The 57,671-nt window shown below is 74.2% G+C and carries 46 protein-coding genes (2 of these 46 cut by a window edge); 31 read left to right on the top strand and 15 right to left on the bottom strand.

The window, feature by feature from the left end; translation table 11 throughout:
- The 7 genes from ACFC0B_RS32865 to ACFC0B_RS32835 form a co-directional block, all read left to right on the top strand.
- A protein-coding gene (locus tag ACFC0B_RS32865) for a cytochrome P450 (RefSeq protein ID WP_376094237.1) crosses the window boundary here: on the top strand, positions 1 to 876 show its 3' portion. It extends 369 nt beyond the left edge of the window; only the last 876 of its 1,245 coding nucleotides appear in the window; its start codon lies beyond the left edge, outside the window; the stop codon is at positions 874 to 876.
- A gap of 69 nt (positions 877 to 945) precedes the next feature.
- A complete protein-coding gene (locus ACFC0B_RS32860; RefSeq protein ID WP_376094234.1) occupies positions 946 to 2,157 on the top strand; it encodes a cytochrome P450 in 1,212 nt (403 codons plus the stop codon).
- Positions 2,158 to 2,421: 264 nt separating this feature from the next.
- On the top strand, positions 2,422 to 3,840 hold the full coding sequence (locus tag ACFC0B_RS32855) for an ABC transporter substrate-binding protein (RefSeq protein ID WP_376094231.1): 1,419 nt from the start codon (positions 2,422 to 2,424) through the stop codon (positions 3,838 to 3,840).
- Positions 3,841 to 4,021: 181 nt separating this feature from the next.
- Positions 4,022 to 5,014 (top strand): carbohydrate ABC transporter permease, encoded by a 993-nt coding sequence (locus tag ACFC0B_RS32850; RefSeq protein ID WP_376094228.1) that lies wholly within the window; start codon positions 4,022 to 4,024, stop codon positions 5,012 to 5,014.
- On the top strand, positions 5,011 to 5,928 hold the full coding sequence (locus tag ACFC0B_RS32845; RefSeq protein WP_376094225.1) for a carbohydrate ABC transporter permease: 918 nt from the start codon (positions 5,011 to 5,013) through the stop codon (positions 5,926 to 5,928). Before ACFC0B_RS32850 ends, ACFC0B_RS32845 begins: the two co-directional genes overlap by 4 nt.
- A gap of 249 nt (positions 5,929 to 6,177) precedes the next feature.
- On the top strand, positions 6,178 to 9,294 hold the full coding sequence (locus ACFC0B_RS32840; protein ID WP_376094222.1) for an Ig-like domain-containing protein: 3,117 nt from the start codon (positions 6,178 to 6,180) through the stop codon (positions 9,292 to 9,294).
- 230 nt (positions 9,295 to 9,524) lie between these two features.
- Positions 9,525 to 11,147 carry a DUF4153 domain-containing protein gene (locus ACFC0B_RS32835; RefSeq protein ID WP_376094219.1) on the top strand — a complete coding sequence of 541 codons (1,623 nt, stop codon included), beginning with the start codon at positions 9,525 to 9,527 and terminating at the stop codon, positions 11,145 to 11,147.
- A gap of 160 nt (positions 11,148 to 11,307) precedes the next feature.
- On the opposite strand, the gene ACFC0B_RS32830 is transcribed toward ACFC0B_RS32835, so the two are convergent.
- A complete protein-coding gene (locus ACFC0B_RS32830; RefSeq protein WP_376094216.1) occupies positions 11,308 to 12,855 on the bottom strand; it encodes an MFS transporter in 1,548 nt (515 codons plus the stop codon).
- A 161-nt stretch (positions 12,856 to 13,016) separates the two neighbouring features.
- On the opposite strand from ACFC0B_RS32830, the gene ACFC0B_RS32825 reads away from it, so the two are divergent.
- The 3 genes from ACFC0B_RS32825 (at position 13,017) to ACFC0B_RS32815 (ending at position 15,289) form a co-directional block, all read left to right on the top strand.
- Positions 13,017 to 13,721 (top strand): TetR-like C-terminal domain-containing protein, encoded by a 705-nt coding sequence (locus tag ACFC0B_RS32825; RefSeq protein WP_376094213.1) that lies wholly within the window; start codon positions 13,017 to 13,019, stop codon positions 13,719 to 13,721.
- A gap of 58 nt (positions 13,722 to 13,779) precedes the next feature.
- A complete protein-coding gene (locus tag ACFC0B_RS32820) occupies positions 13,780 to 14,490 on the top strand; it encodes a ribonuclease HII (protein WP_376094210.1) in 711 nt (236 codons plus the stop codon).
- Between the two features lie 100 nt (positions 14,491 to 14,590).
- On the top strand, positions 14,591 to 15,289 hold the full coding sequence (locus ACFC0B_RS32815; protein WP_376094207.1) for a hypothetical protein: 699 nt from the start codon (positions 14,591 to 14,593) through the stop codon (positions 15,287 to 15,289).
- Between the two features lie 206 nt (positions 15,290 to 15,495).
- Here the strand turns inward: ACFC0B_RS32815 and ACFC0B_RS32810 are convergent, their stop codons facing one another.
- Together ACFC0B_RS32810 and ACFC0B_RS32805 are read right to left on the bottom strand one after the other, a co-directional pair.
- Positions 15,496 to 16,188, bottom strand: a complete 693-nt coding sequence (locus ACFC0B_RS32810) for a hypothetical protein (RefSeq protein WP_376094204.1) — start codon at positions 16,186 to 16,188, stop codon at positions 15,496 to 15,498.
- A gap of 386 nt (positions 16,189 to 16,574) precedes the next feature.
- Entirely contained in the window at positions 16,575 to 18,782 is a 2,208-nt protein-coding gene (locus ACFC0B_RS32805; protein ID WP_376094201.1) for a RecQ family ATP-dependent DNA helicase, read from the bottom strand.
- Between the two features lie 222 nt (positions 18,783 to 19,004).
- Here ACFC0B_RS32805 and ACFC0B_RS32800 point away from each other — a divergent pair, with 222 nt between their 5' ends.
- Entirely contained in the window at positions 19,005 to 20,618 is a 1,614-nt protein-coding gene (locus ACFC0B_RS32800; protein ID WP_376094198.1) for a DUF4192 domain-containing protein, read from the top strand.
- Positions 20,619 to 20,697: 79 nt separating this feature from the next.
- Here ACFC0B_RS32800 and ACFC0B_RS32795 read toward each other — a convergent pair whose 3' ends face one another.
- Positions 20,698 to 22,014: an alpha/beta fold hydrolase gene (locus ACFC0B_RS32795; protein ID WP_376094195.1), complete on the bottom strand. Its 1,317-nt coding sequence runs from the start codon at positions 22,012 to 22,014 to the stop codon at positions 20,698 to 20,700.
- Positions 22,015 to 22,613: 599 nt separating this feature from the next.
- On the opposite strand from ACFC0B_RS32795, the gene ACFC0B_RS32790 reads away from it, so the two are divergent.
- The 7 genes from ACFC0B_RS32790 to ACFC0B_RS32760 all read left to right on the top strand — a co-directional run bounded on the left by ACFC0B_RS32790 (position 22,614) and on the right by ACFC0B_RS32760 (position 32,763).
- Positions 22,614 to 24,734, top strand: a complete 2,121-nt coding sequence (locus tag ACFC0B_RS32790) for a glycogen debranching N-terminal domain-containing protein (protein ID WP_376094264.1) — start codon at positions 22,614 to 22,616, stop codon at positions 24,732 to 24,734.
- A gap of 162 nt (positions 24,735 to 24,896) precedes the next feature.
- The gene (locus tag ACFC0B_RS32785) at positions 24,897 to 25,655 is read left to right on the top strand and encodes an NUDIX domain-containing protein (protein WP_376094192.1); all 759 of its coding nucleotides are present in this window, start codon (positions 24,897 to 24,899) and stop codon (positions 25,653 to 25,655) included.
- 205 nt (positions 25,656 to 25,860) lie between these two features.
- Positions 25,861 to 27,480 carry an ATP-binding cassette domain-containing protein gene (locus tag ACFC0B_RS32780; RefSeq protein WP_376094189.1) on the top strand — a complete coding sequence of 540 codons (1,620 nt, stop codon included), beginning with the start codon at positions 25,861 to 25,863 and terminating at the stop codon, positions 27,478 to 27,480.
- 3 nt (positions 27,481 to 27,483) lie between these two features.
- Positions 27,484 to 28,389 (top strand): hypothetical protein, encoded by a 906-nt coding sequence (locus tag ACFC0B_RS32775; protein ID WP_376094186.1) that lies wholly within the window; start codon positions 27,484 to 27,486, stop codon positions 28,387 to 28,389.
- A 109-nt stretch (positions 28,390 to 28,498) separates the two neighbouring features.
- Complete coding sequence (locus tag ACFC0B_RS32770; protein WP_376094183.1) at positions 28,499 to 29,431, top strand: FadR/GntR family transcriptional regulator; 933 nt, start codon at positions 28,499 to 28,501, stop codon at positions 29,429 to 29,431.
- Positions 29,432 to 29,957: 526 nt separating this feature from the next.
- A complete protein-coding gene (locus ACFC0B_RS32765; protein ID WP_376094180.1) occupies positions 29,958 to 31,601 on the top strand; it encodes an RNA polymerase sigma factor in 1,644 nt (547 codons plus the stop codon).
- A 352-nt stretch (positions 31,602 to 31,953) separates the two neighbouring features.
- A complete protein-coding gene (locus ACFC0B_RS32760; protein ID WP_376094261.1) occupies positions 31,954 to 32,763 on the top strand; it encodes a trypsin-like serine protease in 810 nt (269 codons plus the stop codon).
- Positions 32,764 to 32,939: 176 nt separating this feature from the next.
- On the opposite strand, the gene ACFC0B_RS32755 is transcribed toward ACFC0B_RS32760, so the two are convergent.
- On the bottom strand, positions 32,940 to 33,170 hold the full coding sequence (locus ACFC0B_RS32755) for a hypothetical protein (RefSeq protein ID WP_355365061.1): 231 nt from the start codon (positions 33,168 to 33,170) through the stop codon (positions 32,940 to 32,942).
- 539 nt (positions 33,171 to 33,709) lie between these two features.
- Between ACFC0B_RS32755 and ACFC0B_RS32750 the strand changes: the two genes are divergently transcribed.
- From ACFC0B_RS32750 to ACFC0B_RS32725, 6 genes are all read left to right on the top strand, one after another.
- Positions 33,710 to 35,821 (top strand): type IIA DNA topoisomerase subunit B, encoded by a 2,112-nt coding sequence (locus tag ACFC0B_RS32750; RefSeq protein WP_376094177.1) that lies wholly within the window; start codon positions 33,710 to 33,712, stop codon positions 35,819 to 35,821.
- A gap of 167 nt (positions 35,822 to 35,988) precedes the next feature.
- On the top strand, positions 35,989 to 36,474 hold the full coding sequence (locus tag ACFC0B_RS32745) for a DUF1453 domain-containing protein (protein ID WP_376094174.1): 486 nt from the start codon (positions 35,989 to 35,991) through the stop codon (positions 36,472 to 36,474).
- Positions 36,475 to 36,504: 30 nt separating this feature from the next.
- Entirely contained in the window at positions 36,505 to 37,662 is a 1,158-nt protein-coding gene (locus tag ACFC0B_RS32740; RefSeq protein ID WP_376094171.1) for a sensor histidine kinase, read from the top strand.
- On the top strand, positions 37,659 to 38,369 hold the full coding sequence (locus ACFC0B_RS32735) for a response regulator (RefSeq protein WP_376094168.1): 711 nt from the start codon (positions 37,659 to 37,661) through the stop codon (positions 38,367 to 38,369). The genes ACFC0B_RS32740 and ACFC0B_RS32735 overlap by 4 nt, the downstream gene beginning before the upstream one ends.
- Before the next feature lie 268 nt (positions 38,370 to 38,637).
- On the top strand, positions 38,638 to 39,006 hold the full coding sequence (locus ACFC0B_RS32730; protein WP_376094165.1) for a DUF485 domain-containing protein: 369 nt from the start codon (positions 38,638 to 38,640) through the stop codon (positions 39,004 to 39,006).
- On the top strand, positions 39,003 to 40,760 hold the full coding sequence (locus tag ACFC0B_RS32725) for a cation acetate symporter (protein ID WP_376094162.1): 1,758 nt from the start codon (positions 39,003 to 39,005) through the stop codon (positions 40,758 to 40,760). Before ACFC0B_RS32730 ends, ACFC0B_RS32725 begins: the two co-directional genes overlap by 4 nt.
- A 91-nt stretch (positions 40,761 to 40,851) precedes the next feature.
- Here the strand turns inward: ACFC0B_RS32725 and ACFC0B_RS32720 are convergent, their stop codons facing one another.
- The 6 genes from ACFC0B_RS32720 to ACFC0B_RS32695 all read right to left on the bottom strand — a co-directional run bounded on the left by ACFC0B_RS32720 (position 40,852) and on the right by ACFC0B_RS32695 (position 46,545).
- Positions 40,852 to 41,760 carry a sucrase ferredoxin gene (locus ACFC0B_RS32720; RefSeq protein ID WP_376094159.1) on the bottom strand — a complete coding sequence of 303 codons (909 nt, stop codon included), beginning with the start codon at positions 41,758 to 41,760 and terminating at the stop codon, positions 40,852 to 40,854.
- Between the two features lie 23 nt (positions 41,761 to 41,783).
- Complete coding sequence (locus ACFC0B_RS32715) at positions 41,784 to 42,446, bottom strand: hypothetical protein (protein WP_376094156.1); 663 nt, start codon at positions 42,444 to 42,446, stop codon at positions 41,784 to 41,786.
- Positions 42,447 to 42,481: 35 nt separating this feature from the next.
- Positions 42,482 to 43,510, bottom strand: coding sequence for a hypothetical protein (locus ACFC0B_RS32710; RefSeq protein ID WP_376094154.1), 1,029 nt, complete (start codon positions 43,508 to 43,510; stop codon positions 42,482 to 42,484).
- 10 nt (positions 43,511 to 43,520) lie between these two features.
- Complete coding sequence (locus ACFC0B_RS32705) at positions 43,521 to 43,697, bottom strand: hypothetical protein (protein WP_376094151.1); 177 nt, start codon at positions 43,695 to 43,697, stop codon at positions 43,521 to 43,523.
- A gap of 17 nt (positions 43,698 to 43,714) precedes the next feature.
- The gene (locus ACFC0B_RS32700) at positions 43,715 to 43,930 is read right to left on the bottom strand and encodes a hypothetical protein (RefSeq protein ID WP_376094148.1); all 216 of its coding nucleotides are present in this window, start codon (positions 43,928 to 43,930) and stop codon (positions 43,715 to 43,717) included.
- A gap of 164 nt (positions 43,931 to 44,094) precedes the next feature.
- Complete coding sequence (locus ACFC0B_RS32695) at positions 44,095 to 46,545, bottom strand: DNA topoisomerase (ATP-hydrolyzing) subunit A (RefSeq protein WP_376094145.1); 2,451 nt, start codon at positions 46,543 to 46,545, stop codon at positions 44,095 to 44,097.
- A 260-nt stretch (positions 46,546 to 46,805) separates the two neighbouring features.
- Here ACFC0B_RS32695 and ACFC0B_RS32690 point away from each other — a divergent pair, with 260 nt between their 5' ends.
- The 3 genes from ACFC0B_RS32690 (at position 46,806) to ACFC0B_RS32680 (ending at position 51,070) form a co-directional block, all read left to right on the top strand.
- Complete coding sequence (locus ACFC0B_RS32690; protein WP_376094142.1) at positions 46,806 to 48,161, top strand: M16 family metallopeptidase; 1,356 nt, start codon at positions 46,806 to 46,808, stop codon at positions 48,159 to 48,161.
- Between the two features lie 20 nt (positions 48,162 to 48,181).
- Positions 48,182 to 49,549, top strand: a complete 1,368-nt coding sequence (locus ACFC0B_RS32685; RefSeq protein ID WP_376094258.1) for a M16 family metallopeptidase — start codon at positions 48,182 to 48,184, stop codon at positions 49,547 to 49,549.
- Positions 49,550 to 49,876: 327 nt separating this feature from the next.
- On the top strand, positions 49,877 to 51,070 hold the full coding sequence (locus tag ACFC0B_RS32680) for an RtcB family protein (protein WP_376094139.1): 1,194 nt from the start codon (positions 49,877 to 49,879) through the stop codon (positions 51,068 to 51,070).
- Positions 51,071 to 51,127: 57 nt separating this feature from the next.
- Here ACFC0B_RS32680 and ACFC0B_RS32675 read toward each other — a convergent pair whose 3' ends face one another.
- A complete protein-coding gene (locus ACFC0B_RS32675; RefSeq protein WP_376094137.1) occupies positions 51,128 to 51,643 on the bottom strand; it encodes a MarR family winged helix-turn-helix transcriptional regulator in 516 nt (171 codons plus the stop codon).
- Positions 51,644 to 51,833: 190 nt separating this feature from the next.
- Here ACFC0B_RS32675 and ACFC0B_RS32670 point away from each other — a divergent pair, with 190 nt between their 5' ends.
- Positions 51,834 to 52,487 (top strand): DUF4386 domain-containing protein, encoded by a 654-nt coding sequence (locus ACFC0B_RS32670; RefSeq protein ID WP_376094134.1) that lies wholly within the window; start codon positions 51,834 to 51,836, stop codon positions 52,485 to 52,487.
- 313 nt (positions 52,488 to 52,800) lie between these two features.
- On the opposite strand, the gene ACFC0B_RS32665 is transcribed toward ACFC0B_RS32670, so the two are convergent.
- Entirely contained in the window at positions 52,801 to 53,430 is a 630-nt protein-coding gene (locus ACFC0B_RS32665) for a TetR/AcrR family transcriptional regulator (protein ID WP_376094131.1), read from the bottom strand.
- A 183-nt stretch (positions 53,431 to 53,613) separates the two neighbouring features.
- Here ACFC0B_RS32665 and ACFC0B_RS32660 point away from each other — a divergent pair, with 183 nt between their 5' ends.
- Together ACFC0B_RS32660 and ACFC0B_RS32655 are read left to right on the top strand one after the other, a co-directional pair.
- The gene (locus ACFC0B_RS32660; protein ID WP_376094128.1) at positions 53,614 to 54,621 is read left to right on the top strand and encodes a medium chain dehydrogenase/reductase family protein; all 1,008 of its coding nucleotides are present in this window, start codon (positions 53,614 to 53,616) and stop codon (positions 54,619 to 54,621) included.
- A gap of 208 nt (positions 54,622 to 54,829) precedes the next feature.
- Positions 54,830 to 55,099, top strand: a complete 270-nt coding sequence (locus ACFC0B_RS32655; RefSeq protein ID WP_376094126.1) for a hypothetical protein — start codon at positions 54,830 to 54,832, stop codon at positions 55,097 to 55,099.
- A 21-nt stretch (positions 55,100 to 55,120) separates the two neighbouring features.
- Here ACFC0B_RS32655 and ACFC0B_RS32650 read toward each other — a convergent pair whose 3' ends face one another.
- Positions 55,121 to 55,777, bottom strand: a complete 657-nt coding sequence (locus ACFC0B_RS32650; RefSeq protein WP_376094123.1) for a response regulator — start codon at positions 55,775 to 55,777, stop codon at positions 55,121 to 55,123.
- Between the two features lie 125 nt (positions 55,778 to 55,902).
- Positions 55,903 to 56,682: a sensor histidine kinase gene (locus ACFC0B_RS32645; protein ID WP_376094120.1), complete on the bottom strand. Its 780-nt coding sequence runs from the start codon at positions 56,680 to 56,682 to the stop codon at positions 55,903 to 55,905.
- A gap of 488 nt (positions 56,683 to 57,170) precedes the next feature.
- Here ACFC0B_RS32645 and ACFC0B_RS32640 point away from each other — a divergent pair, with 488 nt between their 5' ends.
- Positions 57,171 to 57,671: the 5' portion of a thiamine pyrophosphate-dependent dehydrogenase E1 component subunit alpha gene (locus ACFC0B_RS32640; RefSeq protein ID WP_376094118.1), read on the top strand. 486 nt of this gene lie beyond the right edge of the window; only the first 501 of its 987 coding nucleotides appear in the window; it begins with the start codon at positions 57,171 to 57,173; its stop codon lies beyond the right edge, outside the window.

Genomic DNA, 57,671 nt, shown 5'->3' with positions numbered 1-57,671 from the left:
GCCGGCGACCCGTACGAGCTGCGCAAGCACTGCGAGGAGCTGGCCGACCGGCTGATCGACGAGTTCGCCGGGCGCGGCGAGGCGGACCTGGTCGCCGAGTACGCGCACCGGCTGCCGCTGCTGGTGCTCTGCCGGGTGCTCGGGCTGAGCGAGGCGCAGGCGCCGGTGCTCATCGAGAGCCTGCTGACCATGCTGGACGGCGGTGCGGACGCGCCGGCCGGTGCGCAGCGGCTGCTCGCGGTGATGCTGGAGCTGGTCGAGGAGAAGGCCGCGCACCCGGGTGACGACGTCGCCTCGCGGATGCTGGCGCACTCGGCGGGCCTGACCCACGAGGAGGTCATGCGCGACCTGCGGGTGCTGCTGATCGCCGGCCACCAGCCCTGCTCGTACTGGGTCTCCAACGCGCTGCGGCTGATGCTCACCGACGAGCGGTTCGCCGCCTCGCTGTCCGGCGGGCGGCGCAGCATCAGCCAGGCGCTGAACGAGGCGCTCTGGGAGGACACCCCGACGCAGATCTTCGCCGGCCGCTGGGCGGTCCGCGACACCCGACTCGGCGGGCAGCGGATCGCCGCCGGGGACATGCTGCTGCTGGGCTTCGCCGGTGCCAACGCCGACCCGTCGGTGCGGCGGCCGGACGGGCGGCCGGCCGAGGGCAACCGGGCGTACCTGAGCTACTCGTACGGCGAGCACGGCTGCCCGTTCCCGGCGCAGGAGGCGGCCGAGGTGATCGCGACGACCGCGGTCGAGGTGCTGCTGGACCGGCTGCCGGACCTGCGGCTGGCGGTGGCCGAGCACGCGCTGGTGTGGCGGCCGTCGGCCTGGGTGCGCGGCCTGGTGGCGCTGCCGGTGTCGTTCACCCCGGGGTACGCGGGCTGACGCGCGAGCGCGGCACGACGGTGCGACCCCGGGACCCGCTGGACCCGAACCGAAGGAGAGCTGTACCCGATGACCGCTCCTGCCCCGATCGCCCTCGATCCACTGGCGCGCGACAACGCCGCCGAGGGCGCGCTGCTGCGCGCCGCCGGCCCGGTGGTGCCGGTGGAGCTGCCCGGCGGCGTCGCCGCCTGGGCGGTGACGCAGCACGCGGCCGCCCGTGAGCTGCTGACCGACGCCCGGCTGGTGAAGGACGCCCGGCACTGGGCGGCGTACCAGCGCGGCGAGGTGCCGAAGACGTGGCCGCTGATCGGCCTGGCGGTACCGGGTCCGAGCATGGTGACCACCGACGGCGCCGCGCACCGCCGGCTGCGCGCCCTGGTGGCGCACGCGTTCACCCCGCGCCAGGTGGAGCTGATGCGTCCGCGGGTCGAGGCGATCACCCGCGACCTGCTGGACACCCTGGCGGCCGGGGAGCCGGTGGTGGACCTGAAGTCCGCCTTCGCCTTCCCGCTGCCGATGACGGTGATCTGCTCGCTGCTGGGCGTGCCGGAGTCGGAGCACGGCCGTCTGCGGGACCTCTACGAGCGGTTCTTCGGCGCCCGGCCGAACCCGGAGGGCATCCAGGCGACCATCGCCGGGCTGAACGCCTTCGTCAACGGCGTGGTGGCGCAGCGCCGTGCGGCGCCCGGCGACGATCTGGCGAGCGTGCTGCTGCTGGCCGAGACCGAGGGCGGGGCGCTGACCGACGAGGAGGCGGCCGCCACCCTGCGGGTGATCATCGCGGCGGGCCACGAGACCACGGTGAACCTCATCGGCAACGCGGTGCGGGCGCTGCTCTCCCACCCGGACCAGTTGGCGCTGGTGCGGGAGGGGAAGGCCGGCTGGGACGCGGTGGTGGAGGAGTCGCTCCGCTGGACGCCGCCGACCAGCAACTTCCTGTTCCGGTTCACGGCCGAGGACGTGCCGGTGGGCGACACGGTGATCCCCGCGGGGGAGCCGGTGCTGGTCTCGTACAACGCGATCGGGCGGGACCCGGCGCAGCACGGGGTGACCGCCGAGGTGTTCGACCTGACCCGGGACCCGATCCGGCACCTGTCCTTCGGCCACGGCCCGCACGTCTGCCCGGGCTCGCCGCTGGCCCGGCTGGAGGCGGGGATCGCGCTGCCGGCGCTGTTCGAGCGGTTCCCGGGGCTGTCGCTCGCGGTGCCGGACGATGAGCTGCGGCCGAGCGGCTCGCTGGTGGTGAACGCGCTGAAGGAGCTTCCGGTCCGGTTGTTCTGAGTGAAGAATCGTTTCTTCATGCAGCTGGTGAGCCCCGGTTCGGCCCCGCCCGGTCTCTCCCGGGCGGGGCCGAACGGCGTCCGGGGTCACAACTGGGGCACACGGGAGTGAAGGTCGCGTTCGGACCTTGGCGGCGGGTGGCCGCTGCGTTACCGTCTTCAGATCGGCCGGCCGCCGCGTCCATGTCGAATGTCGAACTCCGGTACAGCGCAATGTCGTTCTGTCGTACAGCCGAGCGTTCACGCCCTGGCGAGGAGGACCGCATTGACTCCCACCCCGACCGTGCCGTCCACGACTGCGCAACCGCTGCCCGCCGCGCCCCGGCGCAGGCGCCGCCCGCTCGCCGCGGTGGCCCTGCTGGCCGCCGCGGCGCTGACCGCGGCCTGCTCCAACAGCTCGGACAGCTCAGGAAGTTCGGGAGGGTCCGGCGACGGCCGGACCCTGTCCGGTGAGTGCGCCGCGTACCAGCCGTACGCCGGGCACGCGGGCAAGACCGTGACGGTCTTCGCCTCGATCCTCAGCCCCGAGTCGGACAACCTGGAGAAGTCCTGGGCGGACTTCAGCAAGTGCACCGGCATCAGGATCAGTTACGAGGGCAGCAACGACTTCGAGTCCCAGCTGCCGGTGCGGGTGGGCGGCGGCAACGCCCCGGACTTCGCGATCATCCCGCAGCCCGGCCTGCTGGCGCAGATGGTCAAGAGCGGCAAGGTGGTCAAGCCGCCGGCGCAGACCGTGGCCAACCAGGAGAAGTGGAGCCCGGTCTGGAAGGCCTACGGCTCGGTCAACGGCACCTTCTACGCCGCGCCGATGAGCGCCAACATGAAGTCCCTGGTCTGGTACTCGCCGAAGGCGTTCAAACAGGCCGGCTACAGCGTCCCCAGGACCTGGGCCGAGCTGATGGCGCTCAGCGACACGATCGCCAAGGCGGGCGGCGGAAAGCCCTGGTGCGGCGGCATCGCCTCCGGCACGGCCACCGGCTGGCCGGCCACGGACTGGCTGGAGGAGGTGGTCCTGGGGTCGTACGGCGGCGAGGTGTACGACCAGTGGGTGGGCCACCAGGTGAAGTTCTCCGACCCGAAGATCACCGCGGCGATGAAGACGGTCGCCGACTGGATGCAGAACCCGGCCTGGGTCAACGGCGGCTACGGCGACGTGAAGTCGATCGCCACCACGACCTTCCAGGACGCCGGCGCCCCGATCCTCACCGGCAAGTGCTTCATGCTCCAGCAGGCCTCGTTCTACAAGGCGCAGTGGCCGAGGGACACCAAGATCGGACCGGAGGGCGACATCGCGGCCTTCCGCCTCCCGGCGGTGGACCCGTCGGTGCCCAACCCGGTGGAGGGCGGCGGGGAGTTCCTCGCCGCGTTCGCGAGCCGGCCCGAGGTGCAGGCGGTGCAGAACTACCTGTCCAGCTCCGACTGGGCGAGCAGCCGGGTGCGGACCGCGACCGGCTGGGTTTCGGCCAACCAGGGCGTGGACAAGAGCCTGTACACCGATCCGATCGACAAGCTCTCCGCCGACGCGCTCACCGACCCGTCGGCGACGTTCCGGTTCGACGGTTCGGACCTGATGCCGGCCGCGGTCGGCGCCGGGCAGGAGTGGAAGTCGCTCACCGCCTGGTTCGCCGAGGGGCAGTCGATCCAGAAGACCGCCGCGGACATCGACGCCGCCTGGCCGCAGTAGCGGCGCGCGGCGCGGACCACCTGCCGAAGGGCGGTGCGGGGCCACCCACCCGCACCGCCCGCCCCCTCCGTGGCCCGGTTCCCCGGTTCCCCGGTGCGCCGGTGTGCCGGTGTGCCGCCCTCCGCCCGGTCCTCGGCATCCCCTCCCCGTTCCGCCCTCCGATGGGAAAGGACGTCCCGCCATGTCCCTCTCCGCCGGCGCCTGGGGCGACGCGATGGTCAAGTTCGGCAACAGCTTCGGAGCGATCGCCGGCTTCCTCGGCATCCTGTTGCTGGTCTTCCTGGTCGCCGGACGCGCCTCCGGCCGGATCGCCCGCCCGCTGGCCGTCGTGGTCCTGCTCGGCCCCGCACTGGTGCTGCTGCTGGTCGGCCTGGTCGCGCCGCTGGTCCGCACGGTCTACCTGAGCTTCTACAGCGACGACAGCAGCCGCTTCGTCGGCGGCGAGAACTTCGACTGGGCGTTCACCAACGACTCGGTGCGCGAGGTGCTGCTCACCACCCTGCTCTGGCTGGTGGTCGCCCCGCTGGCGGCCACCGGGCTCGGCCTCGTGCTGGCCCTGCTGGTGGACCGGATGCGCGGCCAGGCCGTCTACAAGTCGCTGATCTTCATGCCGATGGCGATCTCGCTGGTCGGCGCCTCGATCATCTTCAAGTTCGTCTACGAGTCCCGCGACCCCTCGCAGCAGCAGATCGGCCTGCTCAGCCAGGTGGCGATCGCGCTCGGCTGGGACGATCCGCCGAACTGGATGCTCTCCCAACCGCTCAACACCTTCCTGCTGATGGCCGTCATGGTGTGGGTGCAGACCGGCTTCGCGATGGTCGTGCTGTCGGCGGCCATCAAGGCGATCCCGGACGACGTGACCGAGGCGGCCCGGCTGGACGGTGCCCAGGGCGTGCGGCTGTTCTGGTACGTCACCGTGCCGATGATCCGCACCACGGTGGTGGTGGTGCTCACCACGGTGATGATCACCACGCTGAAGGCCTTCGACATCGTCCGCACCATGACCGGAGGCAACTTCGGCACCCAGGTGCTGGCCAACGAGATGTACTCGCAGTCCTTCGTCCAGTTCAACACCGGGCGGGGCAGCGCGCTGGCGGTGATCCTCTTCCTCGCGGTGCTGCCACTGGTGGCCTACAACATCATCCAGCTGCGCAAGGAGCGTGCGGTCCGATGAGCGTATGGCGCGACGGCAAAGCCGTCCGGAAGGCCTTCTCCTCCCCGCTCGCCTCGGTCTTCGTGATCGCGGTGACGGTGCTGTGGACCGTCCCCACCATCGGGCTGCTGGTCACCTCGCTGCGCCCCAAGCAGGACGTCACCACCGACGGCTGGTGGAACGCCCTGCTCCATCCGGACCTCGGCCTGGACAACTACCACACGGTGCTGTTCGAGGGCGGCTCCGGCGTCTCCACCGGTCTGATGCCCTTCCTGGTGAACTCGCTGGCGATCAGCGTGCCGGCCACCCTCTTCCCGCTGGTGCTGGCGGCGATGGCCGCGTACGCGCTGGCCTGGGTGCGGTTCAAGGGCAACGACGTGCTGTTCTTCGTGGTGTTCGCGCTCCAGGTGGTGCCGCTGCAGATGGCGCTGCTCCCGCTGCTCCAGCTGTTCTCCGGCGGGGCGCACCTGGGCTCGCTGACCCTGCTGCCCGCGCTGGACCTCAAGGGCACCTACGCGCCGGTCTGGCTGGCGCACACCATGTTCGCGCTGCCGCTGGCGATCTTCCTGCTGCACAACTTCATCGCCCAGCTGCCGCGCGACCTGATGGAGGCGGCGGTGGTGGACGGTGCCTCGCACTTCAAGATCTTCCGCTCCATCGTGCTGCCGCTCTGCACCCCCGCGCTGGCCTCGTTCGCGATCTTCCAGTTCCTCTGGGTCTGGAACGACCTGCTGGTGGCGCTCACCTTCGCCGGCGGAACGCCGGAGGTGGCGCCGATGACGGTCCGGCTGGCGCAGCTGTCCGGCTCCTTCGGCGGGCGGTGGGAACTGCTCACGGCGGGGGCGTTCCTGTCGATCGTGATCCCGCTGGGGGTGTTCTTCGCGCTCCAGCGGTACTTCGTCCGCGGCCTGCTCGCCGGGTCCGTCAAGGGATGACCCCGATCGGCCCAAGGTCGGGTGGGGCTCGGACCAAGGGGACGTCAGGGTTCACGCCGTTCCATGGCGAATGTGGTGATTTCGTGGACACGGCCGAGGGGCAACCGGTACACCGTTAAGGGGAGTTGGCCGAGGTGACACAGGGGGGCGGTCATGGCGGACGCGGGTACCGGCATACGCGCACGGGCGGGTGCGGGCGCGGGCGGGGGTAGGGACAGAGCCGGCGGCGGAGCGTGGTGGCGGCGGGCCGTGGGCCTGCTGGCGGCGCTCACCACGGCGGCGGCGCTGGCCACCGGGCCGGGCGCGGCCCCGGCAGCGGCCGCCACGGCGACGCTGGGCACGACCGAGGTCGGCACGGCCGTCGACACCGCAGACTCCCACTACCTCAACGCCTCGCGCTACGTGACCGGTTCGTCCGGCGGCACGGTCAGCAGCATCTCGGTGTACGTGGACAGCGTGGACGCCGCGCCCAACAATCGGTTCCAGACGGCGGTCTACCAGGACAACGGCGGCAGCCCGGGCGCCCTGCTGGCGAGCAGCGCCACCGCGACCCTGACCGGGCCGGGCTGGAACAGCGTCCCGGTGACGGCCGCCCTGGCCGCCAACACCCCCTACTGGCTGGCCTACAACACCAACGGCTCCGGCCCGTCCGCCAACAACCTGCGCTACCGCCCGGGCGGCACCAGCGCCTACGGCGACGGCGGCCAGCCGTTCGGCAGCTGGCCGTCCACCGCAGGCCCGGTCACCACCGGCTCCACCAGCTTCTCGATCTACGCCTCCTACACCGCCGAGGTGGCCCCGCCGACCCCGGCGCCGGGCGTCGGGCCGGGCGCCGAGGGCCCGGTCCTGCTGGTCACCAGCCAGGCCAACCCGTACACCCGCTACCTGGCGGAGATCCTCAAGGCGGAGGGCCTGAACGCCTACCGCCAGGTCGACATCTCCGCCGTCACCGGTGCCGTGCTGGCCTCCGCCGACGTGGTGCTGCTCGGCGAGACGCCGCTCACCGCGGCCCAGGCGAACCTGTTCAGCACCTGGACCAGCGGCGGCGGACAGCTGGTGGCGATGCGCCCGGACAAGCAGCTCGCGCCGCTGTTCGGGCTCACCCCGACGGCCGGCACCCGCGCCGACGCCTACCTCAAGGTGAACACCGGTGCCGCGCCCGGCGCCGGGATCACCGGCGACACCATGGGCTACCACGGCGCCGCCGACCTCTACGCGCTGAACGGGGCCACCGCCGTCGCCACCCTGTACGCCGACGCGGCGAGCGCGACCGCCAACCCGGCGGTCACCCTGCGCGCGGCCGGCAGCGGCCGGGCCGCCGCGTTCAGCTACGACCTGGCCAAGTCGGTGGTGCTGACCCGCCAGGGCAACCCCGCCTGGGCCGGCCAGCAGCGCGACGGCGTCGACGGCTACGAGGCCAGCGAGATGTTCTTCGGCACCGGCGGCCAGCCGGACTGGAACGACCTGGACAAGGCGCTGATCCCGATCGCCGACGAGCAGCAGCGGCTGCTCGCCAACCTGCTCACCCAGTTCGCCTCCACCGCCAAGCCGCTGCCGCGGTTCTGGTACTTCCCGCGCGACGTCAAGGCGGTCGTGGTGATGACCGGTGACGACCACGGCGTCGGCGGCACGGCCGGCCGCTGGGACGGCTACCTCGCGCAGAGCCCGCCCGGCTGCTCCGTCGCCAACTGGGAGTGCGTCCGCGGCTCCTCGTACGTCTACACGGACGACCCGCTCACCCCGGCCCAGGCCAAGGCGTACAGCGACCAGGGATTCGAGATCGGGGTGCACGTCACCACCAACTGCCGTCCCTGGGGCAGCACCTCGGCCCTGCAGGGCTACTACCGCGACCAGTTGGCCGCCTGGCGGGCCAAGTACCCGAACCTGCCGAACCCGTCGAGCAGCCGGACGCACTGCGTGGAGTGGGACGACTGGGCCACCCAGGCGAAGACCAAGCTGGCCAACGGGATCCGGCTGGACACCGACTACTACTTCTACCCCTCGAACTTCACCCAGGACCGGCCCGGCTACTTCAACGGCACGGCCCAGATCATGCGCTTCGCCGACACCGACGGCAGCGTGATCGACGAGTACCAGGCGACCACCCAGCTCACCGACGAGTCCGGACAGTCGTACCCGGGCACCGTCACCACCCTGCTCGACGCCGCGTACGGCGCCCAGGGCTACTACGCGGCGCTGACCGCCAACCTCCACACCGACTTCGCCGCCTCCGCCGCCTCGGACGCGGTGGTCGCCGCCGCCAAGGCGCGGGGCGTGCCGGTGGTGTCCGGCCGGCAGATGCTCACCTGGCTGGACGGGCGCAACGGCTCGGCGTTCGGCAGGCTGGCGTGGCACCCGAGCGCCCCGGGCGGAGGCTCGCTGACCTTCGACATCACCGGCGGGGCCACCGGGCTGCGCGCCATGCTGCCGTTCAACGCGGCCGCGGGCACGCTCACCGGCATCACCTCCGGGGGCCGCCAGGTGCCGTACCGGGTCGAGACGGTCAAGGGCGTGGCGTACGCGTTCTTCGACGGCGCGGCGGGCTCGTACGCGGCCGACTACGGCCACGACGACACCGCGCCGACGGTGCTCGGCAGCACCCCGGCGGCCGGTGCGAGCGGTGTGGCGCCGGGCACGGCGGTGCGGTTCTCCTTCGCCGAGCCGCTGGACCCGGCGAGCGTGACCGGCGGGTCCGTCACCCTGCGGCCCGCGGCGGGCGGCGCGGCCGTCGCGGGGACGGTCGGCTACGACGCGGCGGCGGCCGGCGTGGTGTTCACCCCGGGCGCCCCGCTGGCGCTGACCACCGGGTACACCGCGACCGTCCAGGGTGTCCGGGACCTCGCGGGGAACGCGCTGGCGGGGCCGTACACGTTCTCGTTCACCACCGGGGGAGCGGAGCCGCGGACGATCGGGAACCCGGCGGTGGGCTCGCTGGTCGACGACACCGACTCCAACCACCTGAACGGCAGCCGGGTGACGACCGGCGCCGACCCGGTGGTGCTCACCTCGCTGAGCGTGCACGTCGGCCCGGTCAGTGCGGCGCCCAACAACCAGTACCAGCTGGCCGTCTACACCGACGCGGGCGGCTCGCCGGGGACGCTGGTCGCCAGGACGGGGAGCGGCACGCTGACCGCCAACGCGTGGAACTCGCTGCCGGTGGACCTCACGCTGAGCCCCGGCACCTCGTACTGGTTCGTCTACAACAGCAACGGGGCGAGCTCCACGGTCAACAACATGCACTACTCGACGGGTGTCTCCGGGCAGGGCGCGTACAGCAACACGGTGGTGCCGTTCGGGACGTGGCCGACGGACTTCGGGCCCTCGGTGAAGGACGCGTTCCAGTACTCGCTGTACGGGACGTACTGACCGCGGAACGGGGTTGACCGGCGCTCAGGAGGGCGCCGGGGCGTCGGACCCGGCTCTGTCACAGGGGTGCGACAGAGCCGGGTCCGGCGTTTTTGAACTTGTTCAGAATGGTCTACAGTCGGCTTCGGCCGTGGTGCCCGGTGCCTTCACCGGTGTGGTTCCGCGTGCCTGTCGGCGGACCGCCCGGAGGGTGGATTCCGCACGTCCACCCGACCATCGAGGGGGAAGCCATGTCCGGATCCAGCACGCCCGCGGCGGACGGAGTGCCGCCCGGCGGCGGTGGCGTCGGCCCCGCCGCGGGTTCCGCCGCCGGTCCGTACCGGGCGCCCGGGACACCCGCGCCGCAGCCGTTCGCGTGGTTGCGGCCCAGCGACCCCGACCGCAAGGCCCCGGCCACCGGCCGGACGGTGTTCGCGGCGGTGCTGACCGGCGCGCTCGCGTCCTGGCTCCTGGCGGACGGCCTCGGCGTCAACCTGCTGCTCTGCGCGGCGCTCACCGCCGTCGGCGCGGGCATCGCCGCCCGCGCCGCCGGCCGCCGGCTCCGCGCCTGGACCGTCGTGTGGAGCGCGCTCGCGCTCGCCCTGCTCGCCGTTCCGGCGCTCTACGAGGCCGGCTGGCCGGTGGCGCTGAGCACGCTCTGGGCCGTCGGCCTGGCCTCGCTCGCGCTGCACGGCGGGCGGCGCTGGAGCGGTGTCCTGCTCGCGCTGCCGGGTCTGCTCTGGCAGCTGGTTCCGGCCCTGGGCTGGGCCCGGAAGGGCCTGCGCGGGCGCGGCGCGGTCGGCCGCGACCGGGTGGTGCCGGTGCTCAAGGGCGTCGCGGTGGCGGCCGTGCTGCTGGCCGTGTTCGGTGGTCTGTTCGCCAGCGCCGACGCGGCCATGGCCGATGTGCTCGGGAGCCTGGTGCCCAGCCTGGAGCTCGGTGAGTTCCCCTTCCGGGCCGCCCTGTTCGTGCTCGGCCTGGCGACCGCGCTGGGCTTCGCCCACATCGCGGCCGGCCCGCGCCGCTGGGACCGCACGCCGGTCCGGCCGGGCCGTGCCAGGGGCCGGCTGGAGTGGGCGCTGCCGCTGGGCGCGCTGAACCTGATGTTCGGCGCCTTCGCGGTGGTGCAGGCGATGGTGGTGCTCGGGGGCGGGGAGTCGGTGCTGGAGCGCACCGGGATGAGCCGCTCCGAGTACGCCCGGCAGGGCTTCTGGCAGTTGCTCGTGGTCACCCTGCTGACCCTGGTGGTCGTCGCGGTCGCCAAGCGCTGGGCGCCGCGCGGGACGGAGGCCGACCGCCGGCTCGCGCGGCTGCTGCTGGGGGCGCTCTGCCTGCTCACCCTGGTCGTGGTGGCCTCGGCGCTCGGGCGGATGTGGTTCTACGTGGACGCGTCCGGGCTGACCACGCTGCGGCTCTGGGTACTGGCCGTCGAACTGTGGCTGGGCGTGGTCTTCCTGCTGCTGATCGCGTCCGGGCTGACCCCGTCGGCCGACTGGCTGCCGCGGGCGGTGGTGCTCAGCGCGGCGCTGGCCGCCGCGGTGTACGGGCTGATCGGGCCGGACGCGCTGGTCGCGGAGCAGAACGTGGCCCGCTTCGAGCGGACCGGGCAGATCGACCTGCGCAACGTCCGCAGCCTCTCGGTGGACGCCGTCCCGGCCCTGGACCGGCTGCCGGGCGACTACCGGACCTGCGCGCTGAACGTCGTCGTCCCCGACCTGGCGCAGATCGGCTCCACCCCCTGGTACGCCGCCAGCCTGGCCGGGGCGCGGGCCCGGGACATCCTCGCCGAGCGCCCGGCGGTCGACCGCCTCGTGGGCACGGAGTACGCCTGCGACCGGGTCGGGCTCCGGCGCGGCTACAGCCTCGGGGGCTGAGCCCGGCCGGGGGCGCGGGGCACGGGGGCGCGGGGCACGGGGAGGGTGGGACCGTCCGGGCCGGTGTGTGGAGCGGGGGACGGCGAGGGGCCGGTCGGGAGCGTGCTGCTCCCGACCGGCCCCTGCCCGTCCGGTCCGCCTCCCCCGGGAGGGCGGCCGGTCAGTGCATCGCGACGCCGGCGGTGTCCGTCGGCAGGTCGGCGGCCTTGGCCTTGACCACGACGGCGGCGACCACGAAGGCGATGCCCGCCATCACGGCGCCCACGATGAAGCCGTGCGAGATGCCCTGGGCGAGCACCTCGTTGGCCGCGGTGGTTCCCTTCGGGAACTCCTGCTTCTCCATCAGCCAGGCCTTCTGCTCCGGCGTGGCCGTGGCCATGAAGCCGGGCAGCTGCGTCTTGGCCTCGCTGGTCGCGTAGTGCGCGAACACCGTGGTCAGGATCGACAGGCCGAGCGAACCGCCGATCTGCTGCATGGAGTTCAGCAGGCCGGAGGCGGCGCCGGTCTCCTGGCCGGAGACGCCCGCGACGGAGAGCAGCATCACCGGGACGAAGATCAGGCCCATGCCGAAGCCGAAGACCACCGTGGGGCCGAGGATGCCGTCCACGTAGCCGCTGTCCGCGTTCATGAAGGTCAGCCAGGAGAGTCCGATGGTGACCAGCAGCGCGCCACCCGCCATGAACGGCTTCGGGCCGTACTTGACCTGCAGGCTGGAGGCGAGCTGGGCGGCCACGATGATGGCCGCGCTGATCGGCATGAACGCGAAGCCGGCCTTGAGCGGGCTGTAGTCCAGCGGGCCCTGCACGAACAGCGTGATGTAGAAGAAGATGCCGAACATGGCGGCGGCCACGCAGAGCATCATCACCAGGCCGCCGGTGCGGTTCCGGTCGGCGAACAGCTTCAGCGGGGTGATCGGCTGCTCGGTGCGGGTCTCGATGACCACGAACGCGGCCAGCAGGATCAGGCCGGCGGCGAAGGAGCCGAGCGTCAGCCCGTCCGACCAGCCGTCCGAGGCGGCCCGGATGAAGCCGTAGACCAGGCTGACCAGGCCGAGCGTCGAGGTGAGGGCGCCGGGCAGGTCGAAACGGCCCGGGTGGCGCTCAGACTCGGCGATGTAGCGCGGCGCGGCGACGGCGATCAGCACGGCGATCGGCACGTTGACGAAGAAGACCCAGCGCCAGTCGAGGTACTCGGTGAGCACACCGCCGGCCAGCAGGCCGATCGCGGCGCCCGAACCGGCCACCGCGGAGAACACGCCGAAGGCCCGGTTGCGTTCGGGCCCCTCGTCGAAGTTGGTGGCGATCAGGGCGAAGGCCGTCGGCGAGCAGATCGCCCCGCCGATGCCCTGGAGCGCGCGGGCGGCCAGCAGCATGCCGCCGTCCTGCGCGAAGCCGCCGAGCAGCGAGGCCAGGCCGAACAGCAGCGTGCCGGCGATGAAGACCCGGCGCCGGCCGAGGATGTCGCCCGCGCGCCCGCCGAGCAGCAGCAGGCCGCCGAAGGTGAGCGTGTAGGCGTTGATCACCCACGACAGGTTGGTGGTGGAGAATTCGAGCGCGTCCCTGATCTGCGGCAGGGCGATGTTCACGATGGTGGCGTCGAGCACCACCATCAACTGCGAGGCCGCGATGACGGCCAGGGTGATGCCCTTGTGCGGGCTGCTGCCGCCTCGCGATGGAGAGTTCTTGCTGAGCGTGTCGGAGATAGCCAAGTTGATGCCCCCTGCTGGCTATTGCTTCGTATGCTGCGGACCCGAAGGTCCGGCACGGCCCGGCGGCGTCCCGCGGGCTATGAAGGAACGGTATCGTTCACTACTGTGGACAATAGCGCTGAATAGTTTATGAACGCAAGCGTTCCTTAGGGTTGGTGACGATGGATCAGTTGGTGCGGCGGCAGATGGCGGACCGCTCCGCGCGCCCTCCGGCAGGCCCGGCCGGGCAGTCGGAGCCCGATCCTGCGCGGGCCCCCTGCCCCGTCCAGGTCGTTGCCGAGGCCCTGCGCCGGCCGGCCCGGCGGCGGGGGAAGGAGCTGGAGGCGGCGATCTTCGAAGCGACGCTCGATCAGCTCACCTCCGGCGGCTTCGCGCGGCTGACGATGGAAGGGGTCGCCGCCGCCGCGCGGACCGGGAAGGCCGCGCTGTACCGGCGTTGGGCGTCCAAGGTGGAACTGGTCATCGACGCCCTGGACTCCACTCTGCCACGCCCTGCCGACACCCCGGCCCTCGGGTCCGCCCGAGCGGAACTGCACTACCTCGTCGAGAGTTTCGTCTCCGTCTCGCGCTCCCGGGCGGGCGGTGCGATGAGCGCGGTGATGGCCGAGCTGGACCACGAGCAGGCGGAGCTGTTCAAGGACTTCATGGCCCAGCGGATGCTGGAGCCGACCAAGGGCGTGATCCTGGACATCCTGCGCCGGGGCGCCGAGCGCGGCGACGTCCGGCCCGGCGCGGCCACCCCGGTGGTCGCCGACGTCGTGCCGGCGATGCTGCTGTACCGGGTCAAGGTCTGCGGCCGCCAGGTCGGCCCCGAGTTCGTCGACCAGCTGGTCGACGAGGTGCTGGTGCCCTTGATCCGGCCCTGAGCCGGGCGTCCGGGCGGGTGGCATAGGCTGGAGTCCGACCAGCTGAACGGACCCCATCATGCCCATCGTCCCGCCGACGCACTCCGTCGAGCGCTCGCTGCGCCGCGCCGGCGCCAAGGTCGTCGTCGGCCTCGACGAGGTCGGGCGCGGCGCCTGGGCCGGGCCGGTCACCGTGGGTGCGGCCGTCACCGGCCTGCGCCGACCCCCGGAGGGGCTGACCGACTCCAAGCTGCTCACCGAACTCCGCCGCCGGGCGCTCGCGCCCGTGCTCGCCGACTGGGTCACCGCGTACGCGCTCGGCCACGCCTCGGCGCAGGAGTGCGACGAACTCGGGATGACCGCCGCGCTGCGGCTGGCCGCGGTCCGCGCCCTGGAGGCGCTCCCGGTGGAGCCGGACGCCGTGATCCTCGACGGCAAGCACGACTACCTCGGCGGCCCCTGGCGGGTGCGGACGGTGATCAAGGGTGACCAGTCGTGCATCTGCGTGTCCGCCGCCTCGGTGCTCGCCAAGGTCCACCGCGACGGTCTCATGGCCGACCTCGGCGAGGCGCACCCCGAGTTCGGCTTCGCCGACAACGCCGGCTACCCGTCCCCGGTCCACCGGGCGGCGCTGGAGGAGTTCGGGCCGACCGAGCAGCACCGCCTTTCCTGGTCCTATCTCGACGGGCTGCCCAAGTGGCGCCACCTGAAGCGGGTCCGGACGGTTTCCGGACCCGGTGGAGCGGGCTCCGAGGAGTCCGCCGGAGAACAGCTGGCACTCGGTTTCTGACGGTACGTCTGGAAACTCCCGGGGTGGCCCGCAGGGCCCACGGTGCCCAATAGGTGGGGCGCCCGTGCGCGTCCGACCGGCATTTGATAGATATCCGGGTATGCCTGTCTTCCCCGAGGAGCCGGAGATTAACGAGAGCCTCCCGGGCCCCGGCGTTCCCAGCCCCCGCGAGTCGGACGCACAAGCCCTCCGCGCGCCAGCCACCGGCGGCGCGACCACCGCCGTACCGCCGTCCGCCGGTGCCACGCCGGCCCCGGTGCCGGGCCCCCGCCCCGCACCGCCGCGTGCGGCGGCCGCGCGGGCGGACCGTCCGGGGCCTTCGCCGCGCCCGAACCCGATCCCCAAGCCCAGCCCTCCGCGACCCGCGCCCCGCCCGGCGCCGGTCGAGGTCCAGCACGTCGCCGCCGCCGAGGCGGAGGCGCTGGACCGCGCGGACGAGACCGTCGACCTGCTGCTGGACGCCGGCCGCGACCCCGGCGCCATCCTGGTGCTGACGGTCGGCTCGGCGCACCCCTGGCAGCAGCACGAGCTCTCCTTCGGCGAGGAGCGCTACTGGGCGCAGCTCGCCGAGGGTGGCGACGTGTTCTACGCCGACGCCGAGCTGACCCGCCCGGTCCGCCGCCCGGTGGTCGTGCTGGCCGTCAACGGCGGCCCGGCCGACCGCGCCGCGGCGGCGTACGCCAAGGCACTGCAGCACGCCGAGGCGCTGCTGGTGGTCTGCGGCGGAGCCGACCCGGCCACCGTCCGCGCGCCGCGCCCGGCCGCCGGCGCCCGCACCCCCCGCAAGCTGCCCGCCTGAGACCTGTGGTGGTCCCGCGAGTCCTGGCGTGATCGGACCTGATGGGACCCGACGGGACCCGACGACCGTCCTGGCCCGGTGCCTCTCCTGGCGCCGGGCCTCGGCGTCTCCGGTGGCCCGCCGGTGCTCGGGGAGGCCGGGGGCGTGGTGGGGCCACGGGTGCCCCGGCGCGGGCCGTCACGGACCGCGAGCGGGTGGACGGACGGTCAACGGGTGCCGGTGCGCCGGGCCGGTTCGATCGCGGTGACCCGGGCGGGCCCCCAGGGGCGCTCGGACTGGCGGGACCGCGGCGACCGCTCGGCGCGCTGCGGCCGCTGGCCGCGCGGAGCGGCCTGCGCCGTCCGCGGCGGCAGCTCCGTCACGGTGTGTAGCGGCCCCTCCGCCCACGACCCCGCGTGCGGATTGCGTCCGCTCCGCCCGTCGCCGAGGATCTGCCAGCCGGCGGGGGTCAGCGCGACATACGCTCCGCAGCGCAGCCCGTGCAGACCGGCCGCGTCCCGCAGGGCCCACATCCAGGCGCCGTCCTGCTCCGTCCAGCCGGTCGCGCCCTCGCGGCAGCGCAGCAGGACGGTGGTCCGCTTCGCGGTCGCCAGGCGCAGGTCGTGCGGGGTGACCTGACGCAGGTGGGCGAGGATCGCGTTGCGGTGCTGCCAGCCGTCCGTGTCGTGCGGCCAGGGGGTGAACGAGGCCGAGGCGGTCATCCGGTGCAGCGGGTCCAGGACGGCGACCACCACCGTGCCGGGCTGCGGCAGATGGCGCCGGTGCAGTTCCAGGACGAATTCGCGCGGATCGCGGAGCAGCGGGATCCCGGAGGCCGTCCAGGTCTCCAGATCGAGCACCCGTCTGGGGGCCGAACTCCGGGCGACGGGATACTGACCTCGGTCGATTCCGCTGATCACGACCCTCCTTCCCGACCCACGGGCTCGCGGGTACCTGCGTACGCCAGAGGCACGATCCAAAGGACCAGGCTCCGGGTACAGTCCAATTCTCAGGGCAGATGGGGTGGAGCGGCAACGATGAAATGATGAACGCCGCCCGAAAGCCAACGTTCTGCCGGATATATTCCACGTTCGCCCGGAACCGGTCCGTACGCCGCCGGACCGTGATCCGTCCGGGCCGGAAGGCGCTGTGAAGCCTCTTGAGCACCGTCGTTCCTCCTTCCCGCGGCGATCTCCCGTGATCTCCCCGCCTGCCTGTTCGACGGTCCCGGACGGGTACGGAGATGGCCCGGTGCCCGTGAATTACTCCTTTCCGGTGAATCCGGCCCGTCGGCGCGGGGCGGCGGTCAGCCCTGGGCCCCCAGCACCAGCGGCAGCACCGCGCCCGCTCCGGCACGGCGCAGCAGCCGGGCGGCCACGGTGATCGTCCACCCGGAGTCCACCAGGTCGTCCACCAGCAGCACCGGTCGGCCCGCGGCCGCCACCGCCGAGGCCGTCTCCGGCGGCAGGACCAGCGCGCCGGCCACCGAGTTCAGCCGCTGGGCGCTGTTGCTGCGCGAGCCGTGCGGCGGCTGCCCGGTCGCGTACTCGATCCGCCCGAGCAGCGGCAGCCGCCCGATCTCGGCGATCCTGGCACCGAGGCTGTCGACCAGCCGGGGCCGGGTGGCGGAGGCCATCGTCACCACGCCGACCGGCCGCTCCAGCCGGGAGCCGTCGGCCGCGGCCGGGCCGGCCCAGCCGCCGGGTCCGCGCGCCCAGTCGGCCAGCACGGTGACCAGGGCGTCCACCGCCTCGCCGGGGACCGGCCCGTCCGGGGTCCGGTCGTTGAGCAGCGCGCGCAGGCGGGTGCCCCAGCCGATGTCGGAGAGCCGGCCGAGCGCCCGGCCCGTCTCGGCCTGCTCGCCGGCCGGGATGCGGCCCTTGAGCGGGACGCCCAGCGCGTCCATGCCGGTGGGCCAGAGCCGGCGCGGCTCGAAGCCGACGCCCGGGCGGCCGAGCGCGGCCCGGGCGGCCTCCAGGGCCTGCGCCGAGACCTCCGGTCCGTGCAGCGGCCCGGCGCAGTTGTCGCACCGGCCGCACGGCGTGGCCTGCTCGTCGTCCAGCTGGCGGCGCAGGAACTCCATCCGGCAGCCGGTGGCCGCCGCGTACTCGCGCATCGCCCGCTGCTCGGCCTCCCGGGAGGCGGCCACCTTGGCGTAGCGGGCGGTGTCGTACGCCCAGCTCCGGCCGGTGGCCGTCCAGCCGCCCTTGACCCGCCGCACGGCGCCGTCCACGTCGAGGACCTTGAGCATGGTCTCCAGCCGGGTGCGGCGCAGGTCCACCCGGGGTTCCAGCGCGGCGGTGGAGAGCGGCCGGCCGGCCTCGGCGAGCGCGTCGATGGTCCGGCGGACCTGCTCCTCGGGCGGGAAGGCGAGCGAGGCGAAGTAGCGCCAGATCGCCTCGTCCTCGCGGCCGGGCAGCAGCAGCACCTCGGCCCGGTCGACCCCGCGCCCGGCCCGGCCGACCTGCTGGTAGTAGGCGATCGGGGAGCTGGGGGAGCCCAGGTGGACGACGAAGCCGAGGTCCGGCTTGTCGAAGCCCATGCCGAGGGCGGAGGTGGCGACCAGCGCCTTGACCCGGTTGGCCAGCAGATCGGCCTCGGCGGTGCGGCGCTCGGCGTCCTCGGTGCGGCCCGAGTAGGAGGCCACCGTGAAGCCGCGTTCGCGCAGGAAGGCCGTCACCTCGTCGGCGGCGGCGACCGTGAGGGTGTACACGATGCCGGAGCCGGGCAGCCGGTCGAGGTGGTCGGCGAGCCAGGCCAGCCGGTGCGCCGGGTCCGGCAGGGTCAGCACGCCGAGGGTGAGGCTCTCGCGGTCGAGCGGGCCGCGCAGCACGAGCGCGTGCTCGTCGCCCGCGCCGGTGCCCAGCTGCTCGGCGACGTCGGCGGTGACCCGGGAGTTGGCCGTGGCGGTGGTGGCCAGCACCGGGACGCCCGGCTGGAGCTCGGCGAGCATGGTGCGCAGCCGGCGGTAGTCGGGGCGGAAGTCGTGGCCCCAGTCGGAGATGCAGTGGGCCTCGTCGACCACCAGCAGGCCGGTGGAGGCGGCGAGCTTGGGGAGCACGTGGTCGCGGAAGTCCGGGTTGTTCAACCGCTCGGGGCTGACCAGCAGGACGTCCACCTCCCCGGCGGTGACCTCGGCCTGGACGGCGTCCCACTCGTCGGTGTTGGCGGAGTTGATGGTGCGGGCGCGGATGCCGGCCCGGGCCGCCGAGTCCACCTGGTTGCGCATCAGGGCGAGCAGCGGCGAGACGATCACCGTCGGACCGGCGCCGCGTGCCCGCAGCAGCGCGGTGGCGATGAAGTAGACGGCGGACTTGCCCCAACCGGTGCGCTGCACCACCAGGGCCCGGCGGTGGTCGACGACCAGGGCCTCGATGGCCGTCCACTGGTCCTCGCGGAGGGTGGCGCCGGGGCCGGCCAGCTCGCGCAGGACGGCCTCGGCCCGCGCCCGGACCTCGGCGCGGTCGGCGGCGGTGGCGGTGGTGTGGGTCTTCGGCTGCTGCATGGCCCCCATGTAACCCCGAGGAACCGACACGGGGCGAACGGCGGCGGGTGGGGAGCGGGCGGAGCGGGGAGGAGTTTCGTCAGTTCTTCCGCTGAACGGCAGCCGTTTTTCCCCCGGGAGAGTGACTCGGCGCTACGCCGATCGAGGGAGGAGTTATCCACAGGCCGGGTTTGTCCACAGGCCCGGAGGAAGTTTCCGGGGGCTCCGGAGATTTGCGGCAGCCTTCCGGCCATGACCGACACGCGCATCGCGCTTCCCTTCGGCGACGGCCCCGACGGCCGTCCGATCACCATGCGGGGCCCGGCCGACATGGCCGAGGTGCTGCCCTACCTGCTCGGCTTCTTCCCCGACGACAGCATCGTCGCGGTCGGCCTCCAGCCGCCCGGCCTGCACCAGGGCGGGGTGATCCGGCTGGACATCCCCGAGTCGGCCGAGGAGTGGCCGGCCGCCGCCGAGGAGACGGCCGCCCTCCTCGTCGGGCTCTCCGAGCGGCAGGCCCGGAGACCGGTCCAGGTCCTCCTCTACCTCTGCCAGGATCCCGTCGGGCCGGGGCCCGGCGGGCAGCACGGCCCGCCGGTGGCGGAGCGGCTGCGCCCGCTCGCGGAGCGGTTGCAGCAGGCCTTCGAGGGCCGCGGGGTGCGGGTCAAGGAGTCGCTGTGCGTCTCGGCGGGCCGCTGGTCGTCCTTCCTCTGCACGCGGCAGGGCTGCTGCGATCCGGCGGGGCACCCGATCCGCCGGACGCCCGCTCCCGGCCCGGTCGCGGTGGCGGCGACCGTGGCCGGCCTGGCGCCGCGCGGCAGCCGCCGGGAGATCCTGGCCGGGCTGGCCCCGGTCGGCCCGCCGGCGGCGGAGGCCGTGCGGAGCGCCCTCGCCGGGGCCGGGGCCGGGCCCGCGCCCGGGTGGCGGCCGTCGATCGACCGGCGGGGGCACGCCGAGCTGCTCGACGCGGCGGTCGCCGAGTTCATGGCCGGGGCCACGGCGCTCGACGACGACCGGGCGGCCCGGCTGCTGCTGGCGCTCCAGGACCGGACCGTCCGGGACCGCGCGGCCGAGTACGCCAGACCGGACGAGCTCGCGTCCGCCCAACGGCTCTGGCGGTTCCTGGCCACCCGCTGCGTGGCGCCCTACGAGAGCTGCGCCGCGCCGCCGCTCACCCTGCTGGCCTGGGCCTCGTGGGTCGCGGGGGACAACGCCACCGCGCGGGTGGTGCTCGGCCACACGCTCCGCCGCCACCCGTCCTACCTGCTCGCACAGCTGCTGTACGAGTCGCTGAACGGCGGGTTCGCGCCGGACACGCTGCTGGCGAGCGTGGAGGAGGAGCGCCGCCGCCGCACCGAGCGGGAGGAGCGGGAGCGGGCGGCGGCCGAGGAGGCGGCCGAGGCCGACCCGCCGTCGGGCCCGCCCCCGGAGCCGGTCCCCGCCGCCGACGGAGCCGCTCCCGGGAAGGCCCGCCGCCGGGGCCGTCGGCGGCGCGGCCGTCCGGTCGTGGTGGAGGGCGCGGAGGATACGGCGACCGACGGGGCCGCGTCGGGGCCGTCCTCCGACGAGGACCCGGGCTCCGACCACCCGTCCGGGGCGCCGCCCGGCCGGGACGGCACCGGCGGTGCCGCCGGCGGGAGTGGGGGCGCCGGGGCCCGCACCGCGCGGGTGCGGTGCACGGCGGCCGGTACCCGCTCGGTCACCGGTCCGGCGGCGGGGTACCGGCCGCCGGAGCGGCAGCGCGGCCTGCGCGCGGCACGGATCGCCCGCCCGGTGCCCCGGCCGTCGCCCTCTCCGGCGGGCGGCTGCCGGTGGGGCCGGTTCCCGGGCGTGCGCGGCGCGGCGGCGGAGCGCCATGGGCGCTGACGTCCTGGCGGTCGCGGCGGGCCGGCCGCCGGGCCCGTCCCGCCCGGCGGCCGGGGTCGGCGCCGGTGGCGGTGGCGCGCTACGCCTCGCCGCGCGCCATCGCGATCAGGCGGTCGAGCACCTTGCCCCCGCTGACCCGCAGGCCGTCGTGCTCCCACTCATTGGTGATCCAGGTCCGCAGCCCCCGCACGGACCGCGCGGTCTCCAGCGAGTCGGCGGTGTCGACGTACATGTCGTCGTGGTACACCGCCGCCACCACCGGCACCTCGTTCGCCGCCAGCCGGGCGGGGTCGTAGAGGTCGGGCCAGTCGGCGCGGGCGGCGAGCAGCTCCGCGGTCTCCTTCAGCGGGCGCAGCGCCGGGTCGGTGTCGAACATCCAGGGGTAGATCATCTCCCCGGTGAACAGCACCGGCGCGTCCGACTCCAGCGCGGCCCGGGCGTCGAACTCCGGGAACTCCGCGCGGACGCGCGCGGCGGACCAGCCGGTGCCGGCCGGGTCCACCGAGCGCTGGCCGTAGATCGACTCGTGCAGCACGGCGTAGAGCGGGCCCTGCGCGAAGGAGAGCTGCGCCTGGGCGCCGGCGAGGAAGGTGTCGGAGAGTTCGGGGCCGGCCGCACCCTCCACCCAGGCCTCCTCCAGCAGGTAGTGGAGGGTCCCGGAGCCGCTGCCGCCGCCGAGCAGCAGCCCGAGAGCCTGGAACGCCTCGACGGTGAGCCGCCCGCCGTCGGGCAGGACGGCGGGGGCGTCGGCGAGGTGCGCGGCGATCCGCCGCACCGCCTCGACGTCCTGCGGGAAGCGCGCGTAGTGGCCCTCGTTCTTGCGGACGACACGCGGGTAGGCGGCGCGGTAGACGTCGTCGGCGGAGCTGCGCAGCCCGGCCAGGCCGCCGGTGATGAAGGCCTGGTCCAGTCCCTCGGGAGCGACGGAGAGGTAGGTGAGGGTGCAGAAGCCGCCGAAGCTCTGACCGAGCACGCTCCACCGGCGGTCGTCGCCGAGCAGCCGGCGGCGGATCAGCTCGGCGTCCCGCACGATCGAGTCGGCCCGGAAGTGCGCCAGGTAGTCGGCCTGCTCCTTGGCGCCGCCCCGCCGCGCCAGGGTCTGCCGGGTGGCGGGCGTGGACCGCCCGGTGCCGCGCTGGTCGAGCAGGAGGACCCGGTAGTCGTCGAGCGCGCGCTCCAGCCAGCCGTCCCGGCCCAGCGGGCGGCCGGCCTTGCCGCCCGGGCCGCCCTGGAGGAACAGCAGCCAGGGCAGGCCGGTGTCCTCGCGGCGGCCCGAGGCGACCACCTCGCGGGCGTACACCTCGATCTGCTCGCCCTGCGGGGCGGCGTGGTCGAGCGGCACCTGGAAGACGTGGTCGGTGAAGGCAATCCCGGGCAGCCGGCTGGCGGTGGACATACAACTCCTCGGTCTCTGCTGGTCACAGCCGTCGCATCGGCCCCGGACGGGGTTGCCGGTGGCGGGGCCGCGACCCCCGCACCGTATCCTGGCCGCGGCCCGGGGCCGCCCCGACGGCCACCGCCCGCGACCGCGCACCCGACGGCCCGCGCGGCCGGGCGCGACGGACCGGCGGCGGCTCGGGCGGCGGCAGCGGCCCGGGCGGGAACCGGACCGCGGCGGACCGGCGGGCGTGACCTGCCACCGGTCTGCGGCGTTCACCCCCGGGGGCTTGTACCCGGGCGCCGGGCGCGCCGCGGGGGACGGGGCCCCGGTGCGGGCGGGCCGCGGGGCCCGGAGGCGCGCCGGACGGTACGGCGCGGACGGCACGGGGACGGCCGGGCGCGACCACGCCCGGGAACGCACGGCGCGGGGCCGGTACCGATTCGGTACCCGGCACCGCTTGGCACGGCCCGGCACCGGGTACGGCCAGACACGGCACTGCGGCCGGCGGGGCGCCCGCCGGACCGGTACCAGCACGCACGCGATCGAACATGCTCGCGGCCCACGGCCCTGACCGGCCACCGGACCGCCGAGGGGAGGAGAGTCCGGTGACCGCGATGAGGCCGCCACAGGCCACGCCCGCCGAGAGCGTGGTCGGCGCGCCGAGACCGGCCGGCCGGCCGGAGCAGGCCCAGCCGGCCGGCGCCGGCGGCCCGTCCCGGCCCGCGCCGCCGCGCCCGCAGCCGGCCGCCACCCACCACGCGGTGCTCTGCGTGAACGCGCCCGCGATGGCCGCCTCGGGCCCCGACGGCCAGCTGCGCGGGCACGGTCTGCACGGCTTCTACCGCTCCGGTGTCCGGGTGGTGGCCCGGATGGAGGTGCGCCTCGGCGGGGTCGAGCCGCTCCCGCTCCAGGGCACCCTGACCTCGGCGGCCCAGGCCCGCTTCCTGGGCGCCGTCCGCGTCCCCGGCGACCTCGACCCGGACCCGGCGCTCACCGTCGAGCGGCTGCGCCACGCCGACGGCGTCGAGACCGTCACGGTGCGCAACGCCGGCAGCCGTCCGGTCCGGCTGCCGCTGGAGATCGCGCTCGCCACCGACCTCGGCCCGGTCGGTGAGATCGCCGCCGGCCACCGGCCCCCGGACCTGCCCGGCCAGGTGCAGTCCGCCGGGCTGCGCTGGGCGGGGCCGACCCACAGCGCCACGGTCAGCGCCCAGCCCTCGCCGCACGCCGTGCTGGCCGGAGCCGGCGTGCTGCGCTGGGACCTGGAGGTCCAGCCGGGCGCGCGCTGGTCGGTCGAGCTGCGGATCGCGCTGGAGAGCACCGTGCCCGCCCCGCGCCCGCCGAGCGGACGCGGCACCGGGGTCCCGCTCCCGTGGGCCGAGCCCGAGGTGCGCTGTGACGACCCCCGCGCGGGACTGGTGGTGTCGCGCTCCCTGGACGCCCTCGGCGGACTGCTGTTCGCCGACCCCGACCGGCCCACCGACCTCTACCTGGCCTCCGGCGCGCCCTGGCGGTTCGGCCTCGCCCCGGCCGACGCGCTCTGGGCGGCCCGGCTGACCCTGCCGCTCGGCACCCGGCTCGCCGCCGGCACCCTGCGGGCCCTGGCCCGCCGTCAGCAGCCGGCCGGCGCCCCCGGCCAGGGGCCCCACCGCGCCGAGGGGCTGCTCCCCGGCGCGCTGCGGCACGGCGGCCCCGAGCTGCCGCCGACCTGCACCGCCACCGAGGCGACCCTGCTGTTCGTCACCGTGCTGGCCGAGGCCTGGCGCTGGGGCCTGCCCCGGGCGGAGGCCGCCGAACTCCTCCCGGCCGCCGAGCGGGCGCTCGGCGCGCTGCGCGACGGCCTGGTGGACGGCTTCGTCACTGATCTGAGCCGCCCGGTCGAGGAGCGGTCGGCCCACCCGGTGCCGGCCCGCGCCGAGGTGCAGGCCCAGGCGCACCGGGCCGCCCTGCACGGCGCCGACCTCCTGGAGGCCTTCGGCCGACCCGGCGCGGAGGAGTGGCGCGACTGGGCGGCCGCCCTGCGCGGCCGGTTCCGCGAGCGGTTCTGGGTGGACGACCTCTCCGGCGGCCGTCCCGCCGCCGGGCTCGCCCCGGGAGGCCAGCCGCTGCCCGCCGTCGCCGCCTCGCTGGTCCACCTCCTCGACCCCGGTCTCTCCGCCGACGGCGGCCGGCACGAGAGCCTGCTGGACCGCGAGCAGACCAGGCTGCTCGCCCAGCGGCTGGCCGCACCCGAACTCGACAGCGGCTGGGGGCTGCGCACCCTCAGCGCCAAGTCGCCCCGGTTCAACCCGCTGGGCCACCGCAGCGGCGCGGTGCGGGTGCACGAGACCGCCCTCGCCGTCGCCGGGCTCGCGGAGGCCGGCCACGAGAACGAGGCCGGGGCCCTGCTGGAGGGTCTGCTCGGCGCCGCCGCCCACTTCGAGGGCCGGCTGCCCGAGATGTACGCGGGGGAGCAGTGGACGCCCGGCAGCCCGCCGGTGCCGCACCCCGGGGCCTGCCGGCCGGCGGCGGTCTCGGCCGCCGGGGCCGCGCACGCGGTGTTCGCGCTCGCCGGGGTCCGGCCGGACGTCCCCGGCGGGCGGGTGCTGGTCCGCCCGGCCAGCACGGCGCCGCTCGGGGAGCTGGAACTGACGGGACTGCGGGTGGCCGGCGAGCCGTTCTCGGTGCGGGTCAGCCGGATCGGCGTGGCGATGGTCGAGGAGGCGTCCGCCGAGCTCCAGCTGGTGGCCCGCTGACGCCGTCTCCACTGCCGCCCCCGCCGCCGTTCCCGCCCGCGGCGCCCGGTCGCGGGCGGGAACCCACCGGCCCGCGCGGGGCGGACGGCGGAAGGGGCCGCCGCAGCACGGCCCGCCCACGGGCCTGTGCTTATCGTCAGAGAGACGACTATGATCGTCGCCATGTCGCGTTATGACCCGTCGGCCTTCCCCCCGTTCGCAGTCACGGTCGACCTGGTCGTGCTGACGGTGCGCGAGCACGCGCTGTGCGCCCTGCTGGTCCGCCGGGGCGAGCCGCCCTACCAGGGCTACTGGGCGCTCCCCGGGGGATTCGTGCGCCCCGACGAGGGGCTGGCCGAGGCCGCCTCCCGGGAGCTCGCCGAGGAGACCGGCCTGCGCGCCTACTCCGCGCCCGGCCACGACGCGGCCGCGCCCGGCACCGCCGGTGCCCACCTGGAACAGCTCGCCACCTACGGCCACCCCCAGCGCGACCCCCGGATGCGGGTGGTCAGCGTGGCCTACCTGGTCCTCGCGCCCGACCTGCCGACCCCGCGCGCCGGCGGCGACGCCAGCAGCGCCCGTTGGGCCCCGGTCACCGAGCTCCTCGCCCCGAACCGGATCGACGGCGTCCCGCTCGCCTTCGACCACGGGCTGATCCTGGCGGACGGGGTGGAGCGGGCCCGCTCCAAGATCGAGTACTCCTCGCTCGCGACGGCCTTCTGCTCGGCCGAGTTCACCGTCGGCGAGCTGCGCCGGGTCTACGAGGCGGTCTGGGGCGTGGTCCTCGACCCGCGGAACTTCCACCGCAAGGTGACCGGCACCCCGGGCTTCCTGCTGCCCTCGGGCGGGACGACGACCCGTCAGGGCGGGCGCCCGGCCCAGCTGTTCACCTCCGGCGGCGCCAATGTGCTCAACCCGCCGATGCTGCGCCCGGAGTCCTGAACCGTCGCGGCCGGTGGTCCGGACGTCTCGGTCGCAGGATCGGATTGTCCCCTGATCGGGTGAGGTGTGCGGGCGGTGGGCCCGTGCCGCTCCCGTAATGCCCGGAATCGCCGGCGCGGACCCCTAATGTGCTCGCGCGGAACCGTGCGGAGGCGACCCTGCGCCGTGCGGACCAGGTCGGCCGAGGGCATGGGAGCAGCCAGCGATGATCCAGATCACCGGACTGACCAAGGTCTACCGCCGGGGCGTCCCACCGGCGGTGCTGGATCTGACCTTCGAGGCCCGCCCGGGCACGGTGACGGCGCTGCTCGGCCCCGAGGGGGCGGGCAAGTCGACCGCGCTGCGCCTGATGGTGGAGCTCGAACGGGGGCGGGGCGTCACCCTGTTCGACGGCCGCACCTACCGCCGGCTGCGGCGGCCCGAGCACGAGGTCGGCGTGGTCCTGGCCGGTCCGGGCGGCGCGTCCGGGGCCGCGGACCACGCCGGACACCCCGACCGGAAGGCCCGGGGCCACCTCAGGATGCTGGCCGCGGCCGTCGGGGTGCCGGCCCGGCGGGCCGACGAACTGCTCGAACAGATCCGGCTCGCGGCCGTCGCCGACCAGCGCCTGCGCACCTTCTCGCCCGGGATGCACCGGCGGCTGGCCCTCGCCGCCGCGCTGCTCGGCGAGCCCGGCGCCCTGCTGCTGGACGCGCCCACCGAGGGGCTCTCCCCGCGCAACGTGGAGTGGTTCCACTCCTTCCTGCGCTCCTTCGGCGCCGCCGGCGGCACGGTGCTGGCCACCACCCGCTCCCCGCAGGAGGCCGCGCGGTTCGCCGACCGGGTGATCACCCTGGACGAGGGCCGGATGGCGGCCGACCAGGCGGTGTCGGAGTTCCGCCGCACCCGGATCAGCCCCGAGGTCGCCGTCCGGGGGCCGCAGATGGCCCGGCTCGCGGACCTGCTGACGGGCCACGGCGCGAAGGTCCGCCGGGACGGCGGGGCCGGGCTCGCGGTGGCCGGGATCGGACGGACCGAGATCGGCGAACTCGCCTACCGGCACGGCATCCTGCTGCACGAACTCGCCGACCGGGTGGTCGAGCAGCCCGCTCCCCGGGCCGCCCTGCCGACCGGCTCCGGACGGTCGGGCCACCTCCGGGTGCAGGCCGGTCCCGGCTCGGCCCGCCCCTCGGGGAGCCGGGCGGCGGGGGCCGCGGCGAAGGAGCGGCCGCCGGAGCGGACCGCCGTTCCGGCGTCGGCCGAACAGACCATGGCGATGGCGGTGGCCCAGCGGCCGGCGGGGGACGACCGACCGGCGAAGGGGAAGCCGGCACCGGACAGGACCGCACCGGACCCGGCGCCCGTCGCCGACCGGGACCGGGACCCCGCGCCCACCCTCGCCCTCCCGGTCGCGGCCGCCGCCGGCCTCTCGGCCGCGACCGCGCTGTCCGCGCTCACCGCCCGCAGCGGGATCCGGGCCGTCCCCCGGCGTCCGGCCGCCGGAGGCGGGCGGCGCGGCAGCGGGGAGAGCGGGGCCGGGAAACCGCCGGAGGAGGAGGCCTCACCGACCGTCACCGTGGACCGGCTCTTCCGGGACGGGCTGACCGGCCTCGCCCACCCGGCGGACGGCCGCCCCGGCGGGGAGACGGAGCCGAGGACCGACGACACCATCCGCCTGGGCCGCGTCGTGCACCCCGCCGCCGAGCGCCCCGTCATCGAGCGCCCCGTCATCGAGCACCCCGCCGCCGAGCGCCCGGGGGAGTCACCCGGCGGGGCCTCCGGCCCGCCGGGGGCGGACCGGGGCGGCGCCGTCGTTCCCGTGACCTCTGACCTTCGGAGCGAGTGAAGCGTGCGAGTTCTGGCCTACGAGCTGCGCCGGGTGCGCGGCCTGCGTTCGACCTGGCTGCTGCTCGGCCTGGTACTGCTCTGCGACGCCGCGGTCGCCGCTCTGCTGGCGGCGCGGACGGCCGACGGGGAGCTCGGCGGCGCGGCGGCGGTACGGCTGCTCACGGCGACGGTGCCGCTGCTGCCGCTGCCCTTCGCGGCGCTGGGCGCCGGACTGCTGGGAGCGCTGTCGTACGGGCAGGAGGTGCGACACCCGGGGCTGGCGGCCTCGCAGGTGGGCTATCCGCGCCGGGTGCGGCTGCTGGCGGGCAAGCTGCTGGTGACCGGTGCGATCGCGGCGCCGCTGGCCCTGGTGACGCTGCTGGTCGACGCGGTGGCCGTGCACCTCGCGCTGCCGGCCGGGGTGACGGTCTCGGCCGCCTCCGACCCGGCCGCGCTGTCGGACCGGGTCGCGCGGGTACTGGCCGCGGCCGGCGCGGGCGGGTCCGGCGAGCTGCCGGGGGTGCCGGCGCCGTTGGCCCTGGGGGCCGGGCACGGGGCGCCGGCCGCGCTGCTGGCGTTCGCCCTGCTGGTGGTCGTGGCGGGCTGGACCGGGGTGCTGGCGGCCGCGCTGACCCGGAGCGCGGCGGGCGGGGTGCTGCTGCTCTGCGCGCTGCCGCCGCTGCTGGAGTCCGGGGTGGCGCTGGTGCTGCGGCGGACCGGGACGGCCTGGCCGCCCCGGGCGGCGGAGCTGCTGCCGTTCCACTCCGGGATCGAGTGGGCGTACGGATGGGTGTACGGCGGGGGCCGCCGGGTTGCGGGGAGCGGCTCGGTGCTCTCCGATCCGGCCCTGCTGGCCGCGGTGGCGGTCCCGGCCTTCGTGTTGCTGCTGGTCACCCTGGCGGTGCAGGTCAGACGCCGGGCGCTGTGAGCCCCCGCCCGTCGGGGGCGGTTCGTCAAGATCGACCAAGGGTGACCGCAATGCGTGCTTCGCCCTGATAAGAAGTCAATTATCCAGTCACGGTCGATCACCCTTTCGTGTGCTTTTCACGAGAATTCTCAAGCTGCGCCCGCCGATCGCCGACAAAGGAGCTGTGAACACCCTTGCGCACCCCACCATGACCCCCGCCCGTTCCGCCGACGGGGCCATCCCCGGCCCCGCCGACCTGGACCGCTTCTCCTACGCCGACCGGCCCACCCCGCCGGCGCCCCGCTGGGAGGGCGCCGAGTCGGACCTCGCCCGGGTCGGCCGCAAGACCACCAGCAGCCGCGGCCGCGGTCTGCACGGCCAGCTCGTCCAGCAGCTCGGCCAGATGATCGTCTCCGGCGACCTCGGCGCCGACCGGCCGCTCGTTCCCGAGGAGATCGGCCAGCGGTTCGAGGTCTCCCGCACCGTCGTCCGCGAGTCGCTGCGGGTGCTGGAGGCCAAGGGCCTGGTCAGCGCCCGGCCCAACGTCGGCACCCGGGTCCGCCCGGTCAGCGACTGGAACCTGCTCGACCCGGACATCATCGAGTGGCGCGCCTTCGGCCCGCAGCGCGACGAACAGCGCCGGGAGCTGTTCGAGCTCCGCTGGGCGATCGAGCCGCTGGCCTCCCGGCTGGCCGCGGGCCACGGCCGGGAGGACATCCAGCAGCGGCTGGCCGAGCTGGTCGAGATCATGGGGCACGCCTGCGCCCAGGCGGACCTCGCCACCTACGTCCGGGCCGACGCCGAGCTGCACGGCCTGGTCCTGCAGCTGGCGGGCAACCGGATGCTGGAGCACCTCTCCGGGATCGTCGCCTGCGCGCTCCAGGTGTCCGGCGGTCCGGCCACGTCCTGCGAGCGGCCCTCGGAGTCCTCGGTCGGGCTGCACGCCCGGCTGGTGGACGCGCTCGGCACCGGCGACGGGGCCGCCGCCGAGACCGCGATGCGGGCGCTGCTCACCGTCCACCCCGAGATCGAACCCTCCGTGCCGGCGCCCCGGGAGCACTGAGCGGACCGTTCGGCGACCGGGCGCTGCCGTCCCGCCCCGCGACCCGTCCACGGACCGCCCCCGTCATGATCCGTCCGACCGCGACCGTCCCGCGGCTTCCCGCCGCTCCCTCCGCGACCCAGGCCCTCCGGCTGCCGTTACGGTGCAGCCGGGGGGCCTCCGCACGGGTGCCGGCGGACGCGCCCGGGGCCGAATGTCGTGTCCATGGTCAACGACTCGGGCGCGGGTGAGGGATGATGGAAGCCGGCCCCGGGCCGCGGCCGCCGTCCGGTGTGACCCGCGACACGAAGGCCATGCGTAACACTTGACGAGTAGCAGCGATGTGTCCTGAGCGGAAGCAGCTCCGGAATACCCCAACATGTCAGAATGCTGTGTTGGTCTGCGGCGCTGCTGCCGTCCTGCAAACCCAGTCCTCAAGCCCGAGTCGGTCGGAATCGACACCGCGTGCCCGACGCGCGATCTCCTTCCCCGCCCGCTCGGGCGGCCGGTACGGGTTCGAGTCCACTCATCGTCCGAGAGGTTGTTCGTGTCGGCCAGCACATCCCGTTCGCTTCCCCCCGAGATCGCCGAGTCCGCGGCTCTGCTGGCGCTCATCGAGCGGGGCAAGGCCCAGGGGCAGATCGCCGGTGACGACGTGCGCCAGGCGTTCGAGGCGGACCAGATCCCGGTCACCAAGTGGAAGAACGTCATGCGCAGCCTCAACCAGGTGCTGATTGAGGAGGGGGTGGACCTCATGGTCAGCGCGGCCGAACCGGCCGGCGCCAAGCGCAAGAGCGTTGCTGCCAAGAGCCCCGCCAAGCGCACGGCGACCAAGGCGGTCACCACCCGGACCCCGGCCGCTCCGTCGGCCCCGACCAAGCCGCCCGTGCGCATCGCGCCCGGTGCGACCATCTCCACTCCGGCGGTCGCGGCCGCCGCGGCGCCGGTCAGCACGGTGTCCGCCGAGATCACCGCGGAGTCGGCCCCGGCCGTCGCCGAGCTGAAGTCGGCTCCGGCGAAGAAGGCCGCGCCGGCCAAGAAGGCCGCCGCCAAGAAGACCGCCGCGCCGGCCAAGAAGGCCGCCGCCAAGAAGACCGCCGCCGGCAAGACGGCCAAGGGCGACGAGGAGCTGCTCGGCGAGGAGGAGCTGCTGGAGGAGGTGGCCCTGCCGGGCGACAAGCCCGCTACCGAGGGCGACGCCCCGGAGGAGGAGTCGGAGGGCTTCGTCCTCTCCGACGACGACGAGGACGACGCTCCGGCCCAGCAGGTGGCCGTCGCCGGTGCCACCGCCGACCCGGTCAAGGACTACCTGAAGCAGATCGGCAAGGTCCCGCTGCTCAACGCCGAGCAGGAGGTCGAGCTCGCCAAGCGGATCGAGGCCGGCCTGTTCGCCGAGGACAAGCTCTCGGCCGCCGACAAGCTCGCACCCAAGCTCAAGCGCGAGCTGGAGATCATCGCCGAGGACGGCCGCCGCGCCAAGAACCACCTGCTGGAGGCCAACCTCCGCCTGGTGGTCTCGCTGGCCAAGCGCTACACCGGCCGCGGCATGCTCTTCCTGGACCTCATCCAGGAGGGCAACCTCGGTCTGATCCGTGCGGTCGAGAAGTTCGACTACACCAAGGGCTACAAGTTCTCCACCTACGCGACCTGGTGGATCCGCCAGGCGATCACCCGCGCGATGGCCGACCAGGCCCGCACCATCCGTATCCCGGTGCACATGGTCGAGGTCATCAACAAGCTGGCCCGCGTCCAGCGCCAGATGCTCCAGGACCTGGGCCGCGAGCCCACCCCGGAGGAGCTGGCCAAGGAGCTCGACATGACCCCGGAGAAGGTCATCGAGGTCCAGAAGTACGGTCGCGAGCCCATCTCGCTGCACACCCCGCTGGGCGAGGACGGCGACAGCGAGTTCGGCGACCTCATCGAGGACTCCGAGGCGGTCGTCCCGGCCGACGCGGTCTCCTTCACCCTGCTCCAGGAGCAGCTGCACTCGGTGCTGGACACCCTGTCCGAGCGCGAGGCGGGCGTGGTCTCGATGCGCTTCGGCCTGACGGACGGTCAGCCGAAGACGCTGGACGAGATCGGCAAGGTGTACGGGGTCACCCGTGAGCGCATCCGCCAGATCGAGTCGAAGACCATGTCCAAGCTGCGCCACCCGTCGCGCTCCCAGGTGCTGCGCGACTACCTGGACTGATCACCGTCCGACCACCGGTACCGGCCACCGGTGCCGACCGGAAGGCCCGGAGCCCCGCGCTCCGGGCCTTCCGGCTGTTCGGGGCGGGTGGGTGTCAGCGTCCGGGTGGCCGTTGTCCCCCGTCCGGGTGGCGGTGCGGCGGCGAGCGGTCGCGGACCGTAGCCGGTCACCTACGCTGTGCCGGTTGCCTGCTGCCGAGCCACCTGGAGACACGGTGTCGCCCACCCCGGACCGTCCGGACCGCGCCGACCTGCCGACCCCCGCGCCCGCCGTCGCCCCCGTCGGCGCGCCCGCCGGGTCCGCCGCACCCGATCCCGCGGGCCGGGCGTCCCGGCGGCGCCGGGCCGCCGCCCTGGCGCTGCTGGCCGCACTGCCCGCGCCGCTGCTCGCCCTCGGTCCGGCCGCCCCGGACGCCCAGGCCCGGCCGCAGGGCCGGATCGTCGGCGGCGAGGCGGTGAGCACCGGCGACCACCCGTGGGTGGTCGCGCTGTCCAGCCGCCAGCAGTTCGGCTCCGGCCGCTCGGGGCAGTTCTGCGGGGGCGCGCTGGTCACCCCGACCAAGGTGGTCACCGCGGCGCACTGCTTCTACGACGAGTCCACCGGGCAGCAGGTGGACCGGCCGGGGCTGCGGGTGGTGGTCGGCCGGGACGACCTGCGCGGCTCGGCCGGCCAGGAGGTGGCGGTGCGCGGCGTCTGGGTCCACCCCGACTACTCCTTCACCACCAACATGAACGACGTGGCGGTGGTCACCCTGAGCGAGTCGCAGGCGGGCCGGCCGCTGATCGACCTGGTCGGCCAGGGCGAGACGGAACCGTACCGGCCCGGGACCAGGGCGCAGGTGTACGGCTGGGGGGACACCACCGGCCGCGGCGACTACTCGCCCTCGCTGCGCAGCGTGGACGTCCCGATGGTGCCCGACCAGGCCTGCGCGCAGGCCTACCCGGGCGGCCCGGACGGGCGCTTCGACGCCCGGGGCATGGTGTGCGCGGGGGAGCAGCGGGGCGGCAAGGACGCCTGCCAGGGGGACAGCGGCGGCCCGCTGGTGGTCGCCGGCCGGCTCGCCGGGCTGGTCTCCTGGGGGACCGGCTGCGCGGAGGCCGCCCATCCGGGCGTCTACACCCGGCTCTCCTCGGTCGCCGGCGCGGTGCGCGCCGCCCTGTAGCCGGGCGGGCACCCGGTGTTGACCGTTCGGGCGGCCCGGGAGGGCGGGCGGAGCCGGCCCGGGAACGACGAAGCCGGGCGACCGGCCCCCGAAGGGGCGGTCGCCCGGCTCATCCGGTCACGCGCGGTGCGCGGCCGGACACGCAGCTCGACGCTGGTTCCTGTGGGGCGCCGCGATCAGCGCTCGTCGTCGTCGGCCGTGGCGGACGTGCTGCCCAGGCGGCCGCTCTCGTCCTGTATCTCCACGGCGATCTTCTTGAGCTCGGGCTCGAACTTCCGGCCGTGGTGGGCGCAGAAGAGCAGCTCTCCGCCGCTGGCGAGTACGACGCGCAGGTAGGCCTGGGCGCCGCAGCGGTCGCAGCGGTCAGCCGCGGTGAGCGGGCTCGCAGGTGTCAGAACAGTAGTCACGTCGCCTCTTCTCTAGCTCGACGAGCTGTCGTACCAGGGTCAACATCCAACCAGGCCGAAAACGTTCCCGCTCGTGGCTTTTCTTCTCTGAGGATTCTGCTGTGTTGATGAGGACGTGCCCCGGGGGCCGGTGGTTCATGCGTACCGAATCCCAGGATCCGCCCGTCGCTCGAACGCCCGATCGGAACCGGATGTGAGAGTCCGCGTAGCATAATCCTCTGCTGGGTTGGAGCATAAGCCCCGTCCCGGGCCCCGGTAGCCTGCATAACGGCAGTTCCGGAGCCTGTGCCCGGTCCCACGATCCGCCAGGAGCGGTGGTACCGGGAGGAGATGGAGCCCCGGCGACCCCGATCCGGCACGGCCCTTGTTCGCGGAGCGCGTACAAGCTGCGCGGGACCGGCCCGCCGTGCTGTGCACCCAGCGGAGGGGTGCGCACACGCAGGGGAAACGGCTGTCGGTGCGGTGTGCTGCACTGGCGGGCGGTCCGGACGTGTCCGGATGTGACCGATGAGACAGAACTTGACCGAGGAGAGTGCCGCGTGAGTGCCGAAACGACCGTGCCGTCCGCTCTGCTGGCCGGCGACGACGGTTCCAACTACACCGCTCGGCACCTGCTCGTCCTGGAGGGCCTGGAGGCGGTCCGCAAGCGCCCCGGCATGTACATCGGCTCGACCGACAGCCGAGGCCTCATGCACTGCCTCTGGGAGATCATCGACAACTCGGTCGACGAGGCGCTGGGCGGCTACTGCGACCGGATCGAGGTCGTCCTGCACGAGGACGCCTCGGTCGAGGTCCGCGACAACGGGCGCGGCATCCCGGTGGACGTCGAGCCGAAGACCGGGCTGTCCGGCGTCGAGGTCGTGATGACCAAGCTGCACGCCGGCGGCAAGTTCGGCGGCGGCTCCTACGCGGCCTCCGGCGGTCTGCACGGCGTCGGCGCCTCCGTCGTCAACGCGCTCTCCGCCCGGCTGGACGTCGAGGTCGACCGCGGCGGCCACACCCACGCGATCAGCTTCCGCCGCGGCACCCCCGGCATCTTCACCGAGACCAGCCCGGACGCCCCGTTCGAGCCGGCCAACGGCCTGACCAAGGCCCGCAAGGTGCCCAAGACCCGCACCGGCACCCGGATCCGGTACTGGGCCGACCGGCAGATCTTCCTCAAGGACGCCCGGCTCTCCCTGGAGAACCTGCACGCCCGGGCCCGGCAGACCGCCTTCCTGGTGCCCGGCCTGACCATCGTGGTGCGTGACGAGCGGCTCACCGAGAGCGAGAAGGTCGAGGAGAGCACCTTCCGCTTCGACGGCGGCATCGCCGAGTTCTGCGAGTTCCTGGCGCCCGACAAGCCGATCTGCGACGTGCTGCGGCTGCACGGCGAGGGCACCTTCAAGGAGACCGTGCCGGTCCTGGACGACCTCGGCCACATGACGCCGACCGAGGTCACCCGGCACCTCGGGGTGGACATCGCGCTGCGCTGGGGCGCCGGGTACGACACCACGCTGCGCTCCTTCGTCAACATCATCGCCACCCCCAAGGGCGGCACCCACGTCACCGGTTTCGAGCGCTCGCTGGCCAAGACGGTCAACGAGGCGCTGCGCTCCGCCAAGGTGCTGCGCGTCGCCGAGGACGACATCACCAAGGACGACGCCACCGAGGGCCTCACCGCCGTGGTCACCGTCCGGCTCGCCGAGCCGCAGTTCGAGGGCCAGACCAAGGAGGTGCTCGGCACCTCGGCGGCCAACCGGATCGTCGCGGCCGTCGTCGCCAAGGAGCTCAAGGCCTTCCTCACCTCCGGCAAGAAGGACGAGAAGGTCCAGGCCCGGGCGGTGCTGGAGAAGGTCGTGGCCGCGGCCCGCACCCGGGTCGCCGCCCGCCAGCACAAGGAGGCCCAGCGCCGGAAGACCGCGCTGGAGACCAGCTCGCTGCCGGCCAAGCTGGCCGACTGCCGCAGCGACGACGTCGACCGCAGCGAACTCTTCATCGTCGAGGGCGACTCCGCGCTCGGCACCGCCAAGCTGGCCCGCAACTCCGAGTTCCAGGCCCTGCTGCCGATCCGCGGCAAGATCCTCAACGTGCAGAAGGCGTCCGTGAGCGACATGCTCAAGAACACCGAGTGCGCGGCCATCATCCAGGTGATAGGGGCCGGTTCGGGCCGCACCTTCGACATCGACCAGGCCCGCTACGGCCGGGTCATCTTCATGGCCGACGCCGATGTCGACGGCTCGCACATCCGCTGCCTGCTGCTGACGCTGTTTCAGCGCTACATGCGGCCCATGGTCGAGCAGGGCCGGGTCTTCGCGGCCGTGCCGCCGCTGCACCGGATCGAGCTCACCAACCCCAAGCGCGGGCAGGAGAAGTACCACTACACGTACTCGGACGCCGAGCTGCGCTCCACGCTGCTGGAGTTCCAGCGCAAGGGCCTGCGCTGGAAGGACCCGGTCCAGCGGTACAAGGGTCTGGGCGAGATGGACGCCGACCAGCTGGCCGAGACCACCATGGACCCGCGCCACCGCACGCTGCGCCGGATCAACCTGGGCGACCTGGAGCAGGCCGAGAAGGTCTTCGACCTGCTGATGGGCAACGACGTGGCGCCGCGCAAGGAGTTCATCGTGGACTCGGCGGCCACCCTGGACCGCTCGCGCATCGACGCCTGAGCACCGCCCGTCCGCGCGAGGGCCCTCCACCCGCGGGTGGAGGGCCCTCGCGCACGTGCGTCCACCCGCCGTGGACCCGCCGTCCACCCCGGAGCCGATCAGCCGGGGGCGCCGGATCCGTACCGTCGGAGAGGTCGGCCCGAACCTTCCCGGACGGAGAAAGCACCATGTCTGCCCAGCTCGACGTCGCTCTGGTGGTCGTGGTGACGGTGCTGGTGCTCCGGCGTCAGATGCGCGCCCGGCGGCTGGACACCGAACGCCGCTCCTGGGTGCTGCCGGTGGTCCTCGGCGCGGTCGCGCTGCGCGACCCGCAGCTGCTCGACCGCCGGGACACCGCGTGGTCCGCCGTCCTGGTCGGCTCCGGCCTGCTCGCGGTGCTCGCCGCGGGTTCGGTCTGGGGCTGGACCGTCCGGATCTGGCGGGAGGCGGACGGCGCGCTCTGGGTCCGGGGCACCGCGGCGACGCCGGCCGCCTGGGGCGGGCTGATCGCGATCAGGTTCGGCCTGTTCGGGATCGGGGAGGTCCTGCACCTGCGCCAGTCGAGCAGCGCGCTGCTGCTCGGGCTGGCGGTCCTGCTGGTGGTCAGGACGCTCGTGGTGAACTGGAGGGCGCGGGCGCTGGAGCCGCCGGGTCCGGCCGCGGTGTCGTGCTGACCGTCGTCGTGAGTTCACCAGGAGGAACGTTTGGTCGGCTACTGGACCCGCTGGCCGTCCCGTGAGGGGCTGCGGTACGACGCCGAGAGCCGGCCGCGGCGGATCCTCACCGTCCTCGGCCGGCTCGTCGTCCTGGTCAGCGTCTGCTGGGGGACGCTCACCGGCGGCAGGTACGCCGGCTGGGCGGTGATCGTCGTGGTGGCCGGGCTGGGCGCGGCGGTCGCCCTCGCCGCCGGCTACCTGCACGCCAGCTGGAAGCAGTGGGCGACGCGCTCGTACGTGCTGGCCGGCGCGGTGTTCACGGCCGCCTGGCTGGCCGACTGGGGGCAGGCCTACCTGCTCTCCGACGTGCTCTGGTACGGACTGGCGGTGACCGCGGTGATCCGGCTGCCGCCCGCGCCCGCGCTGATCGCGGCCGGCGCCTCGCTCGGCTCGTACGCCGCGGTGAGCTGGGCGAGCTGGCTGAGCATCACGGCGACCGTCGGCGGCCTGCTGCTGCTCGGCTACCTGCTGCGGCTGGACATCGAGGCGCGCGGCACCGCGCGCCGGCTGCTCGACCAGGAGCGGGCCGCCCGGGCCGCCGAGGCGGAGAGCGCCGCGCTCGCCGAGCGGGCCAGGATCGCCCGGGAGATCCACGACGTGCTGGCGCACAGCCTCTCCGCCCAGCTGGTCCACCTGGAGGCGGCCCGGCTGATGCTGGACTCCGGCACCGACCGGGCGCGGATCCGCGAGCGGGTGGTGGCCGCCCGGCGGATGGCGCAGGACGGACTGGCCGAGACCCGGCAGGCGCTGTCCGCGCTGCGCGGCGAGTTCACCCCGGTCGGCGAGTACCTGGTGGAGCTGACCGCGGTGGAGCGCGCGGGGTTCTCGGTGGTCGGGACACCGCGTCCGCTGACCGCCGAGGCGGGGCTCGCCGTCCGGCGCACGGCGCAGGAAGCGCTGACCAATGTGCGCAAACACGCCCCCGGCGCACGCTGCACGGTCGAGCTGCGCTATCTGGCGCGCGACGTGGAGCTGGAGGTGCGGGACCAGCGGGCCGGACGGTCCGAAGCGCCCGGCGGCCTGGCGTCCAGCGGCGGCGGGTACGGTCTGCTGGGGATGCGCGAACGCGCGGAACTGCTCGGCGGCACCCTGCTGGCGGGCTCCCACGAGGGAGGGTGGCGCGTGTTGCTGCGGGTGCCGGCATGACGGATCCGGCGGTCGCCAGGGTGCTGGTCGCGGACGACCAGACGGTGGTGCGCGAGGGCATCGTGATGCTGCTCGGGCTGCTGCCCGGGATCGAGGTGGTCGGCTCGGCGGCGGACGGCGAGGAGGCCGTCGCGCTGGTCGCCCGGCACCGGCCGGACGTGGTGCTGATGGACCTGCGGATGCCGCGCTGCGACGGGGTCGAGGCGACCCGGCGGATCCGCGCCGGGCACCCGGGGACCGAGGTCGTGGTGCTCACCACCTACGCCGACGACGACTCGCTGTTCCCGGCACTGCGGGCCGGGGCGCGCGGCTACCTCACCAAGGACGCGGGCGCCGAGGAGATCGCCCGGGCGATCGCGGACGTCCGGTCGGGGGCGGCCGGGCTCTCGCCGCAGGTGCAGCTGAGGCTGCTGGAGCGGCTGGCGGGGGCCGCTCCCGCCGCGCCGGGGCCGGTTGCGGGGCCGGCTGCGGGACCGGCTTCGGGACCGGCGGAGGAGCCGCCGGACGGGCTGACTGCGCGGGAGGCCGAGGTGCTGGGACTGATCGCGCAGGGGCTCTCCAACACCGAGATCGCCCGGCGGCTGTACGTCAGCCCGGCCACCGTGAAGACCCACATCAACAACCTGTTCGCCAAGACCGGCGTGCGGGACCGGGCGCAAGCGGTCGCGTACGCCTTCCGCCACGGAATCACCGGGTCTCCGCAGTAGTCGGATGAGTGTCTGTCGGATCATCGATCACCTCATCGAGTGAACGTATCTGCGACGGGGGTTTGGGAGGTTCCGGCGCCTCCATCATGGTTCGGGTCACAACCCCCCCGGCCCAGGAGCAGCCGTGCCTCAACAGCAGACGAGAAACCCCGAGCCGGGAGGGCAACTGGACTGGTGGGCGGCGGAGCCCGTGCCCGGACCGGCGGCTGAGCCCTTGTCCGGACCGACGGCTGGGCCCGTGTCCGGACCGGTGTCGGAACCGGTACCCGTGCCGGTGCCGGTGCCCGGATCGGTGGCGGCGCCCGGGCCGGTGGCCGACAGCAGCAGCATCGAGGTGTACCGGGCCGTCCAGCGGAGCGCGGCCTTCCAACGCATCCGCCACAGCTACCGGACGTTCGTCTTCCCGGTCAGCGGCGTCTTCCTGGCCTGGTACCTGCTCTACGTGGCCGCCCAGGCGGCCGCCCCCGCGCTGATGCGCCGCCCGGTCGCCGGCCCGGTGAACGTGGCCTGGCTGCTCGGCCTGCTGCAGTTCGCCACCACCTTCCTGCTGGCCTGGCTCTACGCCCGCAACGCCCGCACCAAGCGCGACCGGGCCGCCCTGTCGCTGCGCTGGGACACCCAGGACCAGCTGCGATGAGGGCCGCCACCCCGCCCCCCGTCGCCCCCACCGGGGACCACCACGGCCTGGCCGTGGTGCTCTTCGCCGTCGTCGTCCTGGTCACCCTGGCGATCACCTTCTGGGCCGGCCGCCGCGGCGGCGGCGCCGCCGAGGACTTCTACGCCGGCGGCCGCGACTTCACGCCCCTGCAGAACGGGTTCGCGCTCTCCGGCGACTACCTCTCGGCCGCCTCCTTCCTCGGCGTCGCCGGGCTGATCGCGCTGTACGGCTACGACGGCGTGCTCTACAGCATCGGCTTCCTGGTCGCCTGGCTGGTGGTGCTGATGCTGGTCGCCGAACTGGTCCGCAACGCCGGCCGGTACACCCTGGCCGACGTGCTGGCGCTGCGCCTGCGCCGCCGCAAGGTCAGGGCGGCGGCCGGCGGCGCCAGCGTGGTCGTCACGCTGTTCTACCTGGTCGCCCAGATGGTCGGCGCGGGCAGTCTGGTCGCGCTGCTGCTCGGCACCAACAGCGCCCAGGCCCGGACCTGGACCATTGTGGCGGTGGGCGGTCTGATGATCGTCTACGTCACGATCGGCGGTATGCGGGCCACCACCTGGATCCAGATCGTCAAGGCGTTCCTGCTGGTCGCCGGCTCGGTGGTGCTGACCGTGCTGCTGGTGGTCCGCTTCCACGGGGACGTCGCCGAGCTGATGCGGCAGGCGGCCCAGCACAGCGGCGCCGGGCAGCGGTACCTGGAGCCCGGGCTGAAGTACGGCAAGAGCTTCACCAGCCGGCTGGACTTCTTCAGCCTGGGCCTGGCCCTGGTGCTGGGCACCGCCGGCCTGCCGCACATCCTGTCCCGCTTCTACACCGTGCCCACCGCGCGGGCCGCCCGCCGTTCGACGATGTGGGCGATCGGACTGGTCGGCGGCTTCTACCTGATGGCCATCGCGCTGGGCCTCGGCGCCACCGCGCTGATCGGCTCGGCCGAGGTGCGGCAGGCCAACTCGGCGGGCAACACCGCCGTCCCGCTGCTCGCCCTGGTGCTCGGCGGCGGCAACGGCTCGACCGGCGGGGTGGTGCTGTTCGCGCTGATCTCGGCGATCGCCTTCGCCACCATCCTCGCGGTGGTCGCCGGGCTCACCCTGGCCTCCTCGGCGGCGTTCGCCCACGACATCTGGGCGGGCGCCTGGCGACCCCGGCCGCGCGGCGACCGGGGTGCCCGGGGTGGCCGGGGCCTGCGCGGCCGGCGGGCCGTGGTGCCGGCCTCCCGGCGGTCGCGCGGCGCGGCGGCCGCCCGGGCCACGACCGCGGCCGGGGCGGACAGCGCTCCGGCGGCGGCCGAGCGCGAGGAGGTCCTGGTCGCGCGGATCGCCGCGGTCGGGATCGGCGCGGTGGCGATCGTGCTGAGCCTCTTCGCCCAGCAGCTGAACGTCGCCTTCCTGGTCGGCCTGGCCTTCGCCGTCGCCGCCTCCGCCAACCTGCCGGTGCTGCTCTACAGCCTGTTCTGGCGGCGGTTCACCGCCCGCGGCGCGGTCTGGTCGGTGTACGGCGGGCTGATCCCGGCGGTGGTGCTGGTGACCTTCTCGCCGGTGGTCTCCGGCACCAAGGTGGCGCTGTTCCCCGGGATGGACTTCCACTGGTTCCCGCTGGAGAACCCGGGCATCGTCTCCATCCCGCTCGGCTTCCTGGCCGGCTGGATCGGCACCCTCACCTCGCCCGAGCCGGCCGACCCGGACCGGTACGCCGAGCTGGAGGTCCGCTCGCTGACCGGGGCCGGAGCAGTCTGAGCGGCTGAGGAACGAACGACCCCCGGCAGGCACCCGCCGGGGGTCGTCGCACGTCGCGGCACGTCACAGCGCGTCACGAACATCACGCACGTCACAGCTCCCGGAGGGCGACGACCTCCATCCGGGACGGGGTGCCCGCCGCCTTGCCGCAACTCTCCGGGCGGGCCGGCTCGCTGACGCCCTCGGCCACCCGCACCTCCCAGACCCGGCCGTCCTCGTGCCGGACCTCGACCCGCCAGCGGCCCGCGCCGTCCGGCCGCGAATCCACGGTCAACGCGTCGGCCCTGGTCCCACCGCCGGCCAGCCGCACCGCGTGGTCGGCCGCCTGGCCCGGGCGGTCCCAGCCGGAGCAGCCGCGCGACCACTCCGGCACCATGCGGCCGGACGCCGTCGCCGCCAGCACCTCCTTGGCGGACTCGGCGGTCAGCCGGCCGTAGGCGTAGCCGTACGGCAGCACCAGCATGGTGGGGGAGAAGCGGTGGCCGCCCAGGTGGGTCACCTCCCACACCTCGGTGTGCCCGGCGGCGGCCAGATCGGCGGCGAGCGGGCGGCCGAGCAGGGCGCAGCAGCGGTCCCGGCGGCCGTTGGTGCACACCAGGGCGATCGGGCCGCCGACGTGCGGTGCGCCGAGGCCGCCGTGGTCGCCGGCGCCCAGCGCCGCGAAGTCGAGGGCGAGCAGCTCCGCCGGATCCGCCACCTCGTGGCGGCGCACCCAGCTGCGGCCGGGCGCCGGGACGGTGTGCGCCACGATCACCTCGTGCCGGGCCGTCGGCAGGCAGTCCGCGTGCCGCCCGGGCCGCCGGATCAACGCCACCCGCACCCCGGTGCCGGCGGCCGCGGCATCCAGCGCCCGCCCGACCGCCGGGTCCAGATGGCTCTCGCCGAGCGCCTTCGCACCCCACGGCCCGTTCTGCTCGACCAGCAGCCAGGTGCTCGCGGTCGCGGCGGTGGCGGCCAGCGGCTCCGACAGTTCACGCGACAGCGTCGCACAGGTGCTCACTCCGGTAAGGCTACCCTTGCCCCTCAGCCGAAGGCGGCCCGTACCTTCGCCTCGACCGCGGCGGACGGCGCGGATTCGGCCATGGGCCCCGGGTCCGACAGCGGGAGGTCGGCGAACTCCAGGTGGACGCTGCGGACGATCCCCGCGAAGACCTCCGAGTACAGCTCCCAGTCCTCGGCGCACGGCGTGCTCAGCTCCAGCGAGAGCAACTGGGACTCGTTGGGGAGCGGCAGATGGACCTGGATGACCGAGGTGGCCAGGGCCGTCTCGCCGATGGGGGTGGAGACCGCGTCGATCACCGCCACCGCCCGCCCGGCGGGCAGCGCCAGCTCGGTCACGGTGGCCTGCGGCCGGGCCCGGGAGAGCCCCTCCCGCAGGCCGTCCACCGCTCGTGCGGGGTGGAGTCCGCCGAGCGGCGCCAGGGTGGCGACGACCGAGGCGGTACTGGTCCGGCCCTCGATGTCCAGCAGGCAGAGTCCCGCGTAGATCGTTCCGGCCTCGGCCATCGGCGGGATCAGCCCGGCGAGCACGGCCGCCCATTCGGTGCGCAGGTCGTCGCCCTCCGAGGCCAGGACCTCGCAGACCACCTCCCAGAGCTGCTCGGCGATCTGTCCCTCGGTACCGAGCACGGGGATGTCGTGGAAGGCGGGCGGGACGACGAAGCGGATCTGGAGGGTGTCCGTCACGGTGGTCGGGCCTTCGGAGTCGGGTGGCCGGCGGGTCAGTACGGTTTCCGGAGCCGGTTGCGGGTGTCCAGCCAGCTCGGGGGCGCGGGGACGAGGACGCCGTGCCGGCGGGCCTCGACCAGGAGGTCCAGATAGGCGGCGGCCTGGGCCCGGACCCCGCTCCGCCGCCAGGAGCGGAGCAGGAGCAGCAGCGGTCCGGTGGCGAGGACGGCGACGGCGGCCAGGGCTCCGGCCGCCGCGAGCGCCGGGGAGCGGTTCGGCGAGTCGGGGGCGAGCGTCGCACCGATACTGGCCGTGGTCCCGGCCGCCACGACGGCCAGGACGGCGAGCGTGGCCCAGACGCTCCACCGCCGGACGGCCCGGCGCTGTGCGGTCAGCATCGCCTGCACGGCCCGCCCGTCCAGGAGGTCGATGCGGTGCTCGGCGCCGCGGGTACGCGCCGCACGGACCAGGGCGGGGTTCCCGGTGAGCGCGTCCATCGGCACGACCAGGAGGCTTTCGGCGGCGGGGAGCGGCGGTACGGTGCCGGTGCCCGGCGCGGCCGCGGTCGCCGCCGCTGCCGGGGACGAGTGCGGGCGCGGGGCCGGAGCGGGCGCGGGATCGGCCGCGTCGAACCACTCGTCGGGGATCCGGATGTCGAGCCCGGCACTCCTGGCCCGTGCCAGCAGCGCGGTGTAGGTGGTGAAGTGGACGGAGTCCCGCTGCTTCTTCGCCCCCTTCCCGGCACCGACGCCCCAGACCACGATGCCGGCGGGAACCGCCAGGATCGCGGCCACCAGCATCGCCACCTGCTTCGGCTGGACCGGCGAGGAGAGCGAGCTGCCGATCACGGCCGCCACCACGATCCCGCCCAGCACGAGCAACGCGCCGACTTCGGTGTGCCACTCCAGGTCGATGCGGCGGCGGGCCGTCAGATGGTCGGTGACCACCTGACGGGCCACCTCGTCGTCCAACAGGTTGACCCCGTAGAGCGCCTTGGCCCGTTCCGCCGCTTCGACGGCCTCGGGCACGCGGGCCAGTTGGCTTCCCGAGACGGGGAGCGTGACATAGAGGTACTCGGGCATGGGATCTCCGTCAGGCGACCGCGGCGAGGAAGGGTGTGGGCGAGGGGCGCGGACCCGGTTGCGGCACGGGGCCGACGTACGGCGGCGGCGGAGCGGCAGGTCCGTCGTCGTCCCTGGTCAGTCGGCGGTACAGCCCGTAGCCGAGGCCGGTGGCCTTGACCGGGATGGTGACCAGACGCGGGTCCACCGGATGGCCGAGCTTGGTCAGGCCTGCGACGATGCCCCCATCCGGCCGATGCCGCCGTGCCACTCGTCCTCGAACTGCTTGCAGGCCGAGTCGAGCCGCGCGGTGCCCGTCTGCCGGCCCTTGCCCAGGTTCTCCAGGCGCTTGGCGACGGCGCGCATGCGGGTGCCGCATTCGCCGAGTCGGGTGGAGACCGTGTGCATGCGGGCGAGGTCGATCCGGAAGTCGTCGGGCAACGGTCCGTCTCCCTCCGGGGTCGGTGGTGGGTGGCCCTTCCGGTGCGAACCTAGCCCAGGGGCGGCGAACAATCTTGCGATGCGGGGAAGTTGGGGGGAGCGTTCCGGTTGGGGGAATGCCGCAGGGCGCCGAACGGGGTTCGGCGCCCTGCGGGTCGGGCGGGTCAGGCGGGGCCGGCGACGGTGGCGACGGGGGTGGTGACCGGGGTGCCGGAGCCGTCGCGGCGGGGGTCGCGCTCGGGGAGGTCGACCGGGGCGCCCTTGGCGGTGGCGGCGCGGGCGGGGGCCGGGCCGGCCCAGGCGAAGGCGAGGGCGTCCTCGCCGCGCAGGAAGCGCTGGCAGCGGACGCCGCCGGTGGCGCGGCCCTTGCGCGGGTACTGCTCGAAGGGGGTGACCTTCCAACTGGACTGGGCCTCGCCGGTGAGGGTGCCGGCGGCGCCGGCCACCGAGACCACCACCGCGTCGACGGCCGGGTCGACGGCGGTGAAGGAGAGCACCCGGGCGCCGTCCGCGAGCTTGATGCCGGCCATGCCGCCGGCCGGGCGGCCCTGCGGGCGGACCTGTCCGGCGGGGTAGCGCAGCAGTTGGGCGTCGGAGCTGATGAAGACGAGGTCCTCCTCGCCGGTGCGCAGTTCGACCGCGCCGACCACCTCGTCGCCGTCCTTGAGCGCGATCACCTCGAACTCGTCCTTGTTGGCAGGCCATTCGGGGACCACCCGCTTGACGACGCCCTGCGCGGTGCCCAGCGCCAGGCCGGGGGAGGACTCGTCCAGGGTGGTCAGCGCCAGGACCCGCTCGTCGGCCTCCAGCCGGAGGAACTCGGTGGCGGCGGCTCCGCCGGCCAGCGTGGGCGAGGGGGTGGGCGGCAGCGCCGGCAGGTCGATGACGGCCAGTCGCAGGACCCGGCCGGCCGAGGTGACCACGCCGACGTCGGCGCGGGCGGTGGTCGGCACCGCGGAGACGATCACGTCGTGCTTGGCGCGCTTCTCGGAGAGCTCGAACGGCTCGCCGTCGGCGGTGCGGGCGAGCAGGCCGGTGGAGGAGAGCAGCACCCGGCACGGGTCGTCGGCGACCTCCAGCGGGACGGCCAGCGAGGCGGCCGGCGCGGCGCCGGCCTCCAGCAGGACGGTGCGCCGCTCGGTGCCGAACTGCTTGGCGACGGCGCCGAGTTCGCCGGAGACCACGCTGCGCAGCTTGTTGTCCGACTCCAGGATCTCGGTCAGGTCGGCGATCTCGGAGGTCAGCTTGGCCTGCTCCTGCTCCAGCTCGACCCGGTCGAAGCGGGTGAGCCGGCGCAGCGGGGTGTCGAGGATGTACGCGGTCTGCGTCTCGGACAGCGAGAAGCGCTCGATCAGGCGCTCCTTGGCCTGGGCGGCGTTGTCGCTCGACCGGATGATCGCGATGACCTCGTCGATGTCGACCAGCGCGACCAGCAGGCCCTCGACCAGGTGCAGCCGCTCCTGGCGCTTGCGGCGGCGGAAGTCGCTGCGCCGGCGGACCACCTGGAAGCGGTGGTCGACGTAGACCTCCAGCAGCTCCTTGAGGCCGAGGGTGAGCGGCTGGCCGTCGACCAGGGCCACGTTGTTGATGCCGAAGGTCTCCTCCATCGGCGTCAGCTTGTAGAGCTGCTCCAGCAGGGCCTCGGGCACGAAGCCGTTCTTGACCTCGATGACCAGGCGCAGCCCGTGCTCGCGGTCGGTGAGGTCCTTGACGTCCGCGATGCCCTGGAGCTTCTTCGCGTTGACGAGGTCCTTGATCTTGGAGATGACCTTCTCCGGGCCGACGTTGTACGGCAGCTCGGTGACCACGATGCCCTTGCGGCGGGCGGTGACCGCCTCGACGGTCGTGGTGGCGCGGATCTTGAAGGTGCCGCGGCCGGACTCGTAGGCGTCCCGGATGCCGGAGAGGCCGACGATCCGTCCGCCGGTGGGCAGGTCCGGGCCGGGGACGAACCGCATGAGGGTGTCGAGGTCGGCGTTCGGGTGCTTGATCAGGTGCCGGGCGGCGGCGACGACCTCGGAGAGGTTGTGCGGCGGCATGTTGGTGGCCATGCCGACGGCGATGCCGGTGGCGCCGTTGACCAGCAGGTTGGGGAAGGCGGCCGGGAGCGCGAGCGGCTCCTGCTCGCTGCCGTCGTAGTTGGGCCCGAAGTCGACGGTCTCCTCGTGGATCGACTCGACCATGGCCATCGAGGCGGCGGTGAGCCGGGACTCGGTGTAGCGCATCGCGGCCGGCGGGTCGTCGTTGCCGAGCGAGCCGAAGTTGCCGTGGCCGTCGATCAGCGGCAGCCGCATCGAGAACGGCTGGGCCATCCGGACGACAGAGTCGTAGATGGAGGCGTCGCCGTGCGGGTGCAGCCGGCCCATCACCTCGCCGACCAGGCGGGCGCACTTGACGTGGCCGCGCTCCGGGCGCAGGCCCATCTCGTTGGCCTGGTACAGGATGCGGCGGTGCACCGGCTTGAGGCCGTCCCGGGCGTCCGGGAGGGCCCGGGAGTAGATCACCGAGTAGGCGTACTCGAGGAACGAGCCCTGCATCTCGTCCACGACGTCGACGTCGAGGATGCGCTCCTCGAAGTCTCCGGGGGGCGGGGTCTGCGAACTGCGGCGGGCCATCGCGGCGGGGCTCCCTTACGTCTCGCTTGCGTCTCGTCCACGTCTCGTCGGCGCGGTTTCGCCGGGGCTGTCGGCGGTTCTGTCAACAGGGCTCGGCGCCCCCATTGTGGACCCTCCCGCCGACAGACCCGGCCAGCGCCCCTCTTCCGCCCCTGGCGAACGCCCCGTCCGCGCGGACACATCCACGGCGTTCGCGCGTTGCACCACAATGGGGGACGCCACACGAACCCCGACTTCGACGACGGGAAGGACCCGAGCGCATGGCCAACCCGGCCCCCGCCTCCCAGCGAGGCATCGCCATCACCGAGCACCGCCTGGCCAACGGCCTGCGCGTCGTCCTCTCCGAGGACCACCTGACGCCGGTGGCCGCGGTCTGCCTCTGGTACGACGTCGGCTCCCGGCACGAGGTGAAGGGCCGCACCGGGCTGGCCCACCTGTTCGAGCACCTGATGTTCCAGGGCTCCGCCAACGTCTCCAACAACGGGCACTTCGAGCTCGTCCAGGGCGCCGGCGGCTCGCTCAACGGCACCACCAGCTTCGAGCGCACCAACTACTTCGAGACCATGCCGGCCCACCAGTTGGAGCTCGCGCTCTGGCTGGAGGCGGACCGGATGGGCTCGCTGCTGGCGGCCCTCGACGAGGCGTCGATGGAGAACCAGCGCGACGTGGTGAAGAACGAGCGCCGCCAGCGGTACGACAACGTGCCCTACGGCACCGCGTTCGAGAAGCTGACCGCGCTGTCCTTCCCGGACGGCCACCCGTACCACCACACCCCGATCGGCTCGATGGCCGACCTGGACGCGGCGACCCTGGAGGACGCCCGGGCGTTCTTCCGGACCTACTACGCGCCGAACAACGCGGTGCTCTCGGTGGTCGGCGACATCGACCCGGAGCAGACCATCGCCTGGGTGGAGAAGTACTTCGGCAGCATCCCCGCGCACGACGGCAAGCAGCCGCCGCGCGACGGCAGCCTGCCGGAGGCCATCGGCCGGGAGCTGCGCGAGCTGATCCGCGAGGACGTGCCGTCCCGCGCGCTGATGGCCGCCTACCGGCTGCCGCACGACGGCACCCGCGAGGCGGACGCCGCCGACCTGGCGCTGACCATCCTCGGCAGCGGCGAGTCGAGCCGGCTCTACAACCGGCTGGTCCGCCGGGACCGCACCGCCGTCGCGGCCGGCTTCGGCCTGCTGCGGCTGTCCGGCGCGCCGAGCCTGGGCTGGCTGGACGTCAAGACCTCGGGCGACGCCACCGTCGAGCAGATCGAGTCGGCCGTCGACGAGGAACTGGCCCGGTTCGCGGCCGAGGGCCCGACCGCGGCCGAGCTGGAGCGCGCCCAGGCGCAGATCGAGCGCGAGTGGCTGGACCGGCTCACCACGGTGGCCGGCCGCGCCGACGAGCTGTGCCGCTTCGCCGTGCTGTTCGGCGACCCGAAGCTGCTGAACGACGCCCTGCCCAAGGTCCTCGACGTCACCGCCGAGGAGGTGCGGGAGATCGCCGCGGCGCGGCTGCACCCGCAGAACCGGGCGGTGCTGGTGTACGAGCCGACCCCGGCCGAGGACACCGCCGACGACACCGCTGCCACCGCCGAGACCGACGAGGAGGGCGCCGCCGTATGAGCACCGAGTACGTCCCCGCCATGACCTTCCACCCCCAGCCCCAGCCCGGCACCCCCAGCCCGTGGGCGTTCCCGGCGGCGGAGCGCGCCGCGCTCGGCAACGGCGTCACGGTGCTGCACTGCCACCGCCCCGGGCAGCAGCTGGTGGCCGTCGACGTGCTGCTCGACGCGCCGCTGGCGGCCGAGCCGGAGGGTGCGGACGGCGTCGCCTCGATCCTGGCCCGGGCGTTCAGCGAGGGCACCGACACGCTGACCGCCGAGGAGTTCGCGGCCGAGCTGGAGCGGGCCGGCGCGACCCTGGACGCGCACGCGGACCACCCGTGCATCCGGGTCTCGCTGGAGGTCCCGGCCTCCCGGCTGGCCCGCGGCCTGGACCTGCTGGCCTCCGCGCTGGGCAGCCCGGCGCTGCCGGAGGACGAGATCGAGCGGCTGGTCGCCAACCGGCTGGACGAGATCGTGCACGAGCAGGCCAACCCGGCCCGGCGGGCCGCCAAGGCGCTCTACGCCGAGCTGTTCGACGGCGCCGACCGGCTGTCGCGCCCGCGGGCCGGCACCGCCGAGACGGTCAAGACGATCGACCGGGCCGCCGTCCGGGCGTTCTACGAGGCGCACGTGCGGCCCGCGACCACCACCGTGGTCGTGGTCGGCGACCTCACCGGCACCGACCTGCCGGCCCTGCTGGAGTCCACCCTGGGCGTCTGGAAGGGCTCCCCGGCCGAGCCGGGCGCGCACGCGCCGGTGACCGCCGACGACACCGGCCGGGTGATCATCGTCGACCGGCCCGGCTCGGTGCAGACCCAGCTGCTGATCGGCCGGATCGGCCCGGACCGGCACGACCCGGCGTGGGCCGCGCAGATCCTCGGCACCTACTGCCTGGGCGGCACCCTCACCTCCCGGCTGGACCGGGTGCTGCGCGAGGAGAAGGGCTACACCTACGGCGTGCGGGCCTTCGCCCAGCCGCTGCGCTCGGCCGCCGACGGCAGCGGGCGCTCCCTGCTGGCGATCAGCGGCTCGGTGGACACCGCCTCCACCGCCCCGGCGCTGGCCGACACCTGGACCATCCTGCGCACGCTGGCCGCCGAGGGGCTCACCGACGCGGAGCGCGCCGAGGCGGTGCAGTTCCTGGTCGGCGTGGCGCCGCTGAAGTACGAGACGGCGGGCTCGGTGGCCGGCACCCTGGCCGACCAGGTCGAGCAGCACCTGGCCGACGACTTCCAGGCCGAGGTCTACCGGCAGCTGGCCGAGCTGCCGACCGCCGCCGCCACCGAGGCCGTGGTCAAGGCCTTCCCGCCGGACCGGCTGGTGACCGTTCTGGTCGGCGACGCCGCGGCGTTCGCGGACCAGGTGCGGGAGCTGGGCATCGGCGAGGTGACGGTGATCAGCGCCTGACCCGCGGGCCCCGGGGGCCCGGTGGAGCGTTCCGACGCCCCGCCGGGCCCCTCGCCGTTCGCGGCGTTAATTCCCTTGCGGGCGCGGCGGGGTGCGTGGGTAGATATCCCCCGGCACCCGGTGCACACACGGAGAGGAGGCGGTCACCATGCGGGTCGAGCGAACTCGGCTGAGCTCCCCGAGACTGTCCTCCCGATGCCCCTTGGCCGCCTGAGCGCCGCCAACCCCTGACATCCCCGGGTCGCGCCGGGTCTCTTCGCGCGGCATCCCCCGCGGGCGCACGCCCCGCCTAGGCTTGAACCATCCGACCTTGGAGGTCGTTGAACCATGTCGTACACCGAGGTACCCGGGGTCCGGGTCCCGATCCGGATGTGGACCGACCCGGCCGCCGTCGAGGGCCAGGCGATGCAGCAGCTGCGCAACATCAGCTCGCTGCCCTGGCTGCACGGGCTCGCCGTGATGCCCGACGTCCACCTGGGCAAGGGCGCGACGGTGGGTTCGGTGATCGCGATGCGCGGCGCCGTCTGCCCGGCGGCGGTCGGCGTGGACATCGGCTGCGGGATGAGCGCGGTGAAGACCTCGCTCACCGCGAAGGACCTGCCGGACGACCTGTCGCGGCTGCGCTCGCGGATCGAGCAGGCCATCCCGGTCGGCCGCGGCCTGCATGCGGACCCGGTCGAGCCGGGCCGGCTGCACGGCGTCCCGGCCGGCGGCTGGGACGACTTCTGGCAGCGGTTCGACGCGGTCGCGCCCGAGGTGAAGTGGCGCCGCGAGCGGGCGGCCCAGCAGATGGCGACGCTCGGCGGCGGCAACCACTTCATCGAGGTCTGCGTCGACGACACCGGCGCGGTCTGGCTGATGCTGCACTCCGGCTCGCGCAACATCGGCAAGGAGCTGGCGGAGCACCACATGGGCGTGGCCCAGTCGCTGCCGCACAACCAGGGACTGATCGACCGTGACCTCGCGGTGTTCGTCGCGGACACCCCGCAGATGGCCGCGTACCGGCAGGACCTCTTCTGGGCGCAGGAGTACGCCAAGCGCAACCGGGCGCTGATGATGGCGCTGTTCCAGGACGTCGTCCGGCGCGAGTTCCCGCGGGCGAAGGTCGGCTTCGACGAGGTGATCAGCTGCCACCACAACTACGTGTCCGAGGAGCGCTACGACGGCGTCGACCTGCTGGTGACCCGCAAGGGCGCGATCCGGGCCGGGGCCGGCGACTACGGGATCATCCCGGGGTCGATGGGCACCGGGTCGTACATCGTCCGCGGGCTGGGCAACGAGGCGTCGTTCAACTCGGCCTCGCACGGCGCCGGCCGGAAGATGAGCCGCAACGCGGCGAAGAAGCGGTTCACCACGCGCGACCTGGTCGAGCAGACCCGGGGCGTGGAGTGCCGCAAGGACGCCGGCGTGGTGGACGAGATCCCCGGCGCGTACAAGCCGATCGAGAAGGTGATCGAGCAGCAGCGGGACCTGGTGGAGGTCGTCGCGCACCTGAAGCAGGTGGTCTGCGTCAAGGGCTGAGCCCGCCCCGCCGCCCGTGCTGAGCCCCCGGCCGTCCGGCCGGGGGCTTCGGCGTGCTCAGGCGCCGTCGCGCCGGGGGTTGAGCCGCCGGTAGCCGGGGTGCACCCCGGCGGTGAGCTGCTGGGCCTCGGCGACCCGGCGCAGCAGCTCGCCCAGGGCGATACGTTCCTGCGGGTCGAGGCCCGCGCAGATGGCCTCCTCGTGCGCGAGCGCCGCCTCGGCCAGCCCGCGCATCGCCTCCTCGCCCTTGGGCGCGAGGTAGAGGTCCTGGAAGCGGCGGTCCTTGGGGTTGCGCCGGCGCTCCACCAGGCCGCGCTCCTCGATGGCGTCGACGAAGGCCACGAAGCGGCTGGGGGACATCCCGAGCCGCCGGGCGAGCTCCTGCTGGTGCTGGCCGGGGGAGAGGCTGACCGCTCTGAGCAGGCCGGCCTGGGCCGGGGTGAGGTCCAGCTCGGCGACCCGCTGGGTGAAGGCCTGGGTCGCGTGTTCACCCAACTGGGAGAGGAGGAAAGCGACCTGGGCTCCCTGCGGGCCCGTGTGCGGGATCGGTGCGGGGTCGGGAGTTTCGGTCATGGAAACACGATAGCAGTGGACAATGATGTCCCTGAGTGAACTATTCTGGATCAGGAACTACTGGTGCCGGCGCCGATCCGTGCCGCGCGGCGCCCTGCCCCGACGACCCGTTCTCGACTGGAGCGCCCCCATGACCACGACATCAGCGGTGCCGGCCGCCTCCGCCCGGCGTTCGCAGTCAGGACCCCCCTTGCTGCTGCCCGCCGTGGCGTTCGCGGCACTGATGGTGGTGTCCATCGTGCTGGCCCGGCAGACTCCGCTGCCCACCGACTCGGCGGCCGACACGCTCGCCTACTACAAGGACCACGCGACCGCCGCGAAGGTCTCCGGGACGCTGCAGTTCGGCGCCTCGCTCCCGCTCGCGGTCTGGGCCGCCATCGTCTACCAGCGGCTGCGCCGGCTCGGTGTGGTCGCCCCCGGCCCCGGCATCGCGCTGGTCTCCGGGGTGCTCGCCGCCGCGTCCATGGCGCTGTGCGGGCTCACCGTCTGGGCCGCCTCCCGCGCCGGGGACCTCGGCGACGCGCCGCTGGCCCGTTCGCTGGCCGACCTCACCTTCGCCTCCGGCGGCCCGGGGCACGTCGTCCCGTTCGCGGTGATGCTCGCCGGGGTGGCGGTGCCGATGCTGCTGCTCGGCTTCGGGCCGAAGGGCTTCGCCTGGGCCGGCCTGGTGCTCGCCGGGATCGGCGTGCTCGGCACCCTGGCGCTGCTTTCCACCAGCCTCGGGTTCTTCCTGCCGATCGCCCGCTTCGGCGGTCTGATCTGGCTGATCGCGGCCAGCGTGATCCTGCCGAAGCAGCGTCCGCGCCGCACCGCCTCCTACGAGTCGGAGGCCGAGCCGGCCTGAGGCCGGCCGTGGTGACTGCTCCGGTGCGGTGACGGCCCGGCCCCCGTTGGTGGTGCTCCGGGGTGAGGCCGTCCCGGCCGGGGGAGGGCGACGGGTCGCGGCGCCGGGAGGCGCGGCGGACCGGTCGCGACCGAGCGGGCCGATGGGCTCGCGAGGAAAAGGGAAGGCGGCGCGGCGGTGTCCTGGGGAGGAAGGCCGTCGCGCCGCCGGCCGTCGTACGGCGACCGGAGGGGGGTCGCCGGCCGTCGGCCGACGGCGCGTGGGGGCGCGAGACGGGTGACGGGGCCCGGCGCGCGCGGGAGGCGCCCGGCCGTCAGGCCGCCGCGAGGCGGCGGTCGAGAACGGCGAGAATCAGCTCTTCGATCCGGCGGGCCACCGTCCCGCTGTCGCCGTCCGGCCCGGCCAGCAGATCGAAGGTCTCGAAGCTGGTCAGCATGAAGAGCAGCTCCACCAGCTCGTCGAGCTCGGCCTCGCCGACCTCCGCGTCGCGGTCGGCGAGCAGCCGGCCGAGCACCACCTGGAGGCCGCCGCGCCGCCGCTCGCCCCGGCTCTGCAGCGCGGTGTCGAGCTCCGGGTCGAGGATGCCCAGGCCGCGCAGCCGCCGCAGGGCGATCCGGCCGGAGGCGTAGAAGCCGGTGAGGACGTCGAGGACGGCGGAGAGCGCCTCCCGGCCGCTGGGCGCCATGAACGCCGCGGGCATCCCGGCCATTCCGCCGCGCTGGGCCAGGTCGTCGAAGAGCGCCTCCAGCAGGCCGGTCTTCGAGTCGAACTGGTAGTAGACGGTCATCCGCGCCACTCCGGCGGTCTTGGCGACGGCGTCCATGCTGAACGAGGCCGGGCCCTTCTCCCCGGTGAGCAGCTCGCAGGCCGCCTCCAGAATGCGGGTGCGGGTCTGTTCGGCGGCAACCTGGCGTTGGCCGGCTCGGTACTGGCGTGGGCTCATGGGCTGTTGACGTCTCCTGAGGCGGGTGCTATGACATTCATTGTACACTCAGTCTATATAAAAATACGGGGGCAGGGAACGGTCCGGTGCGGACCGCGTCCCGGACCCGCCCCCGTGGAGGACCGGCGCCACTCCCACACACGACATCTCTCCACTGCGGAGGCCACGATGAGGTATCGCCATGTGAGTGTGCCGAGGCTCGGCGGAGCCGAGGTCCTGCGGCTGTCCAGCGACGAACTCCCCGCCCCGGCCGTTGGCCAGGTCCGGGTCAGGGTGCTCGCCGCCGGCGTCTCCTACGGTGACATTCTGCTCCGCGCCGGCGTCATCCCCGGCGGACCCAAGCGTCCGTTCACCCCCGGATACGACCTGGTGGGGGTGGTGGACCAGGTCGGACCGGGCACCAGGGCCCCCGAACCGGGCCGGCGGGTCGTCGCCCTGGTGCGCAGCGGGGGCTACGCGGAGTACGCGCTCGTCGCCGCCAACCGCCTGGTCCCGCTGCCCGACGGGGTCGACCCGGTCGAGGCCTCGGCGCTCGCGCTCAACTACTTCATCGCCCAGCAGATGCTGCACCGGGTGGCCGAGGTCCGGCGCGGCGGGACCGTGCTGGTGCACAGCGCGTCCGGCGGGGTCGGCACCGCCTTCCTGGAGCTGGCCGCGCTCGCCGGGGTCACCGTGTACGGCACCTGCTCCGCCGCCCGGGCCGAGCAGGTGCGCGCGCTCGGCGGACGCCCGATCGACCGGGCCGAGGACTTCCTGCGGGTGGTGCGCGGACTGCCGGGCGGCGCGGTGGACGCGGTCTTCGACCCGGTCGGCGGTCTGCACTTCCTGCGCTCGTACCAGGCGGTGCGGCGCGGCGGCGTGATGGTCGGCTTCGGCCAGAACGCCGCGCTGCGCGGGACCGACCAGCGGGACCTGCTGACCGGCGCCCAGGGGTTCCTGGGCGGCATCGTGCTGCCCAAGCTCATCCCGGACGGGAAGCGGACCCTGTTCTACAACGCCTGGAGCCTGGAGAAGTCCCACCCGGCCGCGTACCAGCAGGACCTCGCGACCGTGCTGGAGCTGCTGCAGAAGGGGCAGGTCAGCCCGCGGGTGGGCCGCACCATGCCGCTGGACCGAGCGGCGGACGCGCACCGCGCGATGGAGAGCGCGGCCGTCACCGGGAAGATCGTGCTCGTCCCGGCCGCCGCCTAGCCGGCCACGGCCCCGGCGCGCGCCACCGGACAGGGGCGCGCGCCGGCCGCTGCGCCTCCGTCCCCGGGGCGCGGCGCCGTGACCGGGGACGGGGCAGGAAAGGTTCCCAGCGTGTTGGGGATTCCCGACCCATGACGGTGGGACGGCCGGTCCGCAGGATGGCCGTAGCACCGCTTCCCCCCGCTGCCGTCCCGCCGGAGGCCGTCCGATGCGAACCGCCCTGCGCCGTGCCCACCGCCGTCTCCTGCTGCGCCGGTGGGCGCGGCGGACCGGCCGCTACCTGGCGGACGGACTGATCTGGCTCGGACTGGCGATGGGGGCGCTCACCTCGCCCTCCGCCCTGCCGGGGGCGCGGAAGCCGGAGGACGTGCTGCCCCCGCCGGGGGTGCCGGAGTGGCATCCGGAACGGACCGGAGCGCACCCGGCGCCGCTGACCCGGTACGAGGAGGAGCTGTGGGCGCAGCTGCTGGGGCGCTGACCGGGCCCGGGGCCCGCCGGCTCAGCTGCCGAGGCCGGCCCGCCGGGCCCGGACGGCCGCCTCGGCGCGGTCGGCGACCTGGAGCTTGCTGAAGATCCGGGAGAGGTAGTTGCGCACCGTCTTCATCGAGAGCCCGAACTCGTTGGCGATGTACGCGTTGTTGCGGCCGTCCGCGAGCATGGTGAGCACCGCCATCTCCCGGGGGGTGAGGTCGGGGAACGGCTCGCGCTCGGGGGCCGGCCGGCGGACCTGCGCGAGCAGGTGGGCGGCGGCCTCCGGGCCGAACAGCGCCCCGCCCTGGCTGACCGCGGTGATCGCGCGGCGGACGTCGTCCAGGCCCGCGCCCTTGACCAGGTAGCCCCGGGCGCCGGCCCGGACCGCCGCGACGATCGAGTCGTCGTTGTCGTCGGCGGTCAGCATCACCACCGCCACCCGGGGGTGCCGGGCCAGCAGGGTGCGGGTCGCCTCGATGCCGTCGGTGCCGGGCATGCCGATGTCCATCAGGACGACGTCGGGTGCGAGCCGCTCGACGGCGGAGAGCACGTCCGCCCCCCTGGACGCCTCGCCGACCACCGTCAGTGAGTCGATCCGGTCGAGGAGTTGGCGTAAACCCGCCCGGAACAGCTCGTGGTCGTCGACGACCAGGATGCGCAGGTTTCGGGGCACGGCCGGGTCCATGGGGGGCTCCTAGGGGAGGGTGAGGGAGTGCGCGAAGCGCGCGCGAAGCCGGGTGCGGGTACGGGTCGGTCGGGCACCGACTCCGCGACGGCGCCGGGCCGGGGAGGAGGGGGACCGGGCGGGGATCAGGCGAGGCCGGTGCCGTCGACCAGCGCCGAGTGGGGCAGCCGGATCCGGACCGCAGTGCCGTGCGGGGGCCGGTCCACCACCGAGAAATCACCGCCGAGTTCTTTGGTGCGGACGCACATCGACGGAAGTCCGATTCCGCGGACGGCGTCCGCCGAAATACCGATCCCGTCGTCCTCGATCGACAGGTCGAGTCCGCTCCTGCCGACCGATGCGGAGATCCGGCAGACCGATGCCCGCGCGTGCCGGGCGACATTGGCGACGGCCTCGCCGGAGATTTTCTTCAATTCGGTCTGGACGTCGGCGGGGAAATGGTCCAGGACGGTCGGCAGCTCCGTGACGAACCGCAGTCGGCCGGCCCCGGCCTCCTCGAAGGCGCGGACCTGCCGGTCCAGGAACTGGCGCAGGGTCCCGGCGGACTCGGCGGTCCGCGGCCCGGAGCGGTCGAGGTCCCTGATCACCCGGCGGACGTCGGCGATGGCGGTGCTGACGTCCTCCCGGGCCTGCGCCAGCAGGGCGGGCGCCTGCTCGGCGTCGCAGTTCAGATTGAGGCCGGCCAGTTCCATCCGCATGTGCAGGGCGGCCAGCCGGGGAGCCAGCGAGTCGTGCAACTCCCGGCGGAGGCGGAGTCGTTCGTCGAGCCTGGCGGCGGCGTCCGGACAGCCGGACTCCAGATCGGCGGCCACCAGGGCGGGCGGGGCGGGGGTCGGCCGCCGGGGCTGGGACGGTGGCAGGCCGGCCGCCCCGAGGCCGGTGACGAGTCCGAGCAGGGCGCTCACCAGTCGACCGATCCGGTCGGAGGTGTTCCGTTCACCGCGCGTAGCGAGTGCTGCCGCGCCTCCCGGGGCCAGGGTGGTCGGTCTTCGGTCGCCCCTGCCGGAGGGTTTGAGTATCTGGTCCAGCATGGTTCCTGAGATCCCCCCGTCGCTCGCGTCCTACCCACTGTGCACGGGCGTTTCCTGGCGCGGGGAAATGGAATTCCTCGGGCATGTCCGAAAATCGGCGCGACGAACCCCGCACTATCGGTCCGTCGCACGTATCAATGCCGTGATCCCAATCCACCCGGGACAAGACCTTAGGCGCGCCGTTGCACAGGGCGCAAGGGTGGGCGAGTCGGGCGGGGGAGGGGGCTGTGACGGATTCGGACACTTGGTTGCACCCATGTGAGTGAGCACTTACCCTCATGGAGTCGGGCCACGAGCACGACCGGCGGACGAGGCGCGCGGCGCCCCGCCGGCGTCCCCCGGAGAGCCGAGGAGGCGACCCCATGGGCACATCCCGCACCACCGATCTGACGCTCGATCAGATCGCCGAGATCTACCGGACGATGAGCGTGATCCGGGCCTTCGAGGACCGTCTGCACGGCCTCGCGAAGAACCTCCCCGGTGCGGTCCACCTCTACAGCGGGCAGGAGGCCGTCGCCGCGGGCGTGTGCGCGGCCCTCGCCCCGGACGACTACCTCGCCAGCACCCACCGCGGCCACGGCCACGCGATCGCCAAGGGCTGCGACGTCGAGGCGATGATGAAGGAACTGCACGGCCGGCCCGACGGGATCTGCGGCGGCAAGGGCGGCTCGATGCACATCGCGGACTTCGACCGCGGCATGCTCGGCGCCAACGGCCTGGCCGGCGGAGGCGTGCCGCTCGCCTGCGGCGCCGCTCTGACGGCCCGTCAACAGGGCACCGGACAGGTCGCGGTGGCCTTCACCGGGGACGGCGGCGCCAACCAGGGCGCCGTGCTGGAGAGCCTGGTGCTGGCCCGGATGCTC

The organism is Kitasatospora sp. NPDC056184 (assembly GCF_042268405.1).
Lineage (GTDB): Bacteria > Actinomycetota > Actinomycetes > Streptomycetales > Streptomycetaceae > Kitasatospora.
This window is presented reverse-complemented; position numbering and strand designations above follow the sequence as displayed.

Coding starts and splice junctions, on each gene's coding strand:
- ACFC0B_RS32860 (WP_376094234.1), top strand. CDS start 946: ATGACCGCTCCTGCCCCGATCGCCCTCGATCCACTGGCGCGCGACAAC.
- ACFC0B_RS32850 (WP_376094228.1), top strand. CDS start 4,022: ATGTCCCTCTCCGCCGGCGCCTGGGGCGACGCGATGGTCAAGTTCGGC.
- ACFC0B_RS32845 (WP_376094225.1), top strand. CDS start 5,011: ATGAGCGTATGGCGCGACGGCAAAGCCGTCCGGAAGGCCTTCTCCTCC.
- ACFC0B_RS32835 (WP_376094219.1), top strand. CDS start 9,525: ATGTCCGGATCCAGCACGCCCGCGGCGGACGGAGTGCCGCCCGGCGGC.
- ACFC0B_RS32825 (WP_376094213.1), top strand. CDS start 13,017: ATGGATCAGTTGGTGCGGCGGCAGATGGCGGACCGCTCCGCGCGCCCT.
- ACFC0B_RS32820 (WP_376094210.1), top strand. CDS start 13,780: ATGCCCATCGTCCCGCCGACGCACTCCGTCGAGCGCTCGCTGCGCCGC.
- ACFC0B_RS32815 (WP_376094207.1), top strand. CDS start 14,591: ATGCCTGTCTTCCCCGAGGAGCCGGAGATTAACGAGAGCCTCCCGGGC.
- ACFC0B_RS32805 (WP_376094201.1), bottom strand. CDS start 18,782: ATGGGGGCCATGCAGCAGCCGAAGACCCACACCACCGCCACCGCCGCC.
- ACFC0B_RS32800 (WP_376094198.1), top strand. CDS start 19,005: ATGACCGACACGCGCATCGCGCTTCCCTTCGGCGACGGCCCCGACGGC.
- ACFC0B_RS32795 (WP_376094195.1), bottom strand. CDS start 22,014: ATGTCCACCGCCAGCCGGCTGCCCGGGATTGCCTTCACCGACCACGTC.
- ACFC0B_RS32790 (WP_376094264.1), top strand. CDS start 22,614: ATGAGGCCGCCACAGGCCACGCCCGCCGAGAGCGTGGTCGGCGCGCCG.
- ACFC0B_RS32785 (WP_376094192.1), top strand. CDS start 24,897: ATGTCGCGTTATGACCCGTCGGCCTTCCCCCCGTTCGCAGTCACGGTC.
- ACFC0B_RS32780 (WP_376094189.1), top strand. CDS start 25,861: ATGATCCAGATCACCGGACTGACCAAGGTCTACCGCCGGGGCGTCCCA.
- ACFC0B_RS32745 (WP_376094174.1), top strand. CDS start 35,989: ATGTCTGCCCAGCTCGACGTCGCTCTGGTGGTCGTGGTGACGGTGCTG.
- ACFC0B_RS32735 (WP_376094168.1), top strand. CDS start 37,659: ATGACGGATCCGGCGGTCGCCAGGGTGCTGGTCGCGGACGACCAGACG.
- ACFC0B_RS32725 (WP_376094162.1), top strand. CDS start 39,003: ATGAGGGCCGCCACCCCGCCCCCCGTCGCCCCCACCGGGGACCACCAC.
- ACFC0B_RS32710 (WP_376094154.1), bottom strand. CDS start 43,510: ATGCCCGAGTACCTCTATGTCACGCTCCCCGTCTCGGGAAGCCAACTG.
- ACFC0B_RS32695 (WP_376094145.1), bottom strand. CDS start 46,545: ATGGCCCGCCGCAGTTCGCAGACCCCGCCCCCCGGAGACTTCGAGGAG.
- ACFC0B_RS32690 (WP_376094142.1), top strand. CDS start 46,806: ATGGCCAACCCGGCCCCCGCCTCCCAGCGAGGCATCGCCATCACCGAG.
- ACFC0B_RS32685 (WP_376094258.1), top strand. CDS start 48,182: ATGACCTTCCACCCCCAGCCCCAGCCCGGCACCCCCAGCCCGTGGGCG.
- ACFC0B_RS32680 (WP_376094139.1), top strand. CDS start 49,877: ATGTCGTACACCGAGGTACCCGGGGTCCGGGTCCCGATCCGGATGTGG.
- ACFC0B_RS32675 (WP_376094137.1), bottom strand. CDS start 51,643: ATGACCGAAACTCCCGACCCCGCACCGATCCCGCACACGGGCCCGCAG.
- ACFC0B_RS32665 (WP_376094131.1), bottom strand. CDS start 53,430: ATGAGCCCACGCCAGTACCGAGCCGGCCAACGCCAGGTTGCCGCCGAA.
- ACFC0B_RS32655 (WP_376094126.1), top strand. CDS start 54,830: ATGCGAACCGCCCTGCGCCGTGCCCACCGCCGTCTCCTGCTGCGCCGG.
- ACFC0B_RS32650 (WP_376094123.1), bottom strand. CDS start 55,777: ATGGACCCGGCCGTGCCCCGAAACCTGCGCATCCTGGTCGTCGACGAC.